This is a genomic window from Bacillus sp. 166amftsu, from assembly GCF_900107445.1.
Lineage (GTDB): Bacteria > Bacillota > Bacilli > Bacillales > Bacillaceae_G > Bacillus_A > Bacillus_A arachidis.
The window spans coordinates 1-57,671 of sequence record NZ_FNQA01000016.1 but is presented as its reverse complement, the minus strand read 5'-3'; the positions used below and the strand labels follow the sequence as shown (position 1 = coordinate 57,671).

Below are 57,671 nucleotides of genomic sequence, written 5' to 3'. Positions count from 1 at the left end.
TCCATAAAGCCCAAGATAAGTTTATATGTTTCCTCAAGATAACTATGTATAATAAAAGCAAAGAGGTGGTCAGTTTGAAATTAATCGCACTAGATATGGATGGTACACTATTATCATCTAACCTTGAAATCTCCAAAGAAAATTTACAAGCTATTCTTGATGCTAAAGCAGCCGGTCATGTTGTCATGATTTGTTCTGGTCGTGCAAAAGAAGATGCCTTAAAACTATTGGAAGAGTACCAATTATCACTTCCAGTTGGAGCAAGCAATGGAGCAATTGTTTACGTTGATGGAAAAGTAATTAACGCACGTTGTTTACAAAATGATAAAGTATACAAGCTTGCTAAATTACTAGAATCTGAAGGTTTTCCATATAAGCTGTACACAAATAAAGGCGTTTATTCTCCTGATAATTGGAAAGAACAAGTAATGCATGCATTCGAAAAAAATAAGCATACGCTGGATGTTACAATTGAAGAACTTGAACGGATTACAGAGAAGCAAAAAAAATCGAACTTAATTACCGATTTTCAAAAGATCGAAGACGTCGTAAATAATCCCGAATTAGAAGTATCGAAATTCTTTATTTTGACGTTTGATGCAGAGCATCGCTCACAATTACTGCAATCTTTACAAGAAGATAAAGAAATTATGGTTACAGCATCAGCTCCGACGAATTTAGAAATTATGGACAAACATGGTCATAAAGGAAATGGATTACAAGAAATGGCATCTTATTTCAATATTCCACTTCAAGATACCATTGCCATTGGGGACAACTTTAACGATGTACCAATGTTAGAAGTAGCCGGCTTATCGGTTGCGATGGGGAATGCTGAAGAAGATGTAAAGAGATTATGTGATGTTGTTACATTAACAAATGATGAGCATGGTGTTGCACATGCAATTGAGCAGTATGTACTAAAACAGCCATCAGCAAGTAAATAAGAGAAAAGGACTCTTCCGTATTTGGAAGAGCCCTTTTTTTTACACATGATGACAGGCAACAAGATGTCCTTCTCCAACATCACGGAATTCCGGCACTGCCTGCTTACAAATATCTGTTACAAACGGGCAGCGTGTATGAAAACGACAGCCTGATGGTGGATTTACTGGACTTGGAATATCTCCTTGAAGAATAATTCTTTCACGCTTAACAGTTGGATCGGGAATTGGTACAGCTGATAACAACGCCTTCGTATATGGATGAAGCGGATTTGCAAACAATTCATCACGATTGGCTGTTTCCACGATGGTCCCTAAATACATAATCCCAATTGTTGTACATAAGTGTTCGACAACACTTAAATCATGTGAAATAAATAAATAGGATAAACCCTTTTTTTCTTGTAATTCACTAAACAAGTTTATAATTTGTGCTTGAATAGATACATCTAACGCTGCAACAGGTTCATCAGCAACAATAAATTCTGGATTTAGTACCATCGCTCTTGCAATGACGATACGCTGACGTTGTCCCCCAGAGAATTCATGCGGATAACGATCAATATGATATGGTGCTAAACCACATAACTCTAGTACTTCTAACACTTTTTCACGAACATTCTCTTTCGTAGCTAAACCATGTGCTAACATTGGTTCACCAAGTGCTTCTCCAATTCTCATTCGGGGATTCAATGAACTAAATGGATCTTGGAATACAAGTTGCATATTAGGACGACGCTTTCGCAATTCCTCTTTTGATAACACGTGAACATCTTGCCCTTTAAATTTTACTTCGCCCTCCGTTTTTTGAACAAGGCGCAGGATAGTTTTCCCAATCGTCGTCTTTCCACTTCCCGATTCACCTACTAGTCCAAACACTTCACCCTTATTAATAGTGAAGCTTACCCCATCTACTGCTTTTACATGCCCAATTGTTCTACTAAATATGCCACCTTTAATTGGAAAATACGTTTTTAAATTCTTTACCTCTAATAATGGTTCACTCATTACTCAGCACGCTCCTCATATAACCAGCAAGCTACTTTATGATGATCTTCATGTATCAAAAGACCGGGTGCTTCATTTTTGCATATTTCCATGCAATGTTCACAGCGACCACTAAAGTAGCAAAATTCCCCTAAGCCAACTAAGTTTGGAACTTGCCCTGGGATAGAATAAAGTTTATCTGTTCGCTTTCCCATTACTGGTTTTGATTTTAGTAGACCTTTTGTATATGGATGTTTAGGATTTTGAAATAACTCTAGCACAGGCGCTTCTTCAATTACTTTACCACCGTACATAACTACAACATAATCTGCCATTTCTGCTACAACACCTAAATCATGTGTAATTAATAAAATCGATGTTTTAAATTCTTCTTTTACCTGTCTCAGTAAATCTAATATTTGTGCTTGGATTGTAACATCAAGAGCCGTTGTAGGCTCGTCAGCAATTAATAGTTTAGGATTACAACTCAGTGCAATCGCAATCATAATCCGTTGCAACATTCCACCACTTAACTCGTGTGGATATGAATGCACAATTTCATCGGCACGTGCAATACCGACCTTACGAATCAATTCAATTGCTTTTTTATACGCCTCATTTTTACTAAGCAATTCATGTTCCCTTAACGTTTCTACAATTTGTTCTCCAACAGTAAATACTGGATTAAGAGATGTCATCGGTTCCTGGAAAATCATCGCAATCTCATTTCCTCTTAAACTGCGAAGTTCCTGCTCTTTCATTCCTAAAAGACTTTTGCCTTCATAAAGGATATCACCACCAACAATACCTCCAGATTCAGCAATGAGTCCCATAATAGATAAAGCCGTTACACTTTTTCCGCATCCTGATTCCCCCACTACACAAACCGTTTCACCTTCTCGTACAGAAAAGCTAACATGATTCACAGCTTTTACTGTACCTTCCTCCGTATGAAAGTGGGTTTGTAAATCCTTTAACTCTACTACTGCTCTACTCACGCTTCCTCACCTACCGCTTCATCTTTGGATCCAATGCATCACGAAGTGCATCACCAAGTAAGTTAATTGATACAACTGTTATAAAAATCGCAAAACCGGGCGGAATCCATAACCATGGACGTTTTTGGAAATCAATTAATGAGTTTGCCGCACTAATCATATTTCCCCATGATGGTGTTGGTGGAACAACCCCAAGACCTAGATAACTTAATGCAGATTCACTTAAAATAGCTCCCGCTACGCCTAACGTTGCCACAACAATTAATAAAGGGAATACATTCGGAATTAAATGATGTACAATCTTTCGATAATCCTTTAATCCTAATACATCAGCAGCTTGCATAAATGATTGTTCCCGAAGTGTTAAAATTTGTCCTCGCACTAAGCGTGCAAGCCCCGGCCATCCAATCAAACTTAGCATAATCATAACAACATAAAGTCGATATTCAGATGGAAGTTTCCATTCTGATAAAATAGCACCCATAATGATAAGTAATGGCAATCCTGGAATAGACATTAATACATCCGCAATACGCATAATAATATGATCTACAACACCACGATAAAAACCAGATATAGCCCCTAATAACGCGCCAAGTATGACAGATAGTACCATCGAAGCTAAACCAATTGTTAATGAAATTCTTCCCGCCTGCATCAATCGTGTTAAAATATCTCTTCCAAGCGGATCTGTACCAAGCCAATGAGAAAAACTTGGTGGCTTATTAATTTGTGTTACTTGAATTGTTCCAGAAACATATGGTGAAAAAAATGGCCCGATAAAACAAAATACAAACATAAAAACCAAAATATAAAATCCAAATAGCGCTAATTTATTTTTCTTAATTCTAGTAAATGCCTGTCGCCATGGTGAAGTTACATTTCCTTTTTTCTTATTTTTCTTCTTTACTGTTACAATAGTCTCCATCTTTCTCCCCCCCTTACTTTAATCGAATACGCGGATCGACAATCGCATAAACGATGTCCGCTAAAAAGTTTGCGATAATTGTTAGGCAAGAGAGAAACATTGTAAATGCCATTAATACTGTATAATCTCGAAAACTCAACGCTTCTAATTGAATGGTCCCAATTCCTGGCCAATTAAAAATTTGTTCAATAATAATTGCACCAGAGAACAATCCTGGTAATTCAAATGCAAGCAATGTGATTGCTGGTAAAATCGCATTTTTTAGTGCATGTTTATAAATAACGACTCTTTCTTTCAACCCTTTTGCCCGAGCAGTTCGGATATAATCTTGTCTTACAACTTCAAGCATTCCCGTTCTAAAATAACGAGTCAATGAGCCGACACCAAGGAGTGTTAAAATAAATACTGGTAAAATCATGTGCCTAAGTACTTCCAATATGTACGTAAAACCTGTCGAATTACTTCCTATATTAATCATCCCACCAATCGGTAATACATGAAGATCAACAGCAAATACTTTAATTAAAAATAGGCCGATAAAGAATGATGGAAATGACATCGCTGCAAAAACACCGATTGTTACCAGTGCGTCAAACCATGAATGTTGCTTTGTTGCTGAAACAACCCCAACAATAAGTGCAATAATCCAAGTAAAAAATAAAGCTGCAGCAGCAACAATGAAGGTATTCCAAATAAATTTATTAAGCAATGATGTGACAGGTTCTTGATATTGCAACGAAAAACCAAAATCACCATGTAGTGCATTACCTAACCAATGCAAGTATCTTTCTACAATAGGTTTATTTAATCCATACAATTCTCTTAATTCCTGTGCGCGTTCTGGTGTTAACTTTGGATTCGAATCAACATAATCGCCTGGCAGGAGGGCAAATAAGAAAAAGATAATAATAGATGTACCAAGCAATGTAGGAATCATTTGTAAAAACCTACGAATGATATATGTTTTCACCTTTTGTCTCCCCAATCATATTTACTTAAAAATAGAAGAACATTTTTTCAAAACAGCAAGAACTAACAACTGTATGAAAAAACGTCTTCTATTCATTAATTACTTATCCCTATTGTTCAATAGATAAAACAGGTAAGTTTGAACTAATGCTATCGTATTTTTCTGGATTAATTCCTTTTACACGTGAATTGTGTGCTGAAATGCTTTTACGGTAATTTAATAAAATGACAGGGGGATCATCGCTTAATTCTTTATATAATTCTTTATAAATAGGTTTTCTTTTTTCAATATCTACCGTTTCAATACCTTTTTTAATTAATTCATCTACTTTGGGATTACTATAACCAGCCGAGTTATCTGGATGCGTAGATTCAAACTCACCTACAGTTTCACTCGGATCAGAAATAATAGGTGTCGCAACAGCTGCTAAATCATAATCAAACTTTTTAAGCTTCGAAACAAGTGTATTAAAGTCCATGATTTCCGGATTAAACTCCACACCTAACGCCTTATAATTCTCTTTCGCAATTGGTATAAATACCTCTTCTTGCTTTCTTCCACTTGCCGCATAATAACTCAACTTTAATTTCTGTCCATCTTTTTCACGAATGCCATCAGATCCAACTTTCCAACCAGCTTCATCTAACAATTTTTTCGCTTTCTCTAAATTGTACTCATATTGATTTATACCCTTATCATCATATGCCCATGATGTCGGTGAAATCGGTATATTCGCAACAGAAGCATTCCCTTGGAAGTATGTATCTACATATTTTTTACGATCTAATCCGTAAATAAGCGCTTGTCGTACTTTTTTGTCTTTTAAATATGGCTTCTTATTATTAAGGTAAACGAATGAGTATGAGCTCACTGTTTCAATATTGAAGTTAGCAAAGCCTAAGCTCTTTAATTGTTCAATGTTGTCATTATTAGCAGCAAACCCATCATAGTCGGTTTCTCCTGTTTGGAATAGCTGGAAATTCGTGTCTGGTGTTGTAATTTTATAAATAAAGTTTTTAACTTTTGGTTTACCAGCATAATAATGTTCATTTGCCACAAATCGTACTTCTTGACCTGGGACATACTTTTCAAATTTATAAGGCCCTGCCGCAATTGGTTTACCATATAAATCTTTTAAATAGTTTAAGCTTGTATTTTGCTTATAATCTTTTCCATAATAATCCTTAGATAAGACAGGTCCCCCCAAGCTTACTAATGCTTGTGAGTTTACTTTTTCTGTCGTAATTTCAATTGTTTGTGGATTAACTACTTTAATTCCTTCAATAGACGTAGCTTTTCCTTCTTTATAATTTTTTCCGCCTTTAATTGCATATTGTAAAATATCTGTACCACCCTCATAAGCCTTATCATGTAGCAATGTTAATGTAAATGCCACATCATCTGCTGTTAACGGTGAACCATCACTAAATTTCAAATTTTTTCGTAAGTGGAACGTGTACTTTAATTGATCAGAAGATACATCCCATTTCTCTGCAAGCTCTGGAACTGGCTTCCCTTGTTTATCTGTTGATACAAGAGACGCAAATATAACTGATGTTACGTTACCGTCCCAACCATTCTCTTGGAAATATGGTAAGAACACACCACCAGGCTTTGAAATTCCTACAATAAGTGTATCTTTTCTCTGCTTCGCTTTCTCAGGATTTTTCGACTTATCTGTCGCTGTAACCTTCTCTATCTTTAAATCTTTTACATCCTGTTGTTTTGCTGGTTCCGTTGAAGCCTTATCCTCCTGTCCCCCACAAGCAGATAACACAAGCGAACTACTCAGTAATACTGAAAATACACCAGCCCATTTTTTTGTCTTTTTCTTCATTGTCCCCACCCTAACTTTTTTTAATAATTACACTTTATGAACTGCTTGCCTTATGTATGCCTCCCACAGCAATATTTTATAACCTATCGGAAAAGTAGGTTTTAAACACAAAAATAGATATTTATGAGGGGTAACATCTCTATTCCAACTTTTCCGGTAGACTTTATTGTTATTAGATTATACCCTTCATAATATTTTGTCAATTCTTTCTACACTAAATATTTCAATAATCTTCACGAAAATGTTGTTAAATCTTTAATTTAGGTAAATTTAACAATATACCATATATTTTCTACCTATATAACGAAGTAGTAGCCCCCTTTACCCTGTCAATTATTCATTTTATACGAACGAAAGAAACTGTTTAAAAATCAGTCTATTATTCCATGGACAGGCATAGGCTAATAACAAATTACCAAAAAGGGGGCGAAAATATGGACAAACTATTCCTATATGTCTTGCACTATGTTGCTTTGACATTCATGATAGTCGGGGCATTGCTACTGTTTCCGTTCTTCCCAAAGTTCGTCCTCTTTTTAGCATTTCTCTTTATGCTCGGAATTGCAATTAGCATTTCTATAGGAGAAGACGATACACAAAAAGAAAGCAGAGTTCAGCGTTCGAAGCTGTAAACTCTGCTTTCTTTTTTCAATCATAACGTATTCTTGTTAAACCAACTATGAAGAATACACCAGCAAATAGCATAAGTATACCAACATATCCTGCTATATCTGCTAACGTTCCTCCTCTTGCAATCAATTCGGTAAACCCGCGCATTGCCCAAGTTTGTGGAACAAAGTTTGCTACTTTTTGCATCCATTCAGGTTCAATTTCAATAGGCCAATACAACCCACTAATCATACAAGTTGAAACAACAACGAGATTACCTGAAGCTGACTGCTGATCCGTTGTCTTCACAATACTGGCTAAGAATAAAGCTAAACCAATGACTGCTAGTAATAATACCGAAACAAGTATGATCGTCCCTAATAAATTTCCCCACTGTACACCGAACAGGACATTCGTTAATACCATTAAAGTACCAAATTGAATCCATCCGATTAAAAAGAAAGAAAGTATATATCCTCCTAGTATTTGAGCCTTTGAAACAGGCGTTCCTAATAGACGATACCAAACGCCCAGTTGTCTTGCTTTTAAAATTGTTCCGGTTGCACTTAGCATTACAATCATTACAAAAAGAATAGAAAATCCTGCAGCCCGCCCTGTTACGTTATTCATTTTTTTCTCCCCTAGTGCAATGGATTCTTTTTGAAGTGAAACCGGTTCTACCTTTGTATGAATCGTTTCATACACCTTCTCCCAAGACATCCCCCCTATTTGCTCTGAATCTCTTGCTGCCGCTACTTCTATTTCCATCTTTTTTATTGCACTTTGTAATATCTGTTCTACAGATGCCCCCCCGGTAAAATCAGCGCTCGATTGAAATTTAACCTTCTCTATTTTCCCGGCTGCCATACTCTTTTGAAAATCTTTTGGAATTGTCACAATACCCGAGGACTTCTTCTTTTCAATTTTCTGTTTTGCTTCTTCATACGTTACCTTCTCTATAGAAATTAAATCACTTTTCTTTATTTCTTTATAATAGGAGTTAGATAATATAGATCCATCTTGATCTACTAAACTAATATTCACTTTCGTATTTCCACTCTCCCCTAAAAGCCCTCCAAAAATAATTGTAAAAATAATAGGCATTCCGAACATAAGCATATAGCTTTGTGGCTTAATTAAGATTTGTTTTAACTCTAGCCAGCAAAGCGCCCAAATTTTTTTCATGATTTCTCCCCCTATCTCATACGCAAACGGAAAGTTCCGATGATAACGGATATAATACCCACACTAGATAAACTTAAGATAACTGGAAATAACGTATACCACGATGTACCCGACATGATGTTTAAAAAACTTGTAAGCGCCCATTTATTTGGAGCGATATTAGCAATGGTTTGCAGGATATCTGGAAATGTATAGATTGGTAACATAGATCCTCCTAGTATGGCTAACAACTGAATTCCGATTCCCCCCATTAAATCCGCTGTTTTTTCCTCACGAATAAATGCTGCGATGAGCATAGATAAACCTGCTACGCAGATCCCATAAGAAATTCCGACTACGGTAACCTGGGAGATATCTTCTCCCCAATTCACATCAAAAGCATAATGAGTAGCAACTACAAATACCTCAAATTGAAGGTATGCGAACAATAACGTTCCAAAAAACTTCCCTATGAGAATAGCAAATGAACTTGTCGGTGTACTTAATAGCCTTGCTAATGTTTCCGTTCGCTGCTCTGTTATAATAGATTTTGCTCCAACTGTTATGTTAAATAATAAAAACATGACTAACATTGCCGCAGCATAATATTGCATCGCAGCAACTGTTTTTGGGCCGACTGTTCCTTTTTCAATTCCCTCTATATTTGAAGTCGCTACTGTTTGTAGATTAGCGCTTACCTGTTTTGCAAACTGTTCAATATTCTCCGGCCGTGATTTTGCTAGATCTGTTACGACGGTCTCAGTAGAAACTGCAACTGTTTGCACACGCTCTGAGAAAGAACGGATAAACGTTTCAGCTATTTTTGCTTGTATATCTTTTGATGGATCTGTAATTAATTTTGCTTCTTTTAATTTTCCGTGTTGTATATGTTCACTCCACCCATTCGGAATCATAATTCCAACATCAATTTTCTGCTCTCTTATCATATCCTCTAACTCTTTTTGTGAGGTTACGACTTCTATCTTTACACCATCTTTTATTTCCTTTGACTGCAATACATCTTTTTGAAATATATCTGCAAACTCATCTGTTCCTTCTTGATAATAACCAATTACTGTTCTAGGTAATCCTCCACTATCGAATGTGTTACTTAGTGCTGATCCTAAAATAGCCGTTAATAGAAGTGGCATAAGTAACATCATCATAAATCCACGTCGGTCTATTAAACGAATTTTTAAATCTTTCCATGCAACAATAAAACTTTTCATGAGTTCCTAACCTCCTTAATCACGAAGTGAACGCCCTGTTAACTGTAAAAAGAGAGCTTCTAAATTTGGTTCTTGCACTTCAAGCTTTAAAATTTGCACATGATTTTCTACAACTACCGAAACAACTGTACCGACAGCTTCTCCATTCTGTAGTCCAATATCAAACGTATTTGTATCCTCTTCGATGACAATCCGTTCTACAGTTGGTATTTCTTTTATTTTCTGCAGCAGCTCCTCTTTATAACGATTCAGTTGTAACTTCACCATAAAGCCATCAGCAAGACGATTACATAGCTCCGTTTTCGTTCCTAATGCAATCACCTTTCCATGGTCAACAATAGCAATTCGTTCACATAAATACTCCACTTCTTCCATGTAATGGCTCGTATAAATGACCGTCATACCTTTCTCATTTAATCCTTTTACTGTTTCTAGAATATGGTTCCGTGATTGTGGATCAATCCCAACCGTCGGCTCATCCATAATTAATAACTCTGGTTCGTGCATAAGTGCCGCACCTATATTAATCCGGCGTTTCATTCCACCTGAAAATGTTTCAATTTTTTCTTTTGCTCGATCTTGTAAACCAACATATACTAATACCTCATCAGCTCGTTTCTTCGCAATCGCCCCACTTAAACCATACATTTTTCCCCAAAAGATTAAATTTTCTTTGGCTGAAAGTGTAGGGTATAAGGCAATATCTTGCGGAACAATACCAATCTTCCTTTTCGCATCTAATGGATATTCTTTTACGGACTTCCCTCCAACTTTGATGTCGCCGCCATCATATGGAATCAGCCCACAAATCATTGATATTGTCGTTGATTTCCCTGCACCGTTTGGGCCAAGCAAACCAAACGTTTCCCCCTTCTTCACTTCAAAAGATACATTCTTTACAACTTCTTTCTTCCCAAACGATTTTGTAATATGATCTACGACTAACATGTCGATTCAGCCCCTTTACATTCATCTTCAATCTCATTGTAAAAAAACATCCTCTTTCTTCCATCATCCTTAAGATAGAAATACAAAATAAAAAAAGTAGCGTAATCTGCTACTTTTTGATTCTTCTCTATGCCAAAAGTCATGTGTATGTTGTAATACCATATCTCACCGCATATATAGCGGCTTGTGTCCGATCCCTCAGCTCTAGCTTACTAATTAAATTAGAAACATGATTTTTTACAGTCCCCTCTGTAATGAACAATTTTTTAGCAATTTCTTTATTGCTCAATCCAAATCCAAGCTCCCTTAATACATCTACTTCGCGCCCCGTTAGTTGTTCCATTTGCTTCGGCTGATTTTCCTCTGATATATCCATTGTTTTTGTTCTTTTTAATTCCTTCACAATTTGAGCTGTTGTATCCTGCGGAAGAACAGCCCCTCCTCCATAGACTGTCAATATTGCCTGAACTATTGCATCTGTCTCCATGTCTTTTAATAAATAACCGCTTGCTCCTTGTTCCAAAGCTTCAAAAATAAGTTCACTATCATTAAATGTCGTTAACATAAGAACCTTCATGTCAGGAAATCTTTTCCTTATTAAACGAGTCCCTTCAACACCATTGATACGAGGCATTCGAATATCCATCAAAATAATTTCAGGTTGTAATTTTTCTACCTTGTCAACCACTTCATCTCCATCACTAGCTGTTCCTACCACTTCAAGTTCTGGACGTAAATTTAATAGCATTGCTAAACCATCACGAATAAGTGACTGATCATCAACGATCATAATACGAATCATCTTGTTCCTCCTACTATCCATATCTTTTCCTTCAGTGGGAACTCAACCTTTAATCGAAATCCCTTTTCCTTTTCGCTCTCAAATCGAATCATGCCGCCATGTTCCTCTACACGTTCTTTCATATTCATTAATCCAAAACCAGGACTCACTTCATTTACACCGATGCCATTATCAGAGATTGATAATACCACTTTCTCATCCAGGCAAGATAACTTCACTTCACATAAACTAGCTTTTCCATGGCGTTTTGCATTCGTTAATGACTCTTGCATAATACGCAACAAGGTAGGCTGTAATGACAACGGAATGATAATTGGATCTCCTTGTAAATGAAAAGCTACTTGTACTTTTGTTACCTTTGAAAAGTCATGTAGCATCCCCTTCATACCTTCTATGATGTTTCCTAAATCCTTTTCTTCCTTCAGTGCACGGACTGACGCCCTTACTTCTTGCAGGGATTTTCTAGCTAATTCATAACATGTATGTAAAACTTCTTCTGTAACATCCGATTTTTGCTTCCATAAGGCCTCCGCAAGTTGTAACTGAACAAGTAAAGCTGTCATATTATGACCAACTGTATCATGAATTTCTCGGGCAATATCGTTCCTTTCCCGTACTGCGGTTAATTCTTCCACTTCCTTCGCATATAACTGTAGCTGTTCATGTGCTGCTTTTAAAGCCTTGTGTGATAATGTCAATTTTTCGTATTGATCATCGACGGTTTGATGGGCCACTGTCAGCTTTTTAATTAGGTTCCCGGCTAAAGCACTGAAGACAACGAACATAAAATTAATAGCATTACTATCCACTTCTATCTTTCCAGTATGTTGATACGTATATAGTAAAATAGCAAACCAACAGACAAAGAAAAAACCAATAAAAAAATATACAACTACTTTCCGCCAGTTATGAATAAACACACCTACGGCATCAATCCCAAATATAATTAAATATAAACATGTCTCAGGAAATAAGAAACCTAATAGTGCTGTAACTACCCCGTTTGAAAGGAATACATAAAATTCTCCTCTTCTCCCTTGATGTGGTTTGATCAGTAAAATGTGATTTATAACATAAATTAAACACGCAATTCCAACAAAGATTTGTAAATTTTCTGTTTCACGTGAAACATGAGTTATATATACCATGCAAATCATAACAATTGTAATGATACGTGCGTATCCTAACATAAAATTCTCCTCGCATTTTTGAAATATTCTTTCAGTCACACCAACATTTTGAAAAGTGTTTTCATAATATAACTGCAAGAAAATTATACTATTTTCATTTTAAGCTAAAGGGTAGTCATACAAAACAAGCCACCCTCGCATATTCTACAGGGATGACTTGTTTTCCTTTTATCTATTCCATCACACTATCCAATCGATTATATAATTCCGCCCGTAATCGTTCTTTTTCCTTTTTTTCTTTATATAACTGTTCGAGTATTTCAACATTGCTTGTTTCTTCCATTGCACACTCCAGCATATATATATCTTCTTCTATATACATTAGCTTATCTTCAATTTCTTCTACACTACTCGCTTCTTTCTTCTTTACATTCATCACCTTTATTTTTGGAACCTCTTGTCGTTTCACTTCTTTTTTCTCTATTCTTTCTGCCCATTTCTGACGTGCCCAAGCATAATTCCCAACAAATTCAAACAATGTGTGCTCATCAATCCAATATGTTTTCTCAAACAATTTATTTAAAAAGTAACGATCGTGTGAAACAGCAAGGACTGTTCCATTATATTGTTCGAGAGCTTCTTCTAGCACTTCCCTTGATTCAATATCAAGATGGTTTGTCGGCTCATCTAACACAAGGAAGTTTACATCTTGATACATAAGCTGTGCCAACCGTAATCTCATTCTTTCACCACCGCTAAGCTGATTAACCTTTTTAAAAACAGCTAGACCATAAAATAAAAAGCGAGCTAATATATGGCGAGCTTCTCCTTCTGTTACAACTACATGCTCCCTAAATGCTTCCAATACATTATATTTCACGTTCTCATATGCATGCTGCGATAAATAACCGATCTTCACACCACTACCAATTCGAACCTCGCCAGCATCCGGTCTCATTTCCTCTAACAATAGCTTTAATAATGTTGTTTTCCCTGTACCATTGCGCCCAACAATAGCTGCTCGCTCTTGAAAACGAACATGTAAATTTGCTTTCTGGAATAAGGTACGATTAGCAAAACCTTTACTAACTTCTTTCATTACAACAACATCTTTTCCACTTCTCTCTTGCCCTTCAAACTGAAGTCCCATCTGCTTTCTTTCTAAAATTGGCTTCTTCAATTTTTCCATCCGTTCTAACGCGCGCTCCATATTTCTAGCACGTTTATGCAATCCTTCATTCGGCGGATTAGCTTGATTCGCCCATTCTCTTAAGCGTTTAATTGCTTCTTTCATTTTCTTTATCTTCTTTTGTTGTTCCTGATAAGATTGAAATTCTTGCAGTAGCCTTTCTTCCTTTTCCTTCACAAACTGCGAGTAATTGGTTTGATACACATGAAGTTCTCCATCTTCTAAATCAAAAATTTTCGTAACAACTTCATCTAAAAAATAACGATCATGCGAAATGATCACAACTGTTCCCGTATACTCTTTCAAAAATTGTTCAAGCCACTCTACCGCAAATAAATCTAAATGGTTTGTCGGCTCATCTAACAGGAGTAAGTCCGGTTTCTGTAATAGCATATAAGCAAGACTTACTTTCGTTTGCTCCCCACCGCTCAACTCAGTGAAAACTCGAGAAAATAGCTCCGTTACTTGTAAACCATTTGCTACCTTCATAATATTTGCCTCTATTTCATAACCGCCTAAAAACGAAAATTGCTCTTGTATTGCCCCATACTTCTCCATTAACCTTTCTAAATCAGTTGAATCCTGTTCCTCTGCCATACGTTTCTCTAAACTACGCATTTCTATCTCTAATTCTTTCTCTTTTACAAAGGCAGAGCTTAATACATCATATACAGTTATTTCATCATCAAACTTCGGAATTTGTGCTACGTGACCAATACGAGTTCCTTTCTTCATATGAATTACACCAGCATCTACGCCCTCAATTCCTGTTAACAACTGGAAAATCGTTGTCTTTCCACTACCATTTCGTCCAACTAATCCAATTCGTTCGCCACTCTTTATTTCAAGCGATATATTTTCAAATATGATGTTTCCACCAAAAGATTTCGTTACATTATTTACATTACAGATTGTCATTTTCCATACTCCTTTCAACGTAAAAAACCATGAGGAAAGAAACTTTCCCCATGGTTTTTGGCATAGAAAAAGGAAGCAAAATAGCCCCCTTTTCACACGTCTTATAAAATGGGTGAAGAGATTTCTATCGTTCAATAGCTACTATGCAATTGCTAAAAAAGGGCATACGTATCCCGTTAGCAATCACATCATGAAAAATCGCACGACAAAAATAGATAAAATCTAAAAATTTTGCGCGCGCAGCTAAAGAACGTTTCATCTCATTCACTCCTTTCGTACGGAATTTAATACTTACTTCTTTATTATACTTTCCCATTTGATGTTTGAATAGTCATTTTTCTGAAAATAATGAAGATAGACTAAACATTTCAACAAATTACATCCAATCTTACAAAACTGTTATGTTCACGTAATGGAAAGCGATAGTACGAAATGACTCCTCCTTATACAATAAAGATGTAAACAAGAGACAGATAACGGGAGGAATTAATCATGATAAAAGATATCGTAAAAGCAATCTTCGAGGTATTAGTAAATGGACAAGCAGTTGTAAAAGAACTAAACCTACTATAAAAAGGAGTGAATGAAAATGATGAACATGGTAAAAATGATTCTACATGCTTTAATTGACGCCAAAGCAGTTAGCCAAGAATTAAATGAACAATAGAAAGGGGAAATGAATATGAAGAAAGCCATCTTTACAATTGTAGGTACAATCTTTGCCTTACACACACTGAAAAATAGAAAAAAGAAACAGAATGAAAATACGCTATATTATCCATACACATTATTACAGAAAAAATAAAAGACCAGATACCCTCATATAATTAGGATATTTGGTCTTTTGTTTTTTCTATTAAAAGTTGCGGCCCCTTCCTTCTCATTTTCTCACTATAAAGGATTTCTCCTTTCTTTTCACGAATATAGTAGACGGGAATTTTACATATACTTTCAAAGGGGCATATACGAATGGATACACAACAACTTTATTTTTTAAATGATATCGGCAAGCAAAAACCGGAAAGCATCCGTAATAAAAATACAGCTTGTCCTTTTTGCGATACGGAAAACCTTACTGATCTTTTAGAAACAGACAGCTCTATCATCTGGTTACAAAATAAATTTCCAACACTGAAAGATACGTTCCAGACAGTTCTTATCGAAACGGATAATTGTGATGATCATATTGCGACCTACACATCCGAACACATGAAAAAGTTAATTCGCTTCTCTATTAAACATTGGCTAGCGTTAGAAAATAGCAATAAATTTACATCTGTTATTTTGTATAAAAATCATGGTCCATTTTCAGGTGGAAGTTTGCATCATGCGCATATGCAAATCATCGGAATGAAATATGTAGACTACCAGGAAAACATAGCACCTGAAAACTTTCAAGGCGTGACTGTAAGAAAAGACGACCAAATTGAACTTAATATCTCTACACGACCAATTATTGGTTTCACCGAGTTTAACATTATCATTGAAGACATAAAAGCAATCGATATGATGGCACATTATATTCAGCAAACTGTGCGTTACATACTAGCAGATTTTCATAAAGGATGTAGCAGCTATAACTTATTCTTCTATCATCTTTCCGGAAAGATTATTTGTAAAGTGGTTCCTCGTTTTGTTGTTTCACCATTATATGTCGGTTACAAAATTCCACAAGTTTCTACCAAATTAGAAGATGTAAAAGAGCAACTTGAACGATATTTTATACATACAGATAAAGAATAATGAACTTTCTTCATAAAAAAACAGAGTAGGTGTTTAGCACCTACTCCTTCATTGTCCCTTTATTTCGATAGTACACGTCCTCTAGCCCAACGTTATACTTCATATTTTGATCCGTCCACTCAGTCCCTAGATTGCCAGGCCAACCGGACGTATTTGCTATATATTTTAGTAATTCAAGGTCTGTCAGTCCTTTTTGTACACCTCTTTTATACCCTTTCATTAAATGAGGCATTGCAATTTGGGCATTTGTCCGTGGATCTTTCAACTGCTCGTCCGTTAAGTTATCAGGAGCAAGCCCCCCACCTCTGTGTAACTGAAACAATCCAAAAGAAGTGCCATTGTCTCCAACACTCCGTGGGTTGAAACGACTTTCATGCTCGGCAATTGTAAGAGGTATCCATTCTGGCAGATTTACTTTCTTTGCTTCTTCAGTAATAATTTGCTTCATTTGTTTTACTTCCTCTGAATCAACATAACTTGTTTGATTCATGAATCTTTCCATTCCTTCAGACTCTCCTTGAAAATACAAATACACCCCAAGAACAACTAAAAACCCTACAAAGAATTTTTTCACTACCTCTACCTCTTTCTATGCTGAAATTTGTCCCCTTTCAGCCTTTCCTTACAATCACCTGCATTCTATTACTCTTAAATCATACCAAACAATCATCCGCCTTCACATCATGCTTTAGACTGGTTTTCTGAAAAACAAATTATGAAACTTTATAAAAAATGTAACATTCCTTCCCATCTTTTCTATATGTAATGTTTTCCAATATCTATTTCAAATGGATTCCACCTTTTCCTTTATATATAATTGTAAATTGAATTCCACACAAAGAATAGGAGACTATCTACATGAAAAGAAAGTTATTACTTTTTCTCACTACTTTACTACTCATTCCTATCCATACCTCTGCTCAAACAACAAAAAAACCAAAAGTATTGGTTTTATACAGCGCAGAAAACGGACAAATTACAAATGATATACAGATTTTAAATACTTTAATAGGCCATTTTACAAATGATATAACCATAAAAAATTCAAAAAAAGCAAATGAAGTTACTACCCCTTCTTATACGCATGTGATTTACGTGGGCGAAAAAAAAGAGCAAATCTCTGCTGAAACGAAACAATTTCTAGAGAGCTTTTCAGGGCCTGTACTATTTCTTGGTCAAAATATAGAACAATTACCTAATCGTTTTTCTTTTATTACATTAAAAAAAGAAGATATAGGAATTAACACTATAACGTACCCAACACATCAACTTAAAAATAAATTACATGAGGAACGATTAATTAGACAACTTGATACAACCGAAAAACCTCTTGCATATGCGCTAAGCTCAAACGGGACATATCCCTTTATCGTGAAACAAAATCAATCCTATTATGTAGCGACATCTCAGCTTTTTGATTGGACATCTCATTATGTTGGTGAAATGCTCTTTTCTTATTTTCAGCAAAGTCCTGAAACAAATAAACATAGAGCTTATTTACGCTTAGAAGATATTCATCCGGCATCAGATATAAAACAATTAAAAGAGATTGCCGAGTTATTAAAGGGAAAAAAAATCCCCTATATGCTCACTGTTATCCCAGTCTACACAGATCCAGATACAGGAAAAACAATCCATTTACAAGATAAACCAGAATTAATAGACGTATTACGTTTTATGCAGGACAACGGTGGCTCCATTGTGATGCATGGCTATACCCATCAATTTTATGATAGTGAAACAGGTGAGGGTTTTGAATTTTGGGATGTAAAAACGGATCAACCTATCCTTTATCCCAATCATGAACAATTGAAAACGAGACAGGATTTTGAATCAGATGCTTCTTATAACGAATACATAGAAAACGGTAAAAAATTCGAAGAAACATATATAACAGAACATATTGAAAAAGGAATTGAAGAACTCACAGTAGCTAAATTATACCCACTCGCTTTTGAAGCACCGCACTATGCAATATCACAAAAAGGATACGAAATATTATCACGTTACTTTTCAACTTATATAGGGCAATTACAATTAGGTGATACAACATGGAGAACTATGCACTCACCAGCCTTTACAAGTACACCATCATTTTTGCATGGAATGAAGTTGCTTCCTGAAACAGTCGGTTTTATAGAAGAGGGAAACACTCATGCTTCTACTGAAATGAAGGAACGTGCATTATCATTTACAAAGCTATCAGATGGGATAATCGGTGCCTTCTATCATCCATACTTAGGGATTAAACCTTTCAAAGAACTATTAAGTGAATTAGAAAGTATTCCAAATATAGAATGGATCGATTTACAAACAGAATCGAATAAAGTGAAGACGAGGGATATCCACATTACTTCTAATAAAGATGGGATCGAGATTGATAAGCCTTTTTCCTTAAGTAACACGATGAACACCCTACAAAAGTATGGCTTTTTTCTCATCCTTGGAGTTTTCTTGATTGTATTTCTTTTATTAATACAACGTGCAAAACAACTTGAATCCTAGAACAATACCAAGCATCAACTCGTGCTTGGCATTGTTTATTCCAAATATAAGCGAGACCTTTTATCTACTACCTTTTCAAATAAAATTGAACTGTATTTTCATAAATTTTCTCTGCAACCTTATCTATAGGAATATTTTTTATCAAACTTATTTCTTTTAATACATCTTGAATCATACTTGGATGCGTCATGACATTCTCATAAAACCGCCATGGTCCATCAGTTTCTACCATTATATATTCTAGCGGATAGAACGATACGATTTTTCTAATTTTCTCCTTCTGTATAATATCCGGTGTAATAGAAATATAGTACCCATTTTGAATCATTCGTTCCATCGTTTCATTACTTCCCTTAAACCAATGAAAATGCGCACGTGAAATCTCATACTGTTCAAGTACATCACATACAATATCAGCATCTTCATAAACTGCATGTAACACAATTGGTAAGTCGTACCGTTTTGCTAAAGCCACAAACCTCTCCAATATTTCAATGTAAGGGTCTATTGCAATATCTTTCTTTTCTTGCCGTAAATAATATGGTAAGCCAATCTCACCTATCGCAACAAGTCGTTCTACATTTGCTTCAATTAACTTATAAATTTGTCCACATTCTTTTTTATTAATCATCTGTTCTGGATGAAACCCCAGTGCCGGATATACAAATGGATATTGTTTTGCTAAAGATAATGTTTTTTGACAAGAATGATAGTTCATTGATACTGCAACTAATCCATCAATCTCACCACTTCTTTTCACATCATCAATTAATTTCATTTGCTCTTTATTCTCATATTGGTCCAAATGTATATGACTATCAATCCACTTCATTCCTATCACCTCTCACATCTATTTTAATATGCTATTCCACATGAAAAGCAATAAAAAAACAAGAAGGGATCTCCTTCTTGTTTTATCATCTATATTATTTAACAATTAAGTTTGTAATTATATCAAAAAGTCCAATACATATTGCGGCAACAGTAAAGTAGCTACAGAAATCTTTTATCTGAAACTTCACTACTTCTTCTTTTCGCATCCCATTCTTCTCCCTTCTTCGTATCTCCCTAATTTCTTATCTTTTTCTATTATGCAAAAAATATGACAAACAAGCCATCGAATTAACTTACGTAAACCTTACAATGTTGTAAGGTTTAAAAAAATAGCCCCATCTCTCTATGAGATAAGGCTTATTCAATAGTTAGTTGGTTTTCAAACATTCATCATCATTTCAAACAGAAAGTTATATTTTTAAACTTTCTACTTGTATTGTAATAGAATTCATAAATAACAACTATTGAATTATCTTACACATACATTACAAAACTGTAAGGTACCTGTAATGTAATTCAATAGTTACTCTTACAAGTATTTCGCACATGAAAAGTTTACTTTATCTCGTCTCTATAATCTTACTTCTCGCCTGCACAGGTATATTTTGAGGCTCAATCTCTACTAACGATTCACCATAACGTCCTTTTGCGAAAACTTTCAATGTTTCATCCTTTTTTAGCATATGTTTTACAGTTTTCTTTATCTTTTGTTCTCTTCCTTTTTCGTCATATGCAACAAATTCATATTCGTACCAATCATCGCCAATGTGCTGACCGATACTATTTACAACCGTATAATATTCCTTCGTTTTATAAAATGGATTATATTTATCAATTACTGGACCAAACTGTGTTGGTAGGAGCAGTACAATCGCAGCTACTATCGCAATTCCAGTAATAATCACTCGCTTTTTTACTTTTTCCCACCCCAAGGTAGTAACCTCCTCACACAATATGTGTTCTATAAACTTATTTTAAAGAGAAGCGCTCAATTATGCCATTCAATCCTCTTACATTTCCCTTACATTTTTGTAAGAATTCAAGTGAGGTTTTATATTATTTTTAACAATTTGTGAATCCTCCAAAACTGTGATAAACATCACACCCTCCATTTTCCAAAGATTTTATAATACGAGTATAAAAGATTGTTAAACATTTCACATTTAAGAGGGGAAATGAATATGAAAAAACGTTTAGTCATGATCGGGAATGGCATGGCCGGCATTCGCTGCATTGAAGAAATTTTAAAACAAGATACGAAGCTTTATGACATTACTATTTTTGGTGATGAACCTCATCCAAACTACAATCGTATTATGCTATCTCACGTCTTACAAGGAAAAACAAATATCCAAGATATCATTATGAACGAATACAGTTGGTACGAAGAAAATGATATTACACTGTATACAAATGAAAAGGTAAAAAATATTGATCGTGAAGAACAAGTTATTGTTACAGAAAAGAATCGAATTGTTATGTACGACAAACTCATTATTGCAACGGGCTCTAGCGCTTTTATTTTACCTATTGAAGGTTCAGAACTTCCAGGTGTAACAGGTTTTCGGACAATAGAAGATACCCAATTTATGATAGATGCTGCTAAGCAATATAAAAAAGCCGTTGTCATTGGCGGAGGATTGCTCGGTTTAGAAGCAGCACGCGGGCTTATTGACTTAGGAATGGATGTACACGTTGTTCATTTAATGCCTTACTTAATGGAGCAACAACTTGATGCTAAAGCTGCTTCATTACTACGTGAAGACTTAGAAGCACAAGGCATGAAATTTCTTATGGAAAAGAAAACGGTGAAAATTCTTGGTACTGACCATGTTGAAGGAATTCAATTTGAAGACAATAGTATTGTAGCATGCGATTTAGTGGTAATGGCTGTTGGAATACGACCTAATACACAGTTAGCAAAAGATGCCGGTTTAATTGTAAATCGCGGCATCGTTACAAATGATTACATGCAAACAGATGATGAATCCATCTATGCCGTTGGTGAATGCGCAGAGCATGATGGGATTGCTTATGGTCTTGTTGCTCCTCTATATGAACAAGGAACCGTATTAGCAAAACATATAACGAACTCACAAACAGATGGATATGCAGGAAGTATTGTGGGTACACAACTTAAAGTTGCAGGATGTGATTTATTTTCTGCTGGACAAATTTATGAAGATGATAGGGCAAAAGCAATCTCCGTCTTTAATGAATGTACTCGTTCCTATAAAAAAGTATTAATTCGTGACAATAAAGTCGTTGGCGTTGTTTTATATGGAGATACTGCTGACAGTACACGCCTCTTTAGTATGTTAAAAAAGGAAGAAGATATACAAGAATACACACCAGCTTCTCTTCTTCATAGAGCTGGCGAAGAGAATGGCCTTGACGTTGCAAGTATGAGTGCTGACGACACTGTTTGTGGATGTAATGGTGTTACAAAAGGAACAATTGTTCATGCCATTTTAGAACAAGATTTAAACACCTTTGAAGAAGTAAAAGGGTGTACAAAAGCTGCTGGTTCATGCGGAAAATGCCGTCCTATTGTCCAACAAATTTTATCCCATACACTCGGTGATAGCTTTGATGCATCTGCTCAAAATGTAGGTATGTGCGGATGTACAACTTTGTCGCGTGACGAAGTTGTCGCAGCAATTCATGAGAAAGGATTAAAATCACCAAAAGAAGTACGAAACGTCCTTGGTTTCGCACATGAAGACGGCTGTTCCAAATGCCGTCCTGCATTAAACTACTATTTGCGTATGGCACGTCCAGAAGAATATGCAGATGATAAATCATCCCGCTTCGTTAATGAAAGAATGAACGGTAATATTCAGCATGATGGCACATTTTCCGTTATTCCTCGTATGTACGGCGGTGTTACTACTGCAGATGATTTAATGAAAATTGCTGAAGTTGCGAAAAAATACGATGTGCCGCTTGTTAAAATAACAGGTGCAAGTCGAATCGGCTTATACGGTGTTAAGAAAGAGGATTTACCAAAAGTTTGGGCTGACCTCGATATGACTTCTGGTTATGCCTATTCGAAATCCCTTCGCAATGTAAAATCATGCGTCGGTTCTCGTTTCTGCCGCTTCGGTACAAAAGATTCATTAGGCCTCGGTATGTTACTTGAACAATCGTTAGAAATGGTAGATACACCGCACAAAATGAAAATGGGTGTAACCGGTTGTCCACGTAACTGTGCAGAAGCATTAACGAAAGACTTCGGTGTCGTTTGTGTTGAAAATGGATTCCAACTTTATATTGGTGGTAACGGTGGTACAGAAGTTCGCGAAGCTGATTTTGTAATGATTGTCCCTACAGAAGAAGATGTGCTTCGCATCGCTACAGCTTATGTACAATATTACCGTGAAACCGGTATTTACGGTGAACGAACAGCCCCTTGGGTAGAACGAATGGGATTAGATCATATAAAAGAAATGCTGCAAGATGAAAACATGGTCACTACGCTAAATGAACGTTTCCAGCAGGCCCGCAACACATATGAAGAAGCTTGGGGACAAGCGCTAGAAACCAAATCATTAAAAGCCATGTATGAAGTAGAAACTGTAAAGTAAGGAGCGATCTACATGTTGCAAACAAAAGAAAAAATAAAAATAATGCATGCAGAAGACCTTCCAGTGCAAATCGGTAAGGAAGTGCGAATTAAAGATATATCCATCGCCTTATTTCGTCTTTCAAATGGTGATATTCACGCTGTAGAAAATCGGTGTCCTCATAAAAATGGACCTTTAGCTGAAGGGATTGTTTCTGGAGAATTCGTCTTCTGTCCATTGCATGACTGGAAAATTTCATTACTAACAGGTGAAGTTCAAAAGCCTGATGATGGCTGTATTCAAACATATGAAGTAGAAGTTATTGATGGTGATATTTATATATACATGTAGCTTGTACAAGGAAGCCCCTTTTAGGCTTCCTTTCAAGTAAAAACAGATGAGGTGTAGAGATGAACGGATACGTATATTTAGTTGGCGCGGGACCTGGTGATGAAGGACTGATTACAAAAAAAGCAATAGATTGCCTAAAGAAAGCTGATGTTGTTTTATATGATCGCTTATTGAATCAAAATTTACTTCGCTATACAAAGCCAACATGTGAACTCGTATACTGCGGGAAAATGCCAACGAATCATATTATGCGACAAGAAATGATTAACGCTCATTTAATTCAGTTTGCAAAAGAAGGTAAAACAGTCGTCCGCTTAAAAGGCGGAGATCCATCGATTTTTGGCCGCGTTGGCGAAGAAGCGGTAACTTTAGCAGCAGAAAACATTCTATACGAGATTGTTCCAGGTATTACATCTAGTATTGCCGCTAGTGCGTATGCCGGCATTCCTCTCACCCACCGAAACTACAGCAATAGTGTAACTTTGTTAACCGGTCATACAAAAGGAGCGATTAGCGCCCAAGTAAATTACAGTGCTCTTTTAAATAGCGATACAATTGCCTTCTACATGGGGGTTAAAAATCTACCCGTAATTTGTGAAAATTTATTACAAACAGGAAGAAAAAAAGATACACCAGTAGCAGTCATTGAATGGGGTACAACTGGAAAACAACGAGTTGTTACAGGTACACTCTCCACAATCTTGGATGATGTAAAAAAAGAACAAATTTCAAATCCATCGATGACAATTGTTGGTGAAGTGGTGTCCTTACGAAAACAAATTGCCTGGAAAGAACACAAGCCACTACACGGAAAAAAAGTTTTACTTTCCTCTGCAACAAACAAAACAAGTATACTAGCACAAAAGTTACAAACAGCGGGCGCAGAAATACATCAAATACCAACCTTCAAAAAACAAGAATATGTATTAACACCTGCGCAGATTAGTGAAATTTTTAATGCTGAGCGCCTTGTTTTCTGCTCAGCTGAAAGTGTAGCAATCTTATTCCAATCATGTGCACAATATCAAAAAGATATTCGTTCCTTACAAGCAACATTGCAGTATATGAATGTCGCTACACAGAAAGCACTTATGCAGTATGGGCTTTTAAGTGTACCTGCAACACTTAAAAGCGAAACAACCGTATATTTAGGGCGAAATATTAATCGAATTGCTATCATTCAAGAAAAAATTGGTACAGGTTCTTATATCATGACACATGAATATAAAGTTGATCATCGTTTTGATGAGATTCATACACGTACACTGACTGAATTCTCATGGGATAGCATCATATTTGAAGGCCGTGCCGCAATTGATACGTTTATAACAGAAGTAAACCGCCTTGGCTTCACAGATATTTTGAATTTACCATTTTCCTATATCGATGCACCTACTTTACAATATGCAAATAAAGTCGGATTCCATCATATCGATCATCAGCTGCAAGCTATCATCGATGAGAAAGAAGTGGTGGCACCATGAAAGGCATCGTTTATATTGGACACGGTAGCAGGTTACAAGAAGGCAATGAACAATTTATTCACTTTGTTAAGTCCGTTATAAACGAGCGAAGTGAAAACATCCAAAAAATTGGATTTCTTGAGCTAACAACCCCAACCGCCCAAGATGCGATTGTAGAAGCAATCACTGAAGGTGCAACTGAGATTTTAATTGTCCCTGTTTTATTATTTGCGGCGGCCCATTATAAGCGTGATGTTCCTTTTGAAATTGAAAAAATAAAAAGGCACTATCCACACATTACAATTTCAGTTGTACCACCTTTCAGTACGCATCCGCTTATGATTGAACTTGTAATAAAACGAATACGTGAAGCTATGCCCATAGAAAGTAGTGAAATCTTACTTGTCGGCCGTGGTAGTAGTGATCCTCAGCCTATACATGAATTAAAGCAAATTGGATCAGTAGTCGAGCAAAAACTCTGCTTGCCTGTTTCCTGTTCCTTTTTAACAAAGGGAACACCTTCTTTTACTGATGAACTCAAGGAAAAGGCAGCATCTGCAAGGCATGTATATGTCATGCCATATCTTCTTTTCACCGGCTTATTACTTCAGAAAATAAATCGGTATGCAAACAAATACCCTAACGTTACAACTTGTAATTGTCTTCAATTTGATTCCTACATGAAGGCCGCTTTATTAGAACGAATGGAGGGATACGTATATGCATAACATGTATCCTATTATGTGTAATCTACAGGGCAAAAAGGTTGTGATTATCGGTGGTGGAAAAATTGCATATAGAAAGGCAGCTGGATTAAAAAACACAGGAGCTTTTGTCACTGTGGTGAGCCCAAATATTTGTGAAGAAATGAAGACCCTTCCCTATATTAAATGGAAACAAAAAACATTTGCAGAAGAAGATATTAAAGATGCGCACCTCGTCTACGCTGCTACAAATCACCATGATATAAATATGATGGTTAAACAGGCCGCACACGAATTTCAATGGATTAATGTCGTAAGTGATGGTAAAGAATCATCCTTTCATACCCCCGCAGTTATTCGCAGTGATGAATATGTAATAAGCATATCCACATCGGGGAAAAGCCCCTCCTTTGCAAAACGAATCAAACAAAAACTAATAAAGAGCCTTCCTCAAATTATAAAATAAAAAAGATGAACGAATCCTCTCGTTCATCTTTTTTATTTTATAACGTATTTACATCCTTTTTGCTATCTTGCTCTTTCTTTTCAGGCTGATAGAGAAATACATGCTCCTCAAATCGGCTTTTTTTATCACCTTCAAAAGTTGCTCCGGCTACAAATTTAATAGCAAACTCTTTTGCCTCGATCATTGGAAAACTGATTACATACTCTTTTGCTTCACCATCTTGAACATATACATCATTTACTCTCGGTAACTTATCGCGGTCTAACGGAGGAATTTTTTTACCATCTTGTATAATAACTGTACTGTTTGGATACGTATCCATCTTCCGTCCAGTTCGATTCTCAATCCTTACTTTTAGTGTAATTCGATCCCCAGTTAATTTTTTATAATCAAATTCGCCTTCTAAAATTTGTACAGTATACCCTTCAAAATCAATTCGATTTCCATTTACAGTTGTTCCGCCTTTAATAACGTCGGCATTCTCGACATATTTCGCTCTTATACTTTCAATTGATTGAGGAGGTTGATTTTGATTACCTTTCTCCTTCAAACTATCCTTTTCTTTATCTTGAGCAGCAGGAGATTTTGAAGAACTTGTACTACCTTTAGTACTACCTTTATTTTCATTCGCTGAAAATAATTCATTTAGAGATTTAATTTCTTTTCCATCCAATGTTTTTATCGATTTTATTGCCGTACTTTTTATTTTCCATTTTTTACCCTCCTTATCAAGTGTATGCACGGATTCAGTTACATTATCTTTATAATACTCATTTTTCATTCTACTCTTTGTTTCTTGTTTCACTTCTACAGTTGCATAATCATCCGAATAAGAAAGTACTTTTACCTTTTTTAAACTGGCTTTTAAATCAAGTGCTTCAAACATCTGTTTTGTTGTTTTTTTTGAAATTTCATAACTATAAACCTCACTCGAAAGCGTGTCTAGATATCCGTCCAAGTCTTCTTTGTTAAATGCTTCTACATTCTCTTCTAATGCTTGTTTCACTTCTTTTTCTACATTACTCTCTTTAGGCTCCGCATTACTTTTTGTAGAACATCCCATCGTCCCAAGTAATAAGACACCCGCTAACAACGACATTCCCCACTTTATATGTACTACTTTTTTCATATTAAATCCCCTTTATTTTATAGAATTCAAAATTAATTAACAATATGAATTTTTCTGTTATTTTTAGATACACGCTATTACTAGATTTCCTCTTTCTTTATTCCACATTTTAATGTTAAGATTCTTTTTTAGTTCTCTCTTTTAATAAAGACTCCCCATCCAATGTCTCAGCAGTTAACATCCCTTGACTTGTAATGACCCATTTATCCTTTTCCTTTTCTAATACAAAGCGCGTCTTTACAACATTATCTGTATACTCTACACTCTTATCCTTATTTTTAGCTGTTGTTTTTGCCTCTATTGTTGCATATTTATCATTTATAGATAAAACCTTCATCCGATCAATTGTAATTTTGACATCATACTCATCTAATAAATTCTCATTCTCTTCTTTTATTGCATCATATACAAATATATCTTTCGAATATGTTTTCATATAAGCATCAGTATCTTTCTGATTAAATGCTTTTACTTGGTCTGAAATTACTTTTTCTACCTCTTTTTTTGCTTTTGCATTTTCATCTTCTTTCTTTTTTTCTACACCACAGCCACTTATCCCTAATGCAAAAACCATACAAGTTAATACTCCGTATTTTTTCTTACTTAATTTTCCCATGATGTTCCCCCTTTTAATTCCCTTAATATTCCACCAATATAGTTTATCATAAAAATGATTACTAAAATGAATTATCTCTTACAAAAATGTAATCTTTCTGTAAGCTAATTCGATAGTGACTACTCTCTATATCCCATACAATTAAGTCAGAAAGTAACAACAAACATTCGAGTAAGGAGAGAATATAATGAACAACATTACTTTTAACAAATTTGACTTTATTGGACTAGCTAGCGGCTCTGCTCTTCTTACAGCTTTCATTTATGCTGCTACGCTTATATAATTTTGTGTCCCCTTCTCCTTTATATAGATAGTAATAGAAAAGACGACCGCCTATGCCCGGTCGTCTTTTCCTATTTGCTATTTTTTTTCAATGTTTCTGTTAATTTTTCAAATGTTTCGTTCAATTGATCCGTCATCATTTTCATCGCTGTTTTTCGATCCACTGTTTCTCCCACTTCCGCTTGAATTGGATCACCGAAAATCAATTGTGCTCTTTTCCCTTTCATTAATTCTTTTACACTAGAGGGCCCAACATAAGCAGCTGGCACTAACGGAACATTAGAACGCATTGCAATTGTAACAGCTCCCGCTTTCAAAGAAACATCTTCTGTTGATCTCGTTCCACTTGGAAAAATCCCTACTACTTTACCTTCTTTTAATAAACGGGAGGGAATTTTTAGTGTACTTGGCCCTGGATTTGCACGATCCACTGGGAAAGCATTCACATTCTTAAAAAACCAATTTGTAAACTTGCTTTCAAACAATTCTTTTTTCGCCATATAATGAATTTCTGTCGGATACATGCCTGCAGCTAACATTAAAACATCCATAAAGCTTGTATGTGTACAAGCAACAACATATGGTCCTCCTTCAGGTAACTTTTCTTTCCCCTGAATCTCCACTTTTCCAACCGTTTTAAATATATATTTCAACGAAAATGTAATTGGCTTATACATTCGTTTCGTTCCTTTCTCCATATCAAAGGTTTAATCATTCTCTTACAAGAATTATAACACTAAGTTTTAGTAGTTGGTATTAAAAATAAGTGACAATTTATAAAAATTAATTCTTACAAAAGTGTAATCTTTCTGTAAGCTAATTCGATAGTAACTGCTCTCTACATTTTATACAATTAAGTCAGAAAGTAACAAACAACCATTTGAAAAAGAGCAGGCACGCATGATGTTCTCCGCTCTGATCGATGCAAAAGCAGTTACTCATTCATTAAACAAGTAAGGAAAGAATATCTATGAATAACATTACTTTTAACAAACAAGATTTTATTGGATTAGCTAGCGGCGCGACTCTTCTTACAGCTTTCATTTATGCTGCTACGCTCATATAAATTTGTGTCCCCTTTCCCCTTTATATAAATAGTAATAAAAAGAGGACCGTCTATGCCCGGTCGTCTTTCTTATTATGCTTTTCTTTCATGTAATTCTTTTAACAATTTTATCATTTCTGCTTGTTGTTTTATCTTCTTACGGCCATTTCGATTAATCGCTGCAAGCTCACCGGCAATTCCAACAGCAAAGAAAAACAATAAACTTTCTAACATATAGAAATCCCCCAAATGCATTGTCTATTAGACAGCTTGGCGTAACTGCTCCTCTTGCAAAATATGCTTATTTTTATTTTCTTCTTTACGCTGACATACATTATTTCGGATGAGTGCTGTAATAACAAGCAGTGTTCCTACTATATCAAAAATTGTTATTTTATATCCTTGTATCATCATAATGACCAATGTAGTAATTGGCACAAAGTTAATAAATAGAATCCCGTTTATAGATGATAAAATTTTTACGCCGTAGTTCCAAGTAAGCAGTGCTACAATACCTGGTAATGTCATCATAAACAATAAATCGTACTTGACGATAGAAATCGTTTCCATACTCGGTACCAGCACATATCCTAACATTGTAATTATCATCGTTATGACACCTGTTACAGCAGTCCCAAATAAACACGTCAATGTAGAATAGCGAAGTGTCGACCAGTCACTAAAGGATTGACCCCCCATCGTATAAACTACCCATCCCACAACACCGATAAAAATAAATGCTAACGAAAACAGATTATCTTTCAATGTAAGAAAGAAACTCATATCACCTTTCGTAATAACAAAAACAGCTCCAATAAAAGCTATGATCATACCTGTCATCATATATTTTTTCGGTTTGATATGCTTATATCCCCATAAGATGCAAATTGAAATCATCGGCATAAGTGCTTCCATAATAGATGCTACCATAACCCCAGGTTTCCCCATTAACATTTGTCCTAAGAAAACAAGTACATTATATACAGTAAATGCCATTGTTCCGAAGAAGACGAGTAGCTTGCCTTTTCCTTCTAAACGAAATGCCTCCTTGCCTTCTTTCATCAATAATAGTAAAACTAACGCTATCGTTACTGCCCCGTAACGAATGAATGAAAAATAAAATGGATCTATATACTCTAGTGCATGATCTGCAACTGGAAACATTGCTCCCCATGACATGCTTGCGATTAAACATGCAAGCGCTCCTATCATCATTTGGCCTTTTCTCACCGTAATCCCCCGCTTCTATGTAACTCTTGATGCATTGCACAATGAGAATTGTAAAAGAAAAAATATATCACGTAAAATGATTCAAAATGATGTTAACTATCATTTATAATGATAGTTAACATCAAGGAGGAATACGTAGTGGAATTACGAGACTTACAAATCTTTCAAAGCGTAGCAAACCACGGCAGTGTTAGCAACGCAGCAAAAGAGCTGAATTATGTACAATCTAATGTAACAGCACGCATTAAACAATTAGAAAATGAGCTCAAAACACCCCTTTTTTATCGCCATAAAAAAGGGATGACATTAAATGCAGAAGGCAGAAAAATGCATGTTTACGTTCATAAAATTTTGCAAGATATTGAAGAATTAAAACAAGTATTTCTAGATAATGAGACTCCATCCGGCATTTTAAAAATCGGTACAGTCGAAACAGTACGTACGTTACCTACTATCCTATCTTCTTATTACAAAAAATACCCAAATGTCGATTTATCACTGCAAGCTGGTTTAACAGAGGCGCTTATTAAAGAAGTAATCGATCATCAATTAGATGGCGCTTTTATATCAGGCCCTATTAAACATCCATTATTAGAACAATACGATGTTTGTACAGAGCAACTTGTCCTCGTCACACAAAATAAAGCTTTTCATATAGAGGAATTTATTACAACGCCACTTCTTGTCTTTAATCAAGGATGTGGATATCGTTCCAAACTAGAACGCTGGCTCAAAGATGAAGGATTGCTTCCAAAAAGAATTATGGAATTTAACATACTAGAGACCATTTTAAATAGCGTTGCACTCGGCCTTGGGATTACACTTGTACCACAATCGGCTGTTAGGTATCTTTCTGCTATGGGCAAAGTTCACTGCCATCCGATCCCTGAAAAGTACGGGAGCATTTCAACTGTCTTTATACGCCGGAAAGATGCCTATATGACAAATTCGATGCGTAGCTTTTTAAAAACAATTGAAGAGCATCATCATATCAATATGCTTTAAGAGACATTCTTACACGAATGTCTTTTTTTCTTACAAAACTGTAATTCTTACGTAAGCTAATTCGATAGTTACCCCTGCCTATATTTCATATAATTAAGACAGAAACAGGGCAACAACAAACATTCGAAAAGGAGCGGATACGCATGATGAACAAAATGAAAACAAACAAATTTCTAAATACAATGAGCATGGTGCTATCCGCTCTGATTGATGCAAAAGCGGTTGCGACTACATTAAACAAATAAGGAGAGATTACAATGAACAACATTACTTTTAACAAATTTGACTTTATCGGACTTGCAAGCGGTGCAGCTCTTCTTACAGCTTTTATTTATGCACTTGCTCAAGGACTTGTCTTATAAAATTGTTTCCCCTATCCCCTTTATATAGAAAAAGCTGCTCGTCTTATATAGACAAGCAGCTTTTTCAATTTGTTTCATATATAATTTGACCTGTGTTACTTATATCATATCCGCCAATTGCTCGCAGTTCATTTTGAAATTCTGTAGATTGTAATATTTCTTTCACCGCTTCAATAAATTGTTCATTTTCTTTATTTTTTAAGATTACCAAGTCATATTGTTCCTTCATCAGCGGAATAAAATCTACATTCACAATTTGCGCTACCTTTTCTGAACCTACACCAACATCAGCTTTTCCGTTAGCAATTTGCGAGGCAATTCCAATGTGATTTGACTCTTCCCAATCATATCCTCGAATATTTGCTTTCGCTATATTTTGAATTCTCACTTGTTCATCTACTAACACTCGAATTCCTGATCCTTTTTCACGATTCACAAATTGAATCGATGAATGATTCAAGTCAACCCACGTTTGTATTCCTTTTGGATTTCCTTTTTGGACATAAAACCCTACATTTCTTGCTAGTAAGTTTATGACAATACAAGGCTGTCCAACTAAAATTCGTTTTACATACGGAATGTTATATTCCCTTGTATCACCATCAAACAAATGTAAACTAACGATACTTCCTTCTCCTTGAGACATTTTAATTAAGCTCATTAAACTCCCCTGATAAGCTCGGAGCATACTAGAGCCTGGTAAAAGTCTTTCAAGATGCTTCGCTAGCATATCTAATGTTAACTCTTGCCCACTAATGACACAGGAAGCTTTTCCATCCTTCTTCTCTATTTTTATAGAAACATCTTGAATCTTCCCAGTTTTCATTTGCTTAATATATTGTTCTAAATCCGCTGCATCAATGCGCATTTGTCTACCAACTCTGTAAGAAGGGAGTTTACCTTTTTTAATTAAATCATACACTGTTAACTTTGAGACTTTTAATCGGTTTGCTACTTCTTCCGTTGTGTAGGAATGATGATCCATAGACGATTCCTCACTTTCTCTTTTCATTGTAACAAAGAAAGAAAATTTCTCCTATATTTTCAAAAAGTGATTTACTTCACATTATATTTAATTATATCTATTTATAATTAAATATAATTAGTTATAATTAAACAGAAGAAAGAGAAAGGGGATTTTATTTATGAACAAATTTACATTACGGTACATTGGGGTATTCATGCTTTCTTTCCTTCTTATATTTAGCACTGCTTGTACAAGTGGAGAAAAGAAAGAAAAAACAAATGCTAAAGAAAACAAAACAGTTGAACTTACAATATCTGCAGCTGCAAGTTTACAAGATGCTTTCAAAGAAATCGAAAAACAATATAAACAAAAAGAACCCAATATAAAGCTTTCCTTTAACTTTGGCGGTTCTGGTGCACTTCAGCAGCAGATTGAACAAGGAGCCCCTGCTGATTTATTCTTCTCTGCAGCAGAAGATAAATTTCAAACACTTGTAAAAAAAGGGATTATTAATGAAAAAGAGGGGAAAAATCTTCTTGGAAATGAACTTGTTTTAGTCGTTCCAAAAGAAAGCTCTATTAAAACATTTCAAGAGTTGAAAGAAGATAAAGTAAAGAAATTAGCAATCGGTACACCTGAATCCGTACCAGCTGGAAAATACGCAAAGGCTTCTCTTACACATGAAAATCTATGGAACGATCTACAAAACAAAATTGTATTTACAAAAGACGTCCGCCAAGTGTTAACATATGTAGAAACAGGTAATGTAGACGCTGGTATTGTATACAAAACTGATGCTCTTATTTCAAATAAAGTAAAAATAGCTGCTGCAGCACCCGCTATTTCTCATGAACCTATCCACTATCCTGCAGGAGTTATAAAAGAATCCAAGCATAAGAAAGAGGCGACTTCATTCTATGAATATTTACAGTCAAAAGATGCACAATCTATCTTTAAAAAATATGGATTTACAATCCTCCCTTAACTACTATGACATTTGATACACTTTGGTCGCCTGTTTTTCTTTCTTTACGAGTGGCCGCACTCGCTACCATTATTGTTATGATTTTCGGCACAGTTATTGGACGAGTGTTAGCGCGCTCTTCGCGGCGTTATAAAGTGTTGTTAGAAACTATTTTTCTATTACCAATGGTGCTTCCACCAACTGTTATTGGGTTTTTTCTCATTATTATTTTCGGGAATAACAGCCCAGTTGGTAAGTGGATTGAATCATTATTTCAACAGTCTATTATGTTTACATCGTGGGCTGCTGTCATCGCTTCAACAATCGTTTCATTCCCACTTATGTATCAATCGGCAAAGACAGGGTTTTCTATTGCAAACGAGCAAATTGAGGACGGTGCCCGTGACCTTGGAGCTAGTGAATACCAAGTCTTCGTACATGTCACATTGCCACTGGCATTCCCCGCATTACTTAGCGGAATGATCTTAAGCTTTGTACGTGCACTTGGGGAATTTGGAGCAACACTTATGTTTGCTGGTAACATTCCAGGAAAAACACAAACAATTCCTACAGCCATTTATATGGCAATTGATGCAAGTAACATGCAGTTAGCTTGGACACTAGTTATCATAACAGTTGGTATGTCACTCATTTTCTTACTATGCATTCAATTCATTAATAAAAGAATCACTTCTTTAAAGTAGCTTTCGACAAAAAGCTGCTTTTTTATTTCCCGAAGAATAAACTATTTTGTAGAATGAAATACTTTGTTCTCACCTTACAAATTTGTAATCTTACTGTAAGCTAATTCGATAGTTTCTATTACCCGTATTTTATATAATAAAGTCATAAAGTAAAGCGAATGGGAATTGGATTGTCCCCCCTGCCCATTAGTAAAAAATTAAGCAACTTTATTTCCCCAATCCCCTTTATAAAGAAGACCTCAAATTTGAGGTCTTTTTTTATTTAAAAAATAACAGAATCTTGATATTTATAGAAATATACATTCTATTTGAATTTACTTTCAAAAAAGGGCACTTTCCTGTTATCATATGAAGGTGTTTGAAAAGATGAAGAAATGAAAACGCATTTATATCGTAAATTCTTCATCCTGTTTTAGCGATCGGTAATCTTCTACTTTCTAGGTGGGAAATTACCGATCGGTAGAACGAACTTAATTATATCAGTATAACAAAAAGAAAGGAGTCTTGTAATGGACATTTTATTAGCGCTTCTTCCTGCACTTGCATGGGGAAACATCTTATTAGTAAGCGTAAAAATGGGCGGTGGTGCATATAGCCAAACGGTGGGTATGACAATCGGTGCTCTATTCTTCGCAACAATCATGTATGTATTTACTCAACCAGCTTTAACGATGACAATCTTAATTGTCGGCTTCATTTCAGGTCTATTCTGGGCTTTAGGACAAGTAAATCAATTAAAAACAGTTGAAAAACTAGGTGTTTCAACAACCGTAACGATTTCTACTGGTATGCAACTTGTTGCGACTTCTATCTTTGGAGTTATTGCTTTTCATGAGTGGACTACTACTACTACGATTATTATGGGAACGATTGCAATTCTGTTAATTGTAATTGGTGTTGTCTTTACTTCATTAGATGATAAAGAAAATGCACAGCCACCGGGACAACTGAAAAAAGGACTTTTAACTTTAATTGTTTCTACTTTTGGTTACCTTGTATATGTAATTATCATTCGTTGGTACAATATCGATGGTTGGTCTGCTATTTTACCGCAAGCAGTTGGTATGTTTGTTGGTGCAGTGGTACTGACAGCTAAACATAAACCGTTTAACAAATACGCAGTTCGTAACACATTGTCTGGTTTACTATGGGGAACAGGGAACTTATTCTTACTTCTTTCATTACCACGAGTTGGAGTAGCAACAAGTTTCCCATTATCTCAAACTGGTATCGTTATCTCTACATTCGGTGCAATTGTCTTCTTAGGAGAAAAGAAAACGAAACGCCAAATGGTATTTATTGCACTAGGTAGTGTTTTAATTATCGGTGGTGCCGTTCTACTTGGTATGACAAAAGCATAATTACACAAGCTATGAATCAAACCCTCGAAGCATATCTGCTTCGGGGGTTTCCTATTATTCATTATGAAACTCTCTTTATAAGACTTTTCTTTTTACAACACTCTCTCCAAAATGTTATCGTTTTTTATACCATATTCTAAGCAGGAAGGAATAAAGGATATGCCAAAGAAAAATAGAATTTTATTTATTGGTGCCGGTCGTATGGCGGAAGCAATCTTCGTAGGACTGCTTAAAACAAGTAATGAACACATCGAAGAAATTATTGTATCCAATCGAAGTAACATAGAGAAACTTGAGCAATTAAAACAAAAATACGGAATCTCAATTATACATGATTGGAAACCGTGCATTAAAACAGTAGATACTATTGTTTTAGCGATGCCACCAGCTGCACATGAGCAGTTATTAGCGGAATTATCACCTCTTCTGACCCATCAGTTCGTCGTAACAATTGCCGCGGGAATTGGTCCATCTTATTTAGAAGAAAAACTTCCTCAAGGTACACCCGTTGCCTGGATTATGCCAAATACAGCAGCAACGATTGGAAAGTCTATTTCCCTTTATACAATGGGGCACTTCCTAAATGGAGAGCATCAAGAAACACTGCAACTACTCTTAAAAGGAATTGGCACATCCCAGCTTTGCACAGAAGAAGAAATTCATCAGCTTACCGCTGTTACTGGAAGTGCACCTGCCTTCCTCTACCACTTTGCTGAAAGCTTAATTGAAGCAACAAAAAACTATGGAATCGATGAAACAACAGCAAAACATCTTGTCATTCAAATGATTGCTGGCTCTGCTGCCATGCTAGAACAGGATCAAGACCCAGCTATGCTTCGTGAACAAGTGACAACACCAGGTGGTGCAACTGCAGAAGGCTTAAAAGTTTTATATGAATATAATTTTTCGAAATTGCTTCATCAAGCAATTGAAGCAACAAACAAAAAAGCTAGTGGGAAATAATTACGACATGAAAAGGCTGTTAAGCACTGAAGATATGAAAGCAATTCATTAAATGAAAATCACCGCATTAGTCCAGGCCTTGATAATTTCGACTTTAAAAACGTGAGCACTGTGTAATGACACAGTGCTCTTCCTTTTTATGTCCTTATTTAAAAAACTGAAAATTTAAACTATATTCCATTTCGTTGACAGTCAATTCATCAAGGTGTAAGATTTTGAATAATCAAAGAAACAAAAAATTAATACGAACAATTATGTTTACTCATTGTATCAAGAGAGGTGGAGGGACTGGCCCTTTGAAACCTCGGCAACAGGTTCACTTTGAATACTGTGCCACTTCCTGCAAGCATTATGCTTGAAAGATAGAATGAGGGACTTCGTTTATATACAGGTACGTGCCTTGTAAACAAAATTCCCTCTTTCTCGATAAGAAAAGAGGGAATTTTTCTTTCCCTCAAAGTTGTTCATTAACCATTTTTTAATACCCAAACAATTTAGGGAGGAATTTTACATGAAAAAAAATTTTGTACCTGCTGTTGCATCCGTTTTAGGAGCAAGTATTTTATTAACAGGATGTGGTAGCTATAAAGAAGAGGCCAACGGAGCAAACGCAAAAGATAAAGCTCCTGATAAACAAATATTGAACTTAGCCACTGGCACAGAAATACGTACAATGGACACTGCACGCGCTACAGATACTGACTCTGGTCAAGCAATGAGAAACGTATTTGAAGGTTTATATAACCTCGGTGAAGGAAATAAACCTGTTCCTGGCGTTGCAAAGTCTCATGAGGTAAGTCCTGATAAGACAAAATATACATTTCATTTACGAAATTCAAAATGGTCAAATGGCACACCTGTCACAGCGAATGATTTCGTTTTTGCTTGGCAACGTGCAGTTGACCCGGCAACAGCTTCTGAATATGCATTTTTATTCTTTGATATAAAAAATGCAAAAAAAATTAATAGTAAAGAGCTTCCGGCTGATCAGCTGGGTGTAAAAGCAATTAATGATCATATTTTTGAAGTTGAATTAGAGCGTCCAGTCCCATACTTTATTAGCTTAACTGCATTCCCAACATTCTTACCAATTAATGAAGAATTCTTTAAATCACAAGGTAATAAATATGCATTAGAAGATAATAAGCTTATCTATAATGGAGCCTTTACACTAAGTGATTGGAAACATGAACAAAGCTATAAATTCAAGAAAAATACCAACTATTGGGATAAGAATAATGTGAAACTTGAAGAAATTAACTTTAATATTGTCAAAGACCATTCAACAGCCGTTAACTTATATGAATCAAAACAAATTGATCGACTTACTTTAACATCTGATCTTGTTGATAAATATCGTAAAGATAGTAACTTTAAAGAACGTCCTGATGTTGGGGTACAATTTGTACGTATGAACCAGAAAAATAAAACGTTACAAAATATAAATGTCCGCCAAGCTATTGATAAATCGATAGATAAAAAGGCATTTGTAAATATTCTCTTAAATGATGGTTCTCTTCCTGCTTATTCTCTAGTTCCAAAGAATTTTGCAAAGGGACCAAATGGAAAAGATTTTCGTGAGGAGAATGGCAATTTAACGAAAGAAAATACAAAAGATGCTCAAAAATCCTGGAAGCAAGCAAAACAAGAATTAGGTTCTGATAAAATTTCAATTGAATTATTAACAAGCGATAATGACCTTTCGAAAAAAACTGGTGAATATTTAAAAGAACAGCTAGAGAAAAATTTAGAAGGATTAACAGTAAGTATTAAGCCTCAGCCACGCAAACAACAAGTCACATTATTATTACAAGGAAATTATGATATTGCTATCGATGGTTGGAGCCCTGATTTTGCTGATCCAATTACATTCTTAGAGTTATTTACAACTGATAACCCATATAATTTTGATCACTATTCCAACAAAGAATTTGATGACTTAATCCAAAAAGTGAAAACCGACTTAGCTGGTGATGAAAAGGCACGTTGGGAAGCCTTGAAACAAGCAGAAAAAATCTTATTTAAAGATGCCGTTGTCTCTCCTCTTTACCAAAATGGAACAACATACTTAGAACGTTCCTATGTAAAAGGAGTGGTTGAAGTTGATTTTGCGGGACCACTTAACTTCAAATGGGCTAACATTGAAAAATAAAGTGAAGCGTAAATGCTCAACATGTTATTAACCAAGCAATGAACAAAAAAGCGTATGTAAATACTATCTTGAATAGTGACGCTATTCTTGCCGCTAATTTGTTCCTGCTAAATTTGTAAAAAGCCCTTATGGAACATACTTCTGTGTAGAAAATGACGCATTAGTAAAGCTTCAATTATAAGAGAACAGGGTATCCTTTTGAAGGATACCCTGTTTCTTTATGCTTCTTTAACTATGCGTCTCTTTAATCAGAAGAATACCCCCCACGGCGATTAAAGTTACAATTTGTTTGGTGACAATTATAAATAATAGAGAAATAATATTCTTTTTTAGATTCCCATCACCAAATGCTATTTTGAAATAACCACTTGCTGCATACATTACGGGAAATAATTTATTCGAAACACATACATAATTACATAAAAATGGGAAAAACTTATATAGAAGGAATGATACACTAAGGAGGAATATATAATGAGAATTCTACTTTCAGCTTTATTAGCACTTATGCTAGTACCTGCGTTAACAGGTTGTACTACACCAAAAAAGGAAACTCCAACTTCTGATAAGAAAACAACAGACGAAGCTAAAAATGAAGCACCTCAAGACTTAAAACTTAACTTTAACGACTTTCACCTAAATGCTGACTACCAAGATACGAAGAAAGATTATGAAGCGGAGTACAAAAATAAAGGTGCCGACAAAAAGATGGAAGGAAAGATTGAGGATCACAAGACTGATGTAAAACTAACAAGTGACAAAGCTATTGCCAAACTCAGTCCACTTCTACAAAAGTTAACATTTGATAAAAATACACCTGACCAAGAAGTGATTGATCAAGTTGTAGACGTATTTCAACTTGATAAAGATTACCAAAAATTCGATTTAGAAGTTGTTTTCTCAGATGGAACGAAGAAAGAGTATAAGAAGGAAGTAAAATAAAGAAGTAGGCGATTTTGCCTACTTCTTTATTTTTTCACCACATATCGTAAATTAGGTTTAGAATCACTAACATATTCTAGATCAAATACAGATGATTTTTGCAAATAAGAATATAATTGAAATGAATAGAAAGGAGATTAACCATGGATCCATTACTTATGGCAGTTATAGGATTACCATTAACAATCGTAATATTAGTTGTAATCGGCTTCTATAAACTATTTGTAAAAAAGAAAAATATCACTTCCTTTTATACCCCGTTTGATAACATTACCGGCCAAACAATTTCAGAATTTCACGAGGAACAAAAACTCCTAGTAGCTGAGGATGAAGATGGGGATGGAAAGAAGAAAAAATAACCTTGCGCATCGCAAGGTTATTTTTGTGCTTCTTTTTGAAAACGTTTATAGTACGTTGAAGCTGTTGAAAAGTGAACTTCTATATCACGAATTAATGATGATTCCTCATCTTTCGCTAATTTATCTAACTTTTTCATTGCTTGTTCTGTCTCATTTAAGAAACCAACATATAGCTCATGTTCTTGCTCTTTTGACTTAGGCACGCGAATTTCTTTACGCATATGATCAATATCCTCTAGCATACTTTTCGTTACCCTTTGAACATCTTCTTTAAACTGCGCGTGCCCTAATGCCTTCCCGCCTTTTTCCTTTGCTTCTTCCCATAGTTTTACCGCTTCATTTAATTCCTTGTTCATTTTCTCATCGTACTTCTTATGAACATCACGATATACTTTCATATCTTCTTGCTGCTCTGCCGATTGTTCTACTTTTTCTTTTGGTTCTTTTGTATCCTTGTTTCCATTACACCCTGCTAAAAGAAGCATGCTTCCAAGCAAGGCAATACTCCACACTTTCTTCATCTCTTACTCTCCTTTTATCTACATCTACTACTTATCTCCACTTGCTATTATAACGAGAACCATTCAAACTTTGCACTTATGATCCCATTTTTATACACACATCACCATTTTTGTCACAGTATCGTCACTTTATATAGCCAGTATCTCCATAAAGTGAGACTTTAATTACTCCAGAAATAGCGGAAGAAATGAATAATATGATATAGAGCTATTAAATCATGCATTCAAAAAACAATAAAAAACCCGGTAATATACCGGGCTCTCTTAAACGGAAAAATCAGATATGTATTTTTACCGCTTATTATTTATTAACAGTTGTACGACTGCGTTTATATACAAAAGCACCACCAGCAAGCATTACAACGCCAAGTAATGTCAATAAGTTATCACTACTTGAAACACCTGTTTTTGGAAGAGATTTTGTATGATCTACATTCGTTGTTGTAATAACATTTGTTGGTGTTGGTGTCGGTGTTGGTGTAACCTTTGTTTGTTGATTATTTACCTGATTTGGATTTGGTACTTGTGTATCAGGCTTGTTGCCACTATTCCCTTTACCATCACCATTATTATTTCCACCTGTATTCTTATTATCTTGTTTCTTACAGTCCTTTTGTTCTACTTTCTCAATTGCTACTTGTTTTGTAATTGTTTGATCTCCACGTTTTGCTGTAAATGTAACTTTTAAATCCTTTAAATCTTTAGTTGTTTCTCCAACAACTTGGAAATATAATGCGGATCCTTCTCCACCTTCCATTGCTTTAACTGGAACTGTTGCTGTATTTCCATTCCATTTAATATCTAAGTTCATTGTTCCTTTACCAGTTCCACCTTGCAAAGAACCATCTTTTAGATAATCCGGAATTTCTCCTTGTGTATAATGATCTGGAATTGTTAATTTAATATCTTGCGGAACATCAATTTGCACATCAAAGCCCTTTAACTCATCCATTGTTAAATTTTGAGTCGTTAATAAGAAATCTAATGTAAATTGGTTTTCCTTTAAATTCGGCACACAAGTTGTAGCTTTTGCCTTACCTTCAAAACGTAAATCTTTATTCATCTCGGAAAAATCAATATTCGCACTTCCTTTAATTTTGCCAAGAGGTTCATATCCATCTTTATCAATTAAATATAGTTCGAGATCTTTATTTACTTCTTTTCCAGCTACATTTCCAAGTACAGGTATTTTCACATCTTTTTTAACAGTTTGTCCCGGTTCCATATCTGGTAATGGCAGTGCGATAGCTTCAGAACCATCTTCAAGTTCTAATAAACGAACATCTTTAAATTCTCCATCTAGTCCCTTAGGGATAGCAACACCAAGATATACACCACTTACCTTTTCTTTTGAATTATTCGTCACATTTGCAGTGACATCTAATACATAATGATTTTTTTCTGCATCCCATTTCGCTTTGCCTGCCACACTCCCACTCAATTCAGCAGTAGATATCTGAGTATTCTTTTTTACTTCTCCTGCTGGAGGTGTATTTGCTGGTTTTGATTGATTTGCAGCTTGTGTTTTTTCTGGTTCACTCTTCACATTCGACTCGTTCTTTTGTTCTTTTTCAACTTCTTTTACTGGTTCAACTTTCTTCTCTGGAGCAGGCTGTTGTTTTTGTGAGCCTGTCTTCTCTTGTTGTTGTACATCTTTAGATTCTTCTTTCTTTACTTCCGTATTATCTTGTTTCTGCTGTACTTGCTCACCGTTTACTGTCGGATTCTTGATGTCATTTTGCTTTGTAGTTACCTTTTCTTGATTTTGCATCTGTGCTTCTTTTACAACTTCCTCAGGTGCCGCCAACGCCACAACAGGAGAAAAAGCTAAAAGTGATACAAGAGTTACGGCACTTACTTTCTTCAGCATACTAACACTCCTTATCTCATTTTTGTCCTAGTTTATGGATTTCATAGTTTCATTGAATAATAAAATACAAAGAATTCCATAAGTTAGATCCCATATCCATTATAAGGAAATAAGTGAGCAAAAACAATTAATTTATCGAATAATGCGATTTTTTAGATTCTATATATTCACATTTCAACCAAGATCTTTACAGCCTTTATTGGTGAACCATATTTTATTTAGTTACTTGTTCGTTCAGAAACAATAAAAAAAGCTGCAACCATACGTTGCAGCTTTTTTTATTCCTCTAAATCTTGCTTTTCTTGCAGTGCAAACTTCTTTTCACTAGGCTTTGCCATAAAGATATAACATAAAACTGCTCCCACTTCACATAAAGCAATCACAATTCCCATAGGAAGTGCTGTATTACTGCCTCCAATCCCTACTAAAGGCGCAACAAGCGCTCCAGAAATAAACTGTAACAATCCAAGCAACGCTGAAGCTGTTCCAGCAGCTTGTTTTTGATTTTTCATCGCTAGTGAAAAACCTGTCGTTGATACAACCCCAACGCTTGATACAACAAGGAATAATGAACATAAAACACCAATTAATCCAATTCCTAATACAATTGTGAGAAGTAAGGAGATACCACCAGCAGCTGCAATTCCAATGCCAGCTACAAATAAAGCTTTCTCACTTAGCTTCCCTGCCAAACGGCCGGTAATTTGGCTGGCAATAATAATACCAATACCATTAATAGCAAAGAATACGCTAAATTCTTGCGGTGATGCCCCGTATATATTTTGCAACACAAACGGAGAACCAGAAATATAAGCAAACATTGCCGCTGACACTAAGCCCTGCGACAAGGCATACCCCATAAATAAGCGATCTTTCAGCAAATTCCTATATGTCGCTAATGTTCCTACTAAACCGCCTGTTTCCCTCTCTTCAAGAGGTAATGTCTCACGTAACACAAACGTAGCGGATACTAACATAAATATACTTATCGCTCCAAGGACGATAAAAACTCCGCGCCACGATGTAAATTGTAACAATTGTCCTCCAATAATTGGCGCTAAAATTGGTGCTGCTCCGTTTACTAACATAAGCAGTGAGAAAAATTTTGTCATCTCAGAACCTGAGTACATATCACGTACCATAGCACGAGATATAACAATACCAGCTGAACCTGAAGCTCCTTGTAAGAAACGTAAAAGAACTAGACTCCAAATAGATGGCGCAACCGCACAAAGTAAAGAAGATGCAACATACATAATAAGAGCAATAATAAGCGGTTTACGCCGTCCATAAATGTCACTAATTGAGCCAACAAATAATTGTCCAACCGAAAGCCCTAATAAACATGCTGTTAAAGTAAGCTGAGCAAGAGAAGCATTTGTTTGTAAATCATCCGTTAATTTTGGCAACGAAGGCAAGTACATGTCAATGGACAATGGCCCGATTGCTGTTAATGTCCCTAATACAAGAATCATCCATAACCTGTTGGCTTTTACAGGTTTATATACATCGTGATTAATTTCATTCACTTCCATCATTCACCCTTTCTATTATAAGTTCTAAATTGTAACAATTATAGTTACAACATTGATGTACGTCAAGTATATCGTACTTTTCTATATAACGAAATGAAAAAAGCGATAGAGTCTCTATCACTTTACTTTTCCGTTTCTATCTGTGTTGCTAACAATCGCTCCCTTTTCTTAACTAAACAAGAAGTCGGAAAACGATAACAAACTTGTAATTGAGTGCTATCTTAATACAAAGGTCTTTTTCTTATCCATTGCGTCGCAACCCATTTTTCACCTTTAATAACAGGTTCACCGCCATGTAGAGTGAGCTTGTTTAATGATGCATCCTGATAAAAATATTCGAAATATACCGCCATTCCTTTTTTCGGAGATACAGAAAGATTGAGTTTGGGAAAGACAGTCTCTCCGCCTTCTTCTACATGATTTAGGTACATGACAAGGGTACTAATACGATTATTGTTTGCTGCCGCACTGTTTTCTGCAAAAAAATCATAATGCGCTTTATATTCTTGACCAACTGTATACTTTAAAATATGTAACCCTTCCCCATTTTCAACAGGAACATTCATAATTGAAGCGATTCGTCTTTCAATTCTAGTAACGACCTCACTTTCTTCTAAAAACGTACCACTACTCGTCCGAATGTTATTTATTTCACGCGAAACACCAATTTTAGAACGTTTCATTTTATTTTTAGACATTTCAATTAACGTTTCACACTCTTCATCACTTAATACATTTTCTAACACGACAATAAGAGGCTCTTCTAATCTTGAAATAATTTGGATTTCCCTATCTTCTGTTACAATTGTGTTTCCAATGTGGTTAAAAATCGTTAGTTCCTTATTTTCAACTCTTTGATTTTCCATTGTTCTTCTCCCCATCTCTCTTAAAAATGATTGGACATCATAAATATATCATACTTTTCCTTCTATTCTCCCTTTTTGAAAAATTAAGACGAGGACTGTTATGTTGTATTCCAATATTCAATTAAAGAGCATTTTAGATCGAGAAATAGTTTTTGTAAAAGAGTAGTTAATAAAAATCACCTCATAAGCTTTTAATTTATAATAAACAAGAAGAATCCACCAAAAAGAGAACTCCCCCCTGTCAAGTAGACAGTAAAAATACTCCCCTTAGATAAACAGATTTTTATTTTTTATCCGTCTACCTAATGGGGAGTATATCACTTTAAATCTGCTTTAAAAGATTCCAATTATTATACCGTAATTTTCACTGCTCTCACTCTTAAAAAACAAAAGCATCCGTTCACTTGTTTTAATACTAAGCAAACGGATGTTGAACTTCTATATTTAAACGACTTTATTGTTACTCTACAATACATGTAGCTTTAAAATAAAGTTTAAATAAACGAACAAAAGAAAAGAGCGTATTAAAAAAAGATCGATCAAAACATGCTCTTCTTGTTTTAATTTGAATGATTCTTTTTAAAAAAAGTTTAATCGTTTTGTACCCCTTATTCAATAGAAGCACTCCGCTTAACAAGATTTTGTTAACAAGTTTTGTTTAGTGCTTTATTTTTCTAATACTCTTAAAAATTAACTACTGCATATTTTTATTGAACTCTAATTGATTTTGAATTCCTGACCTATCAATTTGAATCCAATACTCTGAAATTTTCCCATCGTCTATTCTATACACCGTACTTGTCATTTGAATTATTGGGAGTCCTGTAGGTTGATATCCATCGATTTCTCCTAGGTGTGTACCTACTTGTTTCCAACGTACATATACTTTACTTCCTTGTACTAAAAACTCTTGAATTTCTAAAGAAAAATTACCATATACTTCAATCATCTCTCTTACATGTTCGGCATAATCTTTAGGAGTTCTGCAAACTGTTTGTTCTTCTTCAGATACAATTTGATGTGCCAATACTTTTTCTGCCATTAATTGATTTGAATAGTCAGGATTATTCCCCGAACGTACTTCTTCAAAAAATTTTCTAACAATTTGTTCTGGCGTCATTTAAAAACCCCCTTATTAATAAATCCAATATTAATCATAAAACCCTAAAATCTTTCATACTTTCTCCAAGAATATAGTGTGAAAACCACATCAAATTCTGCTTCATAATAGCCACATTAATTCCTGGCTGATCAGAACTATATGCCATTCCTTTAAATATAATTAATTCTGTATCAACTTCCATATCCCTTAACCCTTGATATAGCTCATATGCATTTGGAGTTGGAACTCTTGCATCCTTTTCACCATGTTGGATTAAGGTGGGAGTACAGGCTGATTTAATATATTTCATTGGTGATGTTTTAGTATATATCTCTGGATCATTCCATGGATTATTTCCTAAATACATCCTAATAAAGTAAGGTATATCTGTATTTACATAATGGGTACTCCAGTTAGTAATGCCACCTCCAACTGAAATAGCTTTAAATCTACTACTAAATGTAGAACAGAAAGCTGATATATATCCCCCGTTGCTCCATCCCATAACCCCTACTCTATCTTTATCTGTAATCCCTTTGTCAACTAGTTTATCCACTCCAGATATAACATCATCGTAGTTAGCAATTCCCAGTTTTCTATAGTTTGCTTTTAAGAATTCATTACCATAACCAGAACTTCCCCTGTAGTTTGGTTCTAAAACTAGAAAGCCTTTTTCGATAAACTGTTCAATAGGATATTTCTCATTAAAACAGTCTGAAAATATTGGAAAGGACGCCCAAGCCGGACCACCATGGATTACCACTAATAAGGGATATTTTTTATTTGCGTCAAACTCTACTGGGGTTGATAAAACTCCCTCTATTTCAAGACCATCACTACTTTGCCATGAGATTATCTCCCTGTTACTTTTAAACTTTCCTTTGAAAAAGCTATTTTCATTCGTTATTTTTTTATCGTCTAAATAGATTTCAAAGGTTTCATTTGTTATAGCCTTATTATAAGATATATGATTTCCATCCCTTGTTATAGAAGCATCCACTATAAAGCTATCTACTTTTTCACTTAACATTTCCACAGTGCCATCCTCAGATAACAACCCAATAAGATAATTCGTTTTATTCTGCCATCTAATTAAAATTCCTCTAGCTGTCCACCGTAATGGAATAACCGTACTATCAAAATCTGTTAAAGGTTGAATTAGCTCTCCATTATTAATATCATATATCTCTAATGTACTGTCTTGTATATGGGTCTTATAGTAATCCTTCTCCCTTATGCTTGCTGAGTAACATATTTTGCTTCCTTCAGGAGAAAAGCAAACGCTCCCTCCCAACAACTTATCTATATTCATCTTTTGTAGCTCTCCAGCTTTAATATCTAGTATGTATAGATCTCCATTAATATAATCTTCCATATCTGAGCTTGGTGTAGCCATAAATACAACCTTTTTCCCATCATTTGAAATATCAAATTCATGGATATGAAAATCCTTCCCATCAGTTAGTTGATAAACAACGCTATTTTCGTGTTCATATTTATCATTTTGTATCACTTTTTCTATTTCAATGTAATATAAACAATTATTCTCGTATTCCTTACCTATATGATGGAAATTTCCATATAGTTCCTTACGTTTCTTTATCACCTCAGATTCTTTTGACTGTGCAACATAATAAAAACCCTTGCCAGTAGACTCCCATTTGAAATTACTGACCCCTTCTTTCTCATCAGTAATTTGAACCCCACTATAACCATCTATTGATTTAACAAAGATCTGATTTTTCTTATTATCCCCGTCACCAACTGGGCTAAGGTATGCGATATTCCTAGAATCTGGAGACCATAATGGGTATGTACTATCTATATCCTTAGTTGTTAATGGGTAACTCTGCCCCTTATCTTTTTCATATATCCATACATGATTCCTATATTTATTGTCTTTCCAGTTAGCTGTCTTCTTGACAAATGCTACGTTTTTGCCATCATCACTTATGTTTGTATCTGATAAGGTTGGCAATGAAATAATCTCTTCTATACTTAGATATGTTTTTTCATTCATTTTCATTAATAACCCCCCTCTTAATGTCTAGTAATCTAACTTGTTCAATTATTCAGTTAAATAAATATATTTTTCCCCAAATCCGACAGAAATTTATGCTGTCTGTTTGTTTTTATTCCTTTTAAACGAGTTGAACGACCCTTCGAAGATACATCTTGAATCTTTAACCAAGGTTTATAATCTACTCCATACCGGTTCCTCGACCTTGTTTAATCCACTGTTCGATCGCAGATATTCTTTTTCTTTTCGACATAAAAACACCCCTTTAGATAATCATATCTAAAGGGGTGGAAACAGTGCAACTTTATTTCAAATCTACAATACAATTATTAATTTCCCAATCTCCTACTCAACAGTAACAGACTTAGCTAAGTTACGAGGCTTATCAACATCACACTCGCGGTGAAGCGCTGCGTAGTATGAGATAAGTTGTAATGGAACAACTGCTACAAGCGGTGCTAATGCTTCATGTACAGCTGGTAGTACGAAGCTGTCTCCTTCCATTTCTAAGCCTTTCATTGAGATGATACATGGGTTTGCTCCACGTGCTACTACTTCTTTTACGTTACCGCGAATTCCAAGGTTTACGTGCTCTTGCGTAGCAAGTGCGATAACTGGTGTACCTTGTTCAATTAGCGCGATTGTACCGTGTTTTAATTCTCCACCAGCAAATCCTTCTGCTTGGATGTAAGAAATTTCTTTTAGCTTTAACGCACCTTCTAATCCTACGAAGAAGTCTACGCTGCGTCCGATGAAGAAACAGTTGCGTGTTGTTGCTAAAAATTGTTTTGCAAGTGCATCCATTTCTTCTTTTTGATCACAAAGTACTACCATTGCATTCGCTACAAGACCTAGTTCGTGTGTTAAATCAAAATCAAGAACTTCGCCTTTTGCTTTCGCAATATCAGCTGCTAGGATTGAAAGCACTGCAAGTTGAGCTGTGTAAGCTTTCGTAGAAGCAACTGCGATTTCTGGCCCTGCATATAGAGGTAGTGTATAGTCAGCTTCACGAGAAAGCGTAGAACCTGGTACGTTTGTAATTGTTAATGCTTTATGACCCATTTCATTTGTTTGTACAAGTACTGCACGGCTATCTGCAGTTTCACCACTTTGTGAAATGTAAATGAAGAATGGTCTTTCTGTTAATAATGGCATATTGTAAGAGAATTCACTTGCTACGTGTACTTCTACAGGTACTTTTGCAAACTTCTCGATAAATTGCTTTCCAACAAGACCAGCATGGTAACTTGTTCCACATGCAATAATATAAATACGATCGCTATCTAAAATCGCATTACGGATGTCTCCATCTAATTCGATTTCGCCATTTTCATTTTGATATTTTTGAATGATATTACGGATTACAAGTGGTTGCTCATCAATTTCTTTAAGCATGAAATGAGGATATGTTCCTTTTTCAATATCACTTGCATCTAATTCCGCGGTAAACGGTGCACGTTCAATCGTTTCACCTTGTAAGTTTTTAATTGTAATGCTTTCTTGTGTTACAATTACCATTTCTTTATCCATTAATTCGATAAATTGATCTGTAACTTGTAACATCGCCATTGCGTCGCTCGCAACAACATTAAAGTTGTCACCAACACCTACTAATAGCGGGCTTTTGTTTTTAGCAACATAAATCATGTTTGGATTTTCAGCATCAAGTAATCCAATCGCATAAGAACCATGTAAAATGGATAACGTTTTACGGAATGCATCTTCCACACTTAACCCTGTGCTTACTTGCTGTTCCATAAGCTGTACGATAACTTCTGTATCAGTCTCACTTACAAACGTTACATCTTGAAGATATTCTTTTTTCACTAATTCATAGTTTTCAATTACACCATTATGAACTAGCGTAAAGCGCTTTGATGTACTTTGATGCGGATGTGCGTTTACAGTGCTTGGAACACCATGTGTAGCCCAGCGTGTGTGACCGATTCCCACGCTTGCTGCCACGTTCTCGTCTACGATTTCACGAAGTTTTGCAATACGGCCTTTTTCTTTGTATACAACAATACCGTTCTCTGCCTGTACTGCAATACCTGCTGAATCATATCCGCGGTATTCTAGTTTCTCTAAACCTTTTAATAAAATTTCCTTTGCATCTTGCTCTCCAATAAATCCTACGATTCCACACATGTTTAGTCGCCGTTACAAATGCTTACATTGCTCTGCGAACATGTAACGACATAGTCCGATCCCATTCATTATTTAAATATAAAAAACGGATTACATATTGCTAGACCTGTAAGTCTGTAACGGCTTTCACCTTCCTCTCGATTGGGTTTCAGTCCGTATATACTTATACAGCTAGTATTCATCCGTTCCTTTTCTCTCATCAAACCTTTACCTTTGTCCACCGAGTCACCTTGGTGATTTAAGTAAAAGCTTTCGGTTGTGATGAACAACCGGGAGTCATCCGCCGAAATCTCGATAAAACTCCTCCTCGTCAACTACACAACTTGTAGTTCTGGCGCTTTTATAATTCCTTATATTTACTTTGAGAAAAAGAACAAGACCATCTTATAACAAACAACATAAACCGTCAATAAAATTTTTTCATTGTCTATAAAACATATGAAAAAGGAGCACAAATCGTGCTCCTTTTTCATATAAAATCAGCTAATTATTCAGCTCCAACTTCAGCTTTCACAACTTCTACAATGCGATGTACATATCCATCACAAATTTCTTGTGTTGGTGCTTCTGCCATTACACGAATAAGTGGTTCTGTTCCAGAAGGACGAACAAGAATACGGCCGTCTCCGTTCATTTCTTCTTCCACCACACGAATAATTTCTTTAATTTTTTCATTTTCTAATGCTAGTTTTTTATCCGTTACACGAACGTTTACTAATAGTTGAGGGAACTTTATCATTTCACTCGCAAGCTCAGACAATGGCTTTTTCGTCATCTTCATAATATTTACAAGTTGAAGCGCACTTAACATTCCGTCTCCAGTTGTAATGTAATCAAGTAAGATAATATGACCAGATTGTTCCCCACCAAGATTATAACCGCCCCGCTTCATTTCTTCCATTACGTAGCGATCACCAACTGCTGTCTTATTACTTGTAATACCGTTTGCTTCTAGTGCTTTATAGAATCCTAAGTTACTCATAACAGTTGAAACAACTGTGTTATGTTTTAACTGACCAGTTTCTTTCATATATTTCGCACAAATGTACATAATTTGATCGCCATCAACAATGTTTCCTTTTTCATCTACTGCAATTAAACGGTCTCCATCGCCATCAAATGCAAGTCCAATATCCGCACCTTTTTCTTTTACTAGTTCAGCTAAACCTTCTGGATGTGTAGAGCCAACACCCTCGTTAATGTTCATACCGTTTGGTGATGTTCCCATCGTAGAGATGTCAGCTTCTAAGTCTGCGAATAAATATGGTGCTAAAGAAGACGTTGCTCCGTGTGCACAATCTAAAGCAATATGTAAACCAGAGAAGTCTTCTTCTACAGTTTGTTTAATGTATTGTAAATACTTTTGTCCACCTTCGAAGTAATCGTTCACTTGTCCAAGCTCTGTTCCTGTCGGACGTGGTAATTCATCTACTTCTTTATCTAATAAAGCTTCAATTTCTGCTTCTTGTTCATCAGTTAGTTTAAATCCATCTGAGCCAAAAAATTTAATTCCATTATCTTGCACTGGGTTATGAGATGCTGAAATCATAACACCCGCTTGTGCATCTAGCGCCTTTGTTAAATACGCAACCCCAGGAGTTGAAATAACACCAAGACGCATAACTTCTGCTCCAGTTGATAATAGACCTGCTACTAATGCACCTTCTAACATGTGACCAGATACACGTGTATCTCGGCCAATAATAACTTTTGGACGATCTATATCTTTTGTTAATACATATCCTCCAAAACGTCCAATTTTAAATGCTAGTTCAGGCGTCAATTCCTCATTTGCGACACCGCGCACACCATCTGTACCAAAATATTTACCCATTGCTATTCGCTCCTTTTTCTTGCTCTTTTTGATTTTCTACTTCATTCTGTTTGCCTTGTTCCTTGTCTTGCTCATTTGGTTTTTCTATTTCATTCTCTTTGTCTTCTGGTGAATCTGGTTGTTCTGGTTGTTCTGGTTGTTCTGGTTGTTCTGGCCTTCCTTGTACTTCTTGCTCTGAATTTTCTTTTTTTACAAGGGTTACCTTTGCATTTTTTTGTTTTGTCTCTATTGAAACATTATTAGGGCCGCTAACCTGAATTGGAATATCGTGCGTCCCAGAAGATAGATTTTGTAGATTAATTGACGCTGTTATTTGTTCTGCTGTTATTTTATCTACTATACTGGCTTCTCCTGAAATATCAACGCTTATCTTTCCACCTTGTGGAGAAAGCAATTGTAAGGTGAATTCATCTGACAATCCATTTTTTCGTATAGAAATGCCCTCTATTGTCTTATGCTTTGTATTTTTTTGCTTTTGTACTTCGACGGAAACTTTCACTTGACTAGGGTTTACATTTGTTACACCTTTCGGTAATAAAACAGAGGCATCGAATGTTGTAGATTCCGTAATTTTACTAAGATCTACTTCGACGCCCTCCAAGGACTTTATAGTGTCCAAAACATCTTTTGGTCCTGATATTGTCACTTCATTTGGTTCGATACCGATTTTTGTAACAGCTAACCCTTCAGGTACACTTCCTTTTTTCGAATAAGTTAGTGGCACAGTTTTTTCAATATTATTTGTCGTAGTTGGATTTGAAACTGGGATCGTAACACTTACTTTAGAAGGTGTTGTTTGTAAGTCTAGTTTCTTACCATCTTCATCATATAGTACAATTTCGGCTGTCTTTGTTACTGTTTTTGTTATCCCCTTCAAATCAACATATGCCCTGACAAGAGCAACTTTTGCTAGCTCCTCTTCTGTACCAATAACCTCAACAGTTCCTGGTTTAATAGTCGGCTTTTCAACCATACTACCTCCTGGCATTTGACCCTCATTCGAATACTTCACTTCCACAGGAAATGACTTCTTCGCCTTACTTTGGATTGTAACTTTAACTTTCGCCGGTTGAACCGTTACTTTTAAGTTATTTTCCATCCCGGTATACTTTAAAGGCACTTCGTATGTTCCTGTAGAATATCCACGTAAATCTACAGATACACCAAACTCACGTTGTGACCTTGCTGCAGTAATTACGTTTTTGGGTCCTTCCAATTTTACTTTTACATACTTTGGAATACCACTTACAATATATTTATCTTCATCATAGTTTACTGCTACTACAATGTTAGACACTGTTTCTGTTATATCACTTGTTGGAAAAGGTGATGCATTCTTATTCTCTGTCATGTTTTTATCCGACAAATTCGTTGACATGTAAAGCATTAACGCCAATAGTAATGAAATTCCTTTTAAAAACCAGTGGTTCTCCATCAGCTTATCCATGACGCTTTCTCCTCCAATTCCAATTCCATAAAGATGAAGAAGTTGTCTTCACATTCCCACTGAACTCTGCTAAAAGCATCTCTTTCAACTGTTCGACTTTTAAATCACGATGTAATTCCCCATTTTTAGTTAAAGAAATTTGACCTGTTTCTTCTGATACAACCACTGTAATGCTATCAGTTACTTCACTAACTCCCATCGCAGCTCGGTGACGCGTTCCTAGTTCTTTTGATATGAACGGACTTTCCGATAATGGTAAGTAACAAGCTGCTGCTTTAATCGTATTCCCTTGCATAATAACCGCTCCATCATGAAGCGGTGTATTGGGGATAAAGATATTAATAAGCAGTTCTGATGACACATTAGCATTTAAAGGAATCCCGGTTTCTACATAATCTCCCATCCCAGTCTCTCTAGATAATGTAATAAGCGCACCAATGCGTCGTTTACCCATATATTCAGTTGCCTTTGCCACAGCATTCGCAACCATTTCATACTCTTCTTCTTCCTGACCAATTGCACGGGAGAACAAACTTCCTCTTCCTAATTGCTCAAGCGCTCTTCTAAGCTCGGGTTGAAAAATAATAATCACTGCTAGGAATCCCCATGTCAAAGCTTGGTCCGTGAGCCACTGCAACGTATGCAACTCAAATAAATAACTTAATATACGGACGATAATAATAACTGTAATCCCTTTCAAAAGTTGAACAGCCTTTGTACCTCGGATTACATGAATTAGCTTATATATAACAAACCACACAACGGCGATATCTAATATCGTACTGAGATATTTCAAAAAGTTCATATCTCCAAAAGGCATGCTAACCCTTCCTCCTACTTATGAGCAATTTTATCCATATACTGAAATATTATTATTCTGCTCTATATGTATGTATTTACAACAACTAGTTAATTATACCATACATGAAAGAAACGACAATTACAAACGACGTTACCTCACATGGTATAAATTGGTAAGATGTCAAACTTTATTGTAAGGCAGTATAATATAACTTATTATTATACTCTTATTTTAAAATAAAAAAAGCAGCATTTTAGCTGCTTTTTTTATTTTAGTTTTTCACCGAATAAAGAACCCATTAAAGCTACCGCTGTTGTTGCTGTTCTGTTTTTCTCATCTAAAATCGTATTTACTTCCACAAACTCAGCTGATGTAATAATATCAGCCTCCGCTAGCATTTCCATTGCTAAATGACTTTCACGATAGGATAGTCCACCAATTACGGGTGTTCCCACTCCTGGTGCATCATGTGGGTCTAGTCCATCTAAATCTAATGATAAATGAACACCATCTGTATGTGATAAGTATGCAATTGTTTCTTCCATAACCGCAGTCATACCCATACGATCAATTTCATGCATTGTAAATACTTTAATTCCTTCATCGCGGATGAAGTCTTTTTCTCCCTCATCTAATGCACGTGCACCAATGATAACGACGTTTTCCTTTTTCACTTTCGGATACGCCTCGTATAAATTCACTAATGAAGGATGACCATAACCTAAGCTTGCTGCAAGTGACATACCATGAATATTTCCAGACGGTGACGTTTCTTCTGTATTTAAATCACCGTGTGCATCATACCAAATTACACCTAAATTTTTATAATGCTTTGCTACTCCTGCAAGTGTCCCAATTGCAATACTATGATCGCCACCTAGTACAAGTGGAAAACGACCTTCTTCTATAATATGATCAACCTTACCTGCTAATTCATCACAAACTTTTGCAACTTGTGTAAGGTTTCTTAAATTTGTATTTTCAGCTACTTCTTTTTCTCTCTTGATACAAATATCCCCAATATCTTCTACGTCATATCCGATGTTTTGAATTCTTTCAATTACTCCCGCATAACGAATTGCACTTGGGCCCATATCAACTCCACGACGCATCTGTCCTAAGTCCATTGGAACTCCAACGATTGAAATTTCTTTCTTCATAGATAGTCTCCCCCTTTTATGCCTTCACTAAATATTTTAAATCTTTTATATACTCTGACTCAACTCGACATTTTTTTGTATGTATATACACCTCATTCACTAATATCTACGTAGAAATCTATATTTTTCGTCTGTTTTATGTATAAAATAAACCGTTTTCTAAAAAAACTCATTACACATGTACACATAAATAATGAAAAATAAACGTCTCCTATAATTAGAGACGTTTTCCTGAAGCTATTTTCCATACAGATGCGATATTCCGCGCAGTCATTTCAATATTTTCTCTTGCTGCTATATATGCTTCCTCTAGTGTCATTGGACTTGATGTGGCAGCAAACGCAGCATCTATTCCTTCTTTATAAACTGAAATGTGATTCGAAAGTACAGAACCCCCAATAGCTATAACAGGTATATGTAGTCTCTTTGCACGTTTAGCAACCCCAACCGGTGCTTTTCCATAAGCGGTTTGCACATCTATCCTTCCTTCACCTGTAAGAACAAGAGTTGCTTCTTTTATATGTTCATCAAAATTTGTATAGTCTAATACAATTTCAATTCCCTTTCTTAATTGACCTTGTAGTACAGCAACAACTGCAGCTCCTAATCCTCCCCCAGCTCCTGCACCCGGTATCTCTTCCACATCAATGTGTACATGCCGTTTTAATACATAGGCATAATGCTTTAAATTATCATCTAACTGCCTGATCATTTCTGGACTTGCTCCTTTTTGCTTTGCAAATACAAAAGATGCTCCTTTTTGTCCTGTTAAAGGATTGTCTACATCACATGCCGCTTCTATTTTCACATGCGCTAAACGAGAATCCAACTTAGCTAAGTCTAAAGAATCAATAAAATGTAAATTTCCACCGACAGGTTCTATTATTCGTCCATCTTTCCTTAAAAACCTTACACCTAGGGCTGAGAGCATGCCTGTCCCTCCATCGTTCGTAGCACTTCCGCCAAGCCCTAAAATAATATGCTGTACACCTTTATCTAAAGCATCTAATATAAGCTCTCCCGTTCCTTTTGTTGTGGTGATGAGAGGGTTTCGCTGTTCAACTGGAACATGATGCACCCCCGACGCTGCTGCCATTTCAATAAACGCTGTTCTTTTATCTTGAGAAATACCGTAGAATGCATCTACACGTTCACCAAGTGGACCTGTTACGTAAAGTTGAATGATCTTTCCTCCTGTAGCATCAACAAGAGATTGAACGGTACCTTCTCCTCCATCTCCAATTGGAAGTTTCACATACTCAGCTTCAGGAAAAACTTTAGTAAACCCTTTTTCAATGGCCTTACATACTTCTATCGCTCGTAAGCTTTCTTTATATGAATCAGATGCAATAACAATTTTCAACACCTATTCCTCCCTTCCCCCGTATCCACACACGCTTTAATTCAAACCTTATATTTTACTCTATTTTTCTATTGTAAACGAAATAAATGGAAACTTGTCCTTATTAAAGCAGAATAAACAAAAAACCTTACATCAAAAGATGTAAGGTTTTTTCTAATTTATAATGGAGCCTAGCGGGATCGAACCGCTGACCTCCTGCGTGCAAGGCAGGCGCTCTCCCAGCTGAGCTAAGGCCCCGAAGTAAAAAAGCGGAAGACGGGATTCGAACCCGCGACCCCAACCTTGGCAAGGTTGTATTCTACCACTGAACTACTTCCGCGAAAATGGTGAGCCATGAAGGACTCGAACCTTCGACCCTCTGATTAAAAGTCAGATGCTCTACCAACTGAGCTAATGGCTCGTAAATGGCTGGGCTAGCTGGATTCGAACCAGCGCATGACGGAGTCAAAGTCCGTTGCCTTACCGCTTGGCTATAGCCCATTAATATTTACTAGTATGCTTGTCTTTTCAAAAAAATAAACCTTTATCAGGTTGTTTTTTTAAAATGGTGGAGGGGGGCAGATTCGAACTGCCGAACCCGAAGGAGCGGATTTACAGTCCGCCGCGTTTAGCCACTTCGCTACCCCTCCGACATTAT

Annotated in this window: 54 protein-coding genes, 5 tRNA genes, 2 pseudogenes and 1 riboswitch; of the genes and pseudogenes, 21 read left to right on the top strand and 40 right to left on the bottom strand. The window is 35.7% G+C overall.

Going from position 1 to position 57,671, the window contains the following annotated elements; all coding sequences use genetic code 11:
* Positions 1 to 74 precede the first annotated feature (74 nt).
* Entirely contained in the window at positions 75 to 947 is an 873-nt protein-coding gene (locus BLV40_RS22630; RefSeq protein WP_348519733.1) for a Cof-type HAD-IIB family hydrolase, read from the top strand.
* A gap of 39 nt (positions 948 to 986) precedes the next feature.
* Here BLV40_RS22630 and BLV40_RS22625 read toward each other — a convergent pair whose 3' ends face one another.
* From BLV40_RS22625 to BLV40_RS22605, 5 genes are all read right to left on the bottom strand, one after another.
* Complete coding sequence (locus tag BLV40_RS22625) at positions 987 to 1,952, bottom strand: ABC transporter ATP-binding protein (RefSeq protein ID WP_090694100.1); 966 nt, start codon at positions 1,950 to 1,952, stop codon at positions 987 to 989.
* Positions 1,952 to 2,929: an ABC transporter ATP-binding protein gene (locus BLV40_RS22620; protein WP_026592754.1), complete on the bottom strand. Its 978-nt coding sequence runs from the start codon at positions 2,927 to 2,929 to the stop codon at positions 1,952 to 1,954. Before BLV40_RS22620 ends, BLV40_RS22625 begins: the two co-directional genes overlap by 1 nt.
* Positions 2,930 to 2,939: 10 nt before the next feature.
* Positions 2,940 to 3,857 carry an oligopeptide ABC transporter permease gene (opp4C, locus tag BLV40_RS22615; RefSeq protein WP_090694096.1) on the bottom strand — a complete coding sequence of 306 codons (918 nt, stop codon included), beginning with the start codon at positions 3,855 to 3,857 and terminating at the stop codon, positions 2,940 to 2,942.
* A 13-nt stretch (positions 3,858 to 3,870) separates the two neighbouring features.
* On the bottom strand, positions 3,871 to 4,827 hold the full coding sequence (locus BLV40_RS22610; protein WP_139265599.1) for an ABC transporter permease: 957 nt from the start codon (positions 4,825 to 4,827) through the stop codon (positions 3,871 to 3,873).
* Between the two features lie 109 nt (positions 4,828 to 4,936).
* Positions 4,937 to 6,664 (bottom strand): ABC transporter substrate-binding protein, encoded by a 1,728-nt coding sequence (locus BLV40_RS22605; RefSeq protein WP_090694091.1) that lies wholly within the window; start codon positions 6,662 to 6,664, stop codon positions 4,937 to 4,939.
* Between the two features lie 434 nt (positions 6,665 to 7,098).
* On the opposite strand from BLV40_RS22605, the gene BLV40_RS22600 reads away from it, so the two are divergent.
* Positions 7,099 to 7,296 (top strand): hypothetical protein, encoded by a 198-nt coding sequence (locus tag BLV40_RS22600; RefSeq protein WP_026592750.1) that lies wholly within the window; start codon positions 7,099 to 7,101, stop codon positions 7,294 to 7,296.
* 16 nt (positions 7,297 to 7,312) lie between these two features.
* Here BLV40_RS22600 and BLV40_RS22595 read toward each other — a convergent pair whose 3' ends face one another.
* The 7 genes from BLV40_RS22595 to BLV40_RS28715 form a co-directional block, all read right to left on the bottom strand.
* Complete coding sequence (locus BLV40_RS22595; RefSeq protein WP_026592749.1) at positions 7,313 to 8,458, bottom strand: ABC transporter permease; 1,146 nt, start codon at positions 8,456 to 8,458, stop codon at positions 7,313 to 7,315.
* A gap of 11 nt (positions 8,459 to 8,469) precedes the next feature.
* Entirely contained in the window at positions 8,470 to 9,666 is a 1,197-nt protein-coding gene (locus BLV40_RS22590; protein ID WP_090694087.1) for an ABC transporter permease, read from the bottom strand.
* A gap of 15 nt (positions 9,667 to 9,681) precedes the next feature.
* Positions 9,682 to 10,614 (bottom strand): ABC transporter ATP-binding protein, encoded by a 933-nt coding sequence (locus tag BLV40_RS22585; RefSeq protein WP_090694084.1) that lies wholly within the window; start codon positions 10,612 to 10,614, stop codon positions 9,682 to 9,684.
* A 139-nt stretch (positions 10,615 to 10,753) separates the two neighbouring features.
* On the bottom strand, positions 10,754 to 11,416 hold the full coding sequence (locus BLV40_RS22580; RefSeq protein WP_090694081.1) for a response regulator: 663 nt from the start codon (positions 11,414 to 11,416) through the stop codon (positions 10,754 to 10,756).
* Positions 11,413 to 12,606: a sensor histidine kinase gene (locus tag BLV40_RS22575; protein WP_090694077.1), complete on the bottom strand. Its 1,194-nt coding sequence runs from the start codon at positions 12,604 to 12,606 to the stop codon at positions 11,413 to 11,415. Before BLV40_RS22575 ends, BLV40_RS22580 begins: the two co-directional genes overlap by 4 nt.
* Positions 12,607 to 12,778: 172 nt before the next feature.
* On the bottom strand, positions 12,779 to 14,653 hold the full coding sequence (gene abc-f, locus BLV40_RS22570) for a ribosomal protection-like ABC-F family protein (protein WP_090694074.1): 1,875 nt from the start codon (positions 14,651 to 14,653) through the stop codon (positions 12,779 to 12,781).
* A gap of 124 nt (positions 14,654 to 14,777) precedes the next feature.
* Complete coding sequence (locus BLV40_RS28715; RefSeq protein ID WP_016132219.1) at positions 14,778 to 14,912, bottom strand: RAxF-45 family protein; 135 nt, start codon at positions 14,910 to 14,912, stop codon at positions 14,778 to 14,780.
* A gap of 417 nt (positions 14,913 to 15,329) precedes the next feature.
* Here BLV40_RS28715 and BLV40_RS22560 point away from each other — a divergent pair, with 417 nt between their 5' ends.
* Together BLV40_RS22560 and BLV40_RS22555 are read left to right on the top strand one after the other, a co-directional pair.
* Positions 15,330 to 15,458 (top strand): hypothetical protein, encoded by a 129-nt coding sequence (locus BLV40_RS22560; protein WP_026592742.1) that lies wholly within the window; start codon positions 15,330 to 15,332, stop codon positions 15,456 to 15,458.
* A gap of 164 nt (positions 15,459 to 15,622) precedes the next feature.
* Positions 15,623 to 16,396, top strand: coding sequence for a DUF4931 domain-containing protein (locus BLV40_RS22555; protein WP_090694072.1), 774 nt, complete (start codon positions 15,623 to 15,625; stop codon positions 16,394 to 16,396).
* A 40-nt stretch (positions 16,397 to 16,436) separates the two neighbouring features.
* On the opposite strand, the gene BLV40_RS22550 is transcribed toward BLV40_RS22555, so the two are convergent.
* Positions 16,437 to 16,970 carry a transglycosylase SLT domain-containing protein gene (locus BLV40_RS22550; protein WP_026592740.1) on the bottom strand — a complete coding sequence of 178 codons (534 nt, stop codon included), beginning with the start codon at positions 16,968 to 16,970 and terminating at the stop codon, positions 16,437 to 16,439.
* Positions 16,971 to 17,254: 284 nt separating this feature from the next.
* Between BLV40_RS22550 and BLV40_RS22545 the strand changes: the two genes are divergently transcribed.
* Positions 17,255 to 18,901 (top strand): DUF2334 domain-containing protein, encoded by a 1,647-nt coding sequence (locus BLV40_RS22545; RefSeq protein WP_090694068.1) that lies wholly within the window; start codon positions 17,255 to 17,257, stop codon positions 18,899 to 18,901.
* 67 nt (positions 18,902 to 18,968) lie between these two features.
* Here the strand turns inward: BLV40_RS22545 and BLV40_RS22540 are convergent, their stop codons facing one another.
* Together BLV40_RS22540 and BLV40_RS22530 are read right to left on the bottom strand one after the other, a co-directional pair.
* Positions 18,969 to 19,733: a TatD family hydrolase gene (locus BLV40_RS22540; RefSeq protein ID WP_090694066.1), complete on the bottom strand. Its 765-nt coding sequence runs from the start codon at positions 19,731 to 19,733 to the stop codon at positions 18,969 to 18,971.
* A gap of 562 nt (positions 19,734 to 20,295) precedes the next feature.
* On the bottom strand, positions 20,296 to 20,667 hold the full coding sequence (locus BLV40_RS22530) for a YxeA family protein (RefSeq protein WP_026592736.1): 372 nt from the start codon (positions 20,665 to 20,667) through the stop codon (positions 20,296 to 20,298).
* 249 nt (positions 20,668 to 20,916) lie between these two features.
* On the opposite strand from BLV40_RS22530, the gene nirB reads away from it, so the two are divergent.
* The 5 genes from nirB to BLV40_RS22505 are packed head-to-tail and all read left to right on the top strand — an operon-like array spanning position 20,917 to position 26,285.
* A complete protein-coding gene (gene nirB, locus BLV40_RS22525; protein WP_090694063.1) occupies positions 20,917 to 23,322 on the top strand; it encodes a nitrite reductase large subunit NirB in 2,406 nt (801 codons plus the stop codon).
* 12 nt (positions 23,323 to 23,334) lie between these two features.
* Positions 23,335 to 23,652, top strand: a complete 318-nt coding sequence (nirD, locus tag BLV40_RS22520) for a nitrite reductase small subunit NirD (protein ID WP_026592734.1) — start codon at positions 23,335 to 23,337, stop codon at positions 23,650 to 23,652.
* 59 nt (positions 23,653 to 23,711) lie between these two features.
* Positions 23,712 to 25,136: a uroporphyrin-III C-methyltransferase gene (locus BLV40_RS22515; protein WP_090694057.1), complete on the top strand. Its 1,425-nt coding sequence runs from the start codon at positions 23,712 to 23,714 to the stop codon at positions 25,134 to 25,136.
* The gene (locus tag BLV40_RS22510; protein ID WP_090694054.1) at positions 25,133 to 25,843 is read left to right on the top strand and encodes a sirohydrochlorin chelatase; all 711 of its coding nucleotides are present in this window, start codon (positions 25,133 to 25,135) and stop codon (positions 25,841 to 25,843) included. Before BLV40_RS22515 ends, BLV40_RS22510 begins: the two co-directional genes overlap by 4 nt.
* Positions 25,836 to 26,285, top strand: coding sequence for a precorrin-2 dehydrogenase (locus BLV40_RS22505; RefSeq protein ID WP_090694050.1), 450 nt, complete (start codon positions 25,836 to 25,838; stop codon positions 26,283 to 26,285). Before BLV40_RS22510 ends, BLV40_RS22505 begins: the two co-directional genes overlap by 8 nt.
* 37 nt (positions 26,286 to 26,322) lie before the next feature.
* Here the strand turns inward: BLV40_RS22505 and BLV40_RS22500 are convergent, their stop codons facing one another.
* Both BLV40_RS22500 and BLV40_RS22495 read right to left on the bottom strand, forming a co-directional pair.
* On the bottom strand, positions 26,323 to 27,414 hold the full coding sequence (locus BLV40_RS22500; RefSeq protein WP_026592730.1) for a hypothetical protein: 1,092 nt from the start codon (positions 27,412 to 27,414) through the stop codon (positions 26,323 to 26,325).
* Between the two features lie 115 nt (positions 27,415 to 27,529).
* Positions 27,530 to 28,030: a YybH family protein gene (locus tag BLV40_RS22495; RefSeq protein WP_090694046.1), complete on the bottom strand. Its 501-nt coding sequence runs from the start codon at positions 28,028 to 28,030 to the stop codon at positions 27,530 to 27,532.
* A gap of 187 nt (positions 28,031 to 28,217) precedes the next feature.
* Here BLV40_RS22495 and BLV40_RS22490 point away from each other — a divergent pair, with 187 nt between their 5' ends.
* Entirely contained in the window at positions 28,218 to 28,313 is a 96-nt protein-coding gene (locus BLV40_RS22490) for a DUF3948 family protein (RefSeq protein ID WP_090694043.1), read from the top strand.
* A gap of 70 nt (positions 28,314 to 28,383) precedes the next feature.
* On the opposite strand, the gene BLV40_RS22485 is transcribed toward BLV40_RS22490, so the two are convergent.
* Positions 28,384 to 28,989, bottom strand: coding sequence for a lysophospholipid acyltransferase family protein (locus tag BLV40_RS22485; protein ID WP_026592728.1), 606 nt, complete (start codon positions 28,987 to 28,989; stop codon positions 28,384 to 28,386).
* Positions 28,990 to 29,282: 293 nt separating this feature from the next.
* Here BLV40_RS22485 and BLV40_RS22480 point away from each other — a divergent pair, with 293 nt between their 5' ends.
* Entirely contained in the window at positions 29,283 to 29,378 is a 96-nt protein-coding gene (locus tag BLV40_RS22480) for a DUF3948 family protein (protein WP_081811068.1), read from the top strand.
* A gap of 72 nt (positions 29,379 to 29,450) precedes the next feature.
* Here BLV40_RS22480 and BLV40_RS22475 read toward each other — a convergent pair whose 3' ends face one another.
* Together BLV40_RS22475 and BLV40_RS22470 are read right to left on the bottom strand one after the other, a co-directional pair.
* Positions 29,451 to 29,591: a YrzO family protein gene (locus BLV40_RS22475; RefSeq protein ID WP_081811067.1), complete on the bottom strand. Its 141-nt coding sequence runs from the start codon at positions 29,589 to 29,591 to the stop codon at positions 29,451 to 29,453.
* Between the two features lie 27 nt (positions 29,592 to 29,618).
* Positions 29,619 to 30,587 carry a DMT family transporter gene (locus BLV40_RS22470; protein ID WP_139265598.1) on the bottom strand — a complete coding sequence of 323 codons (969 nt, stop codon included), beginning with the start codon at positions 30,585 to 30,587 and terminating at the stop codon, positions 29,619 to 29,621.
* A gap of 138 nt (positions 30,588 to 30,725) precedes the next feature.
* On the opposite strand from BLV40_RS22470, the gene BLV40_RS22465 reads away from it, so the two are divergent.
* The gene (locus BLV40_RS22465) at positions 30,726 to 31,592 is read left to right on the top strand and encodes a LysR family transcriptional regulator (RefSeq protein WP_090694040.1); all 867 of its coding nucleotides are present in this window, start codon (positions 30,726 to 30,728) and stop codon (positions 31,590 to 31,592) included.
* A gap of 257 nt (positions 31,593 to 31,849) precedes the next feature.
* On the top strand, positions 31,850 to 31,954 hold the full coding sequence (locus BLV40_RS22455) for a DUF3948 family protein (RefSeq protein WP_081811066.1): 105 nt from the start codon (positions 31,850 to 31,852) through the stop codon (positions 31,952 to 31,954).
* Positions 31,955 to 32,018: 64 nt separating this feature from the next.
* Here BLV40_RS22455 and BLV40_RS22450 read toward each other — a convergent pair whose 3' ends face one another.
* Positions 32,019 to 32,966 carry a substrate-binding domain-containing protein gene (locus BLV40_RS22450; RefSeq protein WP_090694034.1) on the bottom strand — a complete coding sequence of 316 codons (948 nt, stop codon included), beginning with the start codon at positions 32,964 to 32,966 and terminating at the stop codon, positions 32,019 to 32,021.
* 133 nt (positions 32,967 to 33,099) lie between these two features.
* Here BLV40_RS22450 and modA point away from each other — a divergent pair, with 133 nt between their 5' ends.
* The 7 genes from modA (at position 33,100) to BLV40_RS22415 (ending at position 40,366) form a co-directional block, all read left to right on the top strand.
* Positions 33,100 to 33,906: a molybdate ABC transporter substrate-binding protein gene (gene modA, locus BLV40_RS22445; protein WP_026592724.1), complete on the top strand. Its 807-nt coding sequence runs from the start codon at positions 33,100 to 33,102 to the stop codon at positions 33,904 to 33,906.
* A 5-nt stretch (positions 33,907 to 33,911) separates the two neighbouring features.
* Positions 33,912 to 34,589: a molybdate ABC transporter permease subunit gene (gene modB, locus BLV40_RS22440; protein WP_090694031.1), complete on the top strand. Its 678-nt coding sequence runs from the start codon at positions 33,912 to 33,914 to the stop codon at positions 34,587 to 34,589.
* Positions 34,590 to 35,098: 509 nt separating this feature from the next.
* On the top strand, positions 35,099 to 35,950 hold the full coding sequence (locus BLV40_RS22435) for a GRP family sugar transporter (protein WP_026592722.1): 852 nt from the start codon (positions 35,099 to 35,101) through the stop codon (positions 35,948 to 35,950).
* 159 nt (positions 35,951 to 36,109) lie between these two features.
* Positions 36,110 to 36,913, top strand: a complete 804-nt coding sequence (gene proC / locus BLV40_RS22430) for a pyrroline-5-carboxylate reductase (protein ID WP_026592721.1) — start codon at positions 36,110 to 36,112, stop codon at positions 36,911 to 36,913.
* Positions 36,914 to 37,177: 264 nt separating this feature from the next.
* Positions 37,178 to 37,282: riboswitch (SAM riboswitch) on the top strand.
* 142 nt (positions 37,283 to 37,424) lie between these two features.
* Complete coding sequence (locus BLV40_RS22425; protein WP_090694028.1) at positions 37,425 to 39,065, top strand: peptide ABC transporter substrate-binding protein; 1,641 nt, start codon at positions 37,425 to 37,427, stop codon at positions 39,063 to 39,065.
* A gap of 474 nt (positions 39,066 to 39,539) precedes the next feature.
* Positions 39,540 to 40,007: a YusW family protein gene (locus BLV40_RS22420; protein ID WP_026592719.1), complete on the top strand. Its 468-nt coding sequence runs from the start codon at positions 39,540 to 39,542 to the stop codon at positions 40,005 to 40,007.
* 143 nt (positions 40,008 to 40,150) lie between these two features.
* Positions 40,151 to 40,366, top strand: a complete 216-nt coding sequence (locus BLV40_RS22415) for a DUF3951 domain-containing protein (protein WP_090694025.1) — start codon at positions 40,151 to 40,153, stop codon at positions 40,364 to 40,366.
* Between the two features lie 17 nt (positions 40,367 to 40,383).
* Here BLV40_RS22415 and BLV40_RS22410 read toward each other — a convergent pair whose 3' ends face one another.
* From BLV40_RS22410 to BLV40_RS22320, 19 genes and pseudogenes are all read right to left on the bottom strand, one after another.
* Positions 40,384 to 40,887: a hypothetical protein gene (locus BLV40_RS22410; protein ID WP_026592717.1), complete on the bottom strand. Its 504-nt coding sequence runs from the start codon at positions 40,885 to 40,887 to the stop codon at positions 40,384 to 40,386.
* A 301-nt stretch (positions 40,888 to 41,188) separates the two neighbouring features.
* The gene (locus BLV40_RS22405; RefSeq protein WP_170833693.1) at positions 41,189 to 42,757 is read right to left on the bottom strand and encodes an LPXTG cell wall anchor domain-containing protein; all 1,569 of its coding nucleotides are present in this window, start codon (positions 42,755 to 42,757) and stop codon (positions 41,189 to 41,191) included.
* Between the two features lie 278 nt (positions 42,758 to 43,035).
* A complete protein-coding gene (locus BLV40_RS22400) occupies positions 43,036 to 44,295 on the bottom strand; it encodes a multidrug effflux MFS transporter (RefSeq protein WP_035415248.1) in 1,260 nt (419 codons plus the stop codon).
* A gap of 218 nt (positions 44,296 to 44,513) precedes the next feature.
* On the bottom strand, positions 44,514 to 45,158 hold the full coding sequence (locus tag BLV40_RS22395) for a 2OG-Fe(II) oxygenase (RefSeq protein ID WP_035415245.1): 645 nt from the start codon (positions 45,156 to 45,158) through the stop codon (positions 44,514 to 44,516).
* A 694-nt stretch (positions 45,159 to 45,852) separates the two neighbouring features.
* Positions 45,853 to 46,278: an ester cyclase gene (locus BLV40_RS22390; RefSeq protein ID WP_090694023.1), complete on the bottom strand. Its 426-nt coding sequence runs from the start codon at positions 46,276 to 46,278 to the stop codon at positions 45,853 to 45,855.
* A 34-nt stretch (positions 46,279 to 46,312) separates the two neighbouring features.
* Entirely contained in the window at positions 46,313 to 48,286 is a 1,974-nt protein-coding gene (locus tag BLV40_RS22385; RefSeq protein ID WP_090694020.1) for a S9 family peptidase, read from the bottom strand.
* Between the two features lie 71 nt (positions 48,287 to 48,357).
* Positions 48,358 to 48,533, bottom strand: a pseudogene (locus BLV40_RS29840) (transposase); the annotation flags it as partial.
* 92 nt (positions 48,534 to 48,625) lie between these two features.
* Positions 48,626 to 50,428, bottom strand: coding sequence for a glutamine--fructose-6-phosphate transaminase (isomerizing) (glmS, locus tag BLV40_RS22375; protein ID WP_090694018.1), 1,803 nt, complete (start codon positions 50,426 to 50,428; stop codon positions 48,626 to 48,628).
* A gap of 12 nt (positions 50,429 to 50,440) precedes the next feature.
* Positions 50,441 to 50,628 (bottom strand): annotated as a pseudogene (locus BLV40_RS29835) (hypothetical protein).
* Between the two features lie 287 nt (positions 50,629 to 50,915).
* Positions 50,916 to 52,262, bottom strand: coding sequence for a phosphoglucosamine mutase (gene glmM / locus BLV40_RS22365; RefSeq protein ID WP_090694015.1), 1,347 nt, complete (start codon positions 52,260 to 52,262; stop codon positions 50,916 to 50,918).
* Positions 52,255 to 53,709: a CdaR family protein gene (locus BLV40_RS22360; RefSeq protein ID WP_090694013.1), complete on the bottom strand. Its 1,455-nt coding sequence runs from the start codon at positions 53,707 to 53,709 to the stop codon at positions 52,255 to 52,257. Before BLV40_RS22360 ends, glmM begins: the two co-directional genes overlap by 8 nt.
* Positions 53,702 to 54,529, bottom strand: a complete 828-nt coding sequence (gene cdaA / locus BLV40_RS22355) for a diadenylate cyclase CdaA (protein WP_090694009.1) — start codon at positions 54,527 to 54,529, stop codon at positions 53,702 to 53,704. The genes BLV40_RS22360 and cdaA overlap by 8 nt, the downstream gene beginning before the upstream one ends.
* A gap of 248 nt (positions 54,530 to 54,777) precedes the next feature.
* Positions 54,778 to 55,671 (bottom strand): arginase, encoded by an 894-nt coding sequence (rocF, locus tag BLV40_RS22350; RefSeq protein ID WP_026592701.1) that lies wholly within the window; start codon positions 55,669 to 55,671, stop codon positions 54,778 to 54,780.
* A 217-nt stretch (positions 55,672 to 55,888) separates the two neighbouring features.
* Positions 55,889 to 57,034, bottom strand: a complete 1,146-nt coding sequence (locus BLV40_RS22345) for a glycerate kinase (protein ID WP_090694006.1) — start codon at positions 57,032 to 57,034, stop codon at positions 55,889 to 55,891.
* Between the two features lie 164 nt (positions 57,035 to 57,198).
* Positions 57,199 to 57,271 (bottom strand) — tRNA-Ala (locus BLV40_RS22340).
* A 10-nt stretch (positions 57,272 to 57,281) separates the two neighbouring features.
* Positions 57,282 to 57,353, bottom strand: a tRNA-Gly gene (locus BLV40_RS22335).
* 5 nt (positions 57,354 to 57,358) lie between these two features.
* Positions 57,359 to 57,434: transfer RNA gene (locus BLV40_RS22330), tRNA-Lys, on the bottom strand.
* 5 nt (positions 57,435 to 57,439) lie between these two features.
* Positions 57,440 to 57,514: transfer RNA gene (locus BLV40_RS22325), tRNA-Gln, on the bottom strand.
* Positions 57,515 to 57,579: 65 nt separating this feature from the next.
* Positions 57,580 to 57,663 (bottom strand) — tRNA-Tyr (locus tag BLV40_RS22320).
* Between the last annotated feature and the right edge of the window lie 8 nt (positions 57,664 to 57,671).

Coding starts and splice junctions, on each gene's coding strand:
- BLV40_RS22625 (WP_090694100.1), bottom strand. CDS start 1,952: ATGAGTGAACCATTATTAGAGGTAAAGAATTTAAAAACGTATTTTCCA.
- opp4C (WP_090694096.1), bottom strand. CDS start 3,857: ATGGAGACTATTGTAACAGTAAAGAAGAAAAATAAGAAAAAAGGAAAT.
- BLV40_RS22605 (WP_090694091.1), bottom strand. CDS start 6,664: ATGAAGAAAAAGACAAAAAAATGGGCTGGTGTATTTTCAGTATTACTG.
- BLV40_RS22600 (WP_026592750.1), top strand. CDS start 7,099: ATGGACAAACTATTCCTATATGTCTTGCACTATGTTGCTTTGACATTC.
- BLV40_RS22595 (WP_026592749.1), bottom strand. CDS start 8,458: ATGAAAAAAATTTGGGCGCTTTGCTGGCTAGAGTTAAAACAAATCTTA.
- BLV40_RS22590 (WP_090694087.1), bottom strand. CDS start 9,666: ATGAAAAGTTTTATTGTTGCATGGAAAGATTTAAAAATTCGTTTAATA.
- BLV40_RS22585 (WP_090694084.1), bottom strand. CDS start 10,614: ATGTTAGTCGTAGATCATATTACAAAATCGTTTGGGAAGAAAGAAGTT.
- BLV40_RS22580 (WP_090694081.1), bottom strand. CDS start 11,416: ATGATTCGTATTATGATCGTTGATGATCAGTCACTTATTCGTGATGGT.
- BLV40_RS22575 (WP_090694077.1), bottom strand. CDS start 12,606: ATGTTAGGATACGCACGTATCATTACAATTGTTATGATTTGCATGGTA.
- abc-f (WP_090694074.1), bottom strand. CDS start 14,653: ATGACAATCTGTAATGTAAATAATGTAACGAAATCTTTTGGTGGAAAC.
- BLV40_RS28715 (WP_016132219.1), bottom strand. CDS start 14,912: ATGAAACGTTCTTTAGCTGCGCGCGCAAAATTTTTAGATTTTATCTAT.
- BLV40_RS22560 (WP_026592742.1), top strand. CDS start 15,330: ATGAATATGAAGAAAGCCATCTTTACAATTGTAGGTACAATCTTTGCC.
- BLV40_RS22555 (WP_090694072.1), top strand. CDS start 15,623: ATGGATACACAACAACTTTATTTTTTAAATGATATCGGCAAGCAAAAA.
- BLV40_RS22545 (WP_090694068.1), top strand. CDS start 17,255: ATGAAAAGAAAGTTATTACTTTTTCTCACTACTTTACTACTCATTCCT.
- BLV40_RS22540 (WP_090694066.1), bottom strand. CDS start 19,733: ATGAAGTGGATTGATAGTCATATACATTTGGACCAATATGAGAATAAA.
- nirB (WP_090694063.1), top strand. CDS start 20,917: ATGAAAAAACGTTTAGTCATGATCGGGAATGGCATGGCCGGCATTCGC.
- nirD (WP_026592734.1), top strand. CDS start 23,335: ATGTTGCAAACAAAAGAAAAAATAAAAATAATGCATGCAGAAGACCTT.
- BLV40_RS22515 (WP_090694057.1), top strand. CDS start 23,712: ATGAACGGATACGTATATTTAGTTGGCGCGGGACCTGGTGATGAAGGA.
- BLV40_RS22510 (WP_090694054.1), top strand. CDS start 25,133: ATGAAAGGCATCGTTTATATTGGACACGGTAGCAGGTTACAAGAAGGC.
- BLV40_RS22505 (WP_090694050.1), top strand. CDS start 25,836: ATGCATAACATGTATCCTATTATGTGTAATCTACAGGGCAAAAAGGTT.
- BLV40_RS22500 (WP_026592730.1), bottom strand. CDS start 27,414: ATGAAAAAAGTAGTACATATAAAGTGGGGAATGTCGTTGTTAGCGGGT.
- BLV40_RS22495 (WP_090694046.1), bottom strand. CDS start 28,030: ATGGGAAAATTAAGTAAGAAAAAATACGGAGTATTAACTTGTATGGTT.
- BLV40_RS22490 (WP_090694043.1), top strand. CDS start 28,218: ATGAACAACATTACTTTTAACAAATTTGACTTTATTGGACTAGCTAGC.
- BLV40_RS22485 (WP_026592728.1), bottom strand. CDS start 28,989: ATGTATAAGCCAATTACATTTTCGTTGAAATATATATTTAAAACGGTT.
- BLV40_RS22480 (WP_081811068.1), top strand. CDS start 29,283: ATGAATAACATTACTTTTAACAAACAAGATTTTATTGGATTAGCTAGC.
- BLV40_RS22475 (WP_081811067.1), bottom strand. CDS start 29,591: ATGTTAGAAAGTTTATTGTTTTTCTTTGCTGTTGGAATTGCCGGTGAG.
- BLV40_RS22455 (WP_081811066.1), top strand. CDS start 31,850: ATGAACAACATTACTTTTAACAAATTTGACTTTATCGGACTTGCAAGC.
- BLV40_RS22450 (WP_090694034.1), bottom strand. CDS start 32,966: ATGAAAAGAGAAAGTGAGGAATCGTCTATGGATCATCATTCCTACACA.
- modA (WP_026592724.1), top strand. CDS start 33,100: ATGAACAAATTTACATTACGGTACATTGGGGTATTCATGCTTTCTTTC.
- modB (WP_090694031.1), top strand. CDS start 33,912: ATGACATTTGATACACTTTGGTCGCCTGTTTTTCTTTCTTTACGAGTG.
- BLV40_RS22435 (WP_026592722.1), top strand. CDS start 35,099: ATGGACATTTTATTAGCGCTTCTTCCTGCACTTGCATGGGGAAACATC.
- proC (WP_026592721.1), top strand. CDS start 36,110: ATGCCAAAGAAAAATAGAATTTTATTTATTGGTGCCGGTCGTATGGCG.
- BLV40_RS22425 (WP_090694028.1), top strand. CDS start 37,425: ATGAAAAAAAATTTTGTACCTGCTGTTGCATCCGTTTTAGGAGCAAGT.
- BLV40_RS22420 (WP_026592719.1), top strand. CDS start 39,540: ATGAGAATTCTACTTTCAGCTTTATTAGCACTTATGCTAGTACCTGCG.
- BLV40_RS22415 (WP_090694025.1), top strand. CDS start 40,151: ATGGATCCATTACTTATGGCAGTTATAGGATTACCATTAACAATCGTA.
- BLV40_RS22410 (WP_026592717.1), bottom strand. CDS start 40,887: ATGAAGAAAGTGTGGAGTATTGCCTTGCTTGGAAGCATGCTTCTTTTA.
- BLV40_RS22405 (WP_170833693.1), bottom strand. CDS start 42,757: ATGCTGAAGAAAGTAAGTGCCGTAACTCTTGTATCACTTTTAGCTTTT.
- BLV40_RS22400 (WP_035415248.1), bottom strand. CDS start 44,295: ATGATGGAAGTGAATGAAATTAATCACGATGTATATAAACCTGTAAAA.
- BLV40_RS22395 (WP_035415245.1), bottom strand. CDS start 45,158: ATGGAAAATCAAAGAGTTGAAAATAAGGAACTAACGATTTTTAACCAC.
- BLV40_RS22390 (WP_090694023.1), bottom strand. CDS start 46,278: ATGACGCCAGAACAAATTGTTAGAAAATTTTTTGAAGAAGTACGTTCG.
- BLV40_RS22385 (WP_090694020.1), bottom strand. CDS start 48,286: ATGAAAATGAATGAAAAAACATATCTAAGTATAGAAGAGATTATTTCA.
- glmS (WP_090694018.1), bottom strand. CDS start 50,428: ATGTGTGGAATCGTAGGATTTATTGGAGAGCAAGATGCAAAGGAAATT.
- glmM (WP_090694015.1), bottom strand. CDS start 52,262: ATGGGTAAATATTTTGGTACAGATGGTGTGCGCGGTGTCGCAAATGAG.
- BLV40_RS22360 (WP_090694013.1), bottom strand. CDS start 53,709: ATGGATAAGCTGATGGAGAACCACTGGTTTTTAAAAGGAATTTCATTA.
- cdaA (WP_090694009.1), bottom strand. CDS start 54,529: ATGCCTTTTGGAGATATGAACTTTTTGAAATATCTCAGTACGATATTA.
- rocF (WP_026592701.1), bottom strand. CDS start 55,671: ATGAAGAAAGAAATTTCAATCGTTGGAGTTCCAATGGACTTAGGACAG.